General features: G+C 61.3%; 49 protein-coding genes, 1 other RNA gene and 1 pseudogene (2 of these 51 cut by a window edge). 24 read left to right on the top strand and 27 right to left on the bottom strand.

What is annotated here, in order from left to right; genetic code table 11:
* The 4 genes from ligA to ffs all read left to right on the top strand — a co-directional run.
* Positions 1-1,882, top strand: partial view of an NAD-dependent DNA ligase LigA gene (gene ligA / locus HU749_RS10310; RefSeq protein WP_186650292.1) — the 3' portion only. The gene continues 476 nt to the left of window position 1, outside the view; 1,882 of the gene's 2,358 nt are visible here — the last part of the coding sequence; its start codon lies beyond the left edge, outside the window; its stop codon occupies positions 1,880-1,882.
* Between the two features lie 233 nt (positions 1,883-2,115).
* Positions 2,116-3,276: a zinc-binding metallopeptidase family protein gene (locus HU749_RS10315; RefSeq protein ID WP_095961976.1), complete on the top strand. Its 1,161-nt coding sequence runs from the start codon at positions 2,116-2,118 to the stop codon at positions 3,274-3,276.
* Positions 3,277-3,917: 641 nt separating this feature from the next.
* Entirely contained in the window at positions 3,918-4,301 is a 384-nt protein-coding gene (locus tag HU749_RS10320; RefSeq protein ID WP_186650294.1) for an SRPBCC family protein, read from the top strand.
* 418 nt (positions 4,302-4,719) lie between these two features.
* Positions 4,720-4,816, top strand: an RNA gene (gene ffs, locus HU749_RS10325) — signal recognition particle sRNA small type.
* Between the two features lie 181 nt (positions 4,817-4,997).
* Here the strand turns inward: ffs and HU749_RS10330 are convergent.
* Complete coding sequence (locus HU749_RS10330) at positions 4,998-5,312, bottom strand: helix-turn-helix domain-containing protein (RefSeq protein WP_014339392.1); 315 nt, start codon at positions 5,310-5,312, stop codon at positions 4,998-5,000.
* Positions 5,313-5,650: 338 nt separating this feature from the next.
* On the opposite strand from HU749_RS10330, the gene HU749_RS10335 reads away from it, so the two are divergent.
* Positions 5,651-7,399, top strand: a complete 1,749-nt coding sequence (locus HU749_RS10335; RefSeq protein ID WP_079302143.1) for a putative bifunctional diguanylate cyclase/phosphodiesterase — start codon at positions 5,651-5,653, stop codon at positions 7,397-7,399.
* On the opposite strand, the pseudogene HU749_RS10340 reads toward HU749_RS10335, so the two are convergent.
* Positions 7,345-8,114, bottom strand: a pseudogene (locus tag HU749_RS10340) (substrate-binding periplasmic protein). The gene HU749_RS10335 and the pseudogene HU749_RS10340 sit on opposite strands and share 55 nt — an antisense overlap.
* Positions 8,115-8,257: 143 nt before the next feature.
* Here HU749_RS10340 and dnaX point away from each other — a divergent pair.
* The 4 genes from dnaX (at position 8,258) to recR (ending at position 12,611) form a co-directional block, all read left to right on the top strand.
* Entirely contained in the window at positions 8,258-10,333 is a 2,076-nt protein-coding gene (dnaX, locus tag HU749_RS10345; protein WP_014339390.1) for a DNA polymerase III subunit gamma/tau, read from the top strand.
* A 64-nt stretch (positions 10,334-10,397) separates the two neighbouring features.
* Positions 10,398-10,736 (top strand): YbaB/EbfC family nucleoid-associated protein, encoded by a 339-nt coding sequence (locus HU749_RS10350; RefSeq protein WP_003183512.1) that lies wholly within the window; start codon positions 10,398-10,400, stop codon positions 10,734-10,736.
* Positions 10,737-10,907: 171 nt separating this feature from the next.
* Positions 10,908-11,942: an NADPH-dependent curcumin/dihydrocurcumin reductase gene (curA, locus tag HU749_RS10355; protein ID WP_079302140.1), complete on the top strand. Its 1,035-nt coding sequence runs from the start codon at positions 10,908-10,910 to the stop codon at positions 11,940-11,942.
* 66 nt (positions 11,943-12,008) lie between these two features.
* Positions 12,009-12,611 (top strand): recombination mediator RecR, encoded by a 603-nt coding sequence (gene recR, locus HU749_RS10360; protein WP_003199585.1) that lies wholly within the window; start codon positions 12,009-12,011, stop codon positions 12,609-12,611.
* 127 nt (positions 12,612-12,738) lie between these two features.
* Here recR and HU749_RS10365 read toward each other — a convergent pair whose 3' ends face one another.
* The 16 genes from HU749_RS10365 to ccoN (HU749_RS10440) all read right to left on the bottom strand — a co-directional run bounded on the left by HU749_RS10365 (position 12,739) and on the right by ccoN (HU749_RS10440) (position 28,578).
* Positions 12,739-13,287, bottom strand: a complete 549-nt coding sequence (locus tag HU749_RS10365) for an adenine phosphoribosyltransferase (protein ID WP_046065271.1) — start codon at positions 13,285-13,287, stop codon at positions 12,739-12,741.
* Positions 13,288-13,363: 76 nt separating this feature from the next.
* Complete coding sequence (gene fnr, locus HU749_RS10370) at positions 13,364-14,098, bottom strand: fumarate/nitrate reduction transcriptional regulator Fnr (RefSeq protein WP_079302138.1); 735 nt, start codon at positions 14,096-14,098, stop codon at positions 13,364-13,366.
* 94 nt (positions 14,099-14,192) lie between these two features.
* Complete coding sequence (hemN, locus tag HU749_RS10375; RefSeq protein ID WP_095961973.1) at positions 14,193-15,575, bottom strand: oxygen-independent coproporphyrinogen III oxidase; 1,383 nt, start codon at positions 15,573-15,575, stop codon at positions 14,193-14,195.
* A 194-nt stretch (positions 15,576-15,769) separates the two neighbouring features.
* On the bottom strand, positions 15,770-16,453 hold the full coding sequence (locus tag HU749_RS10380) for a sulfite exporter TauE/SafE family protein (protein ID WP_079302136.1): 684 nt from the start codon (positions 16,451-16,453) through the stop codon (positions 15,770-15,772).
* Complete coding sequence (ccoS, locus tag HU749_RS10385; RefSeq protein WP_003183505.1) at positions 16,446-16,664, bottom strand: cbb3-type cytochrome oxidase assembly protein CcoS; 219 nt, start codon at positions 16,662-16,664, stop codon at positions 16,446-16,448. The genes HU749_RS10380 and ccoS overlap by 8 nt, the downstream gene beginning before the upstream one ends.
* A gap of 24 nt (positions 16,665-16,688) precedes the next feature.
* Positions 16,689-19,139 (bottom strand): heavy metal translocating P-type ATPase, encoded by a 2,451-nt coding sequence (locus tag HU749_RS10390; RefSeq protein WP_186650296.1) that lies wholly within the window; start codon positions 19,137-19,139, stop codon positions 16,689-16,691.
* Positions 19,140-19,298: 159 nt separating this feature from the next.
* Entirely contained in the window at positions 19,299-19,838 is a 540-nt protein-coding gene (locus HU749_RS10395) for a FixH family protein (protein ID WP_186650298.1), read from the bottom strand.
* Positions 19,839-19,849: 11 nt separating this feature from the next.
* On the bottom strand, positions 19,850-21,265 hold the full coding sequence (gene ccoG, locus HU749_RS10400) for a cytochrome c oxidase accessory protein CcoG (protein ID WP_046065276.1): 1,416 nt from the start codon (positions 21,263-21,265) through the stop codon (positions 19,850-19,852).
* A 408-nt stretch (positions 21,266-21,673) separates the two neighbouring features.
* Positions 21,674-22,657, bottom strand: coding sequence for a cytochrome-c oxidase, cbb3-type subunit III (gene ccoP, locus HU749_RS10405; RefSeq protein WP_014339381.1), 984 nt, complete (start codon positions 22,655-22,657; stop codon positions 21,674-21,676).
* The gene (locus HU749_RS10410) at positions 22,654-22,839 is read right to left on the bottom strand and encodes a CcoQ/FixQ family Cbb3-type cytochrome c oxidase assembly chaperone (protein ID WP_003175465.1); all 186 of its coding nucleotides are present in this window, start codon (positions 22,837-22,839) and stop codon (positions 22,654-22,656) included. The genes ccoP (HU749_RS10405) and HU749_RS10410 overlap by 4 nt, the downstream gene beginning before the upstream one ends.
* A 6-nt stretch (positions 22,840-22,845) precedes the next feature.
* Positions 22,846-23,454 carry a cytochrome-c oxidase, cbb3-type subunit II gene (gene ccoO, locus HU749_RS10415; RefSeq protein WP_014339380.1) on the bottom strand — a complete coding sequence of 203 codons (609 nt, stop codon included), beginning with the start codon at positions 23,452-23,454 and terminating at the stop codon, positions 22,846-22,848.
* Positions 23,454-24,896 carry a cytochrome-c oxidase, cbb3-type subunit I gene (ccoN, locus tag HU749_RS10420; RefSeq protein ID WP_014339379.1) on the bottom strand — a complete coding sequence of 481 codons (1,443 nt, stop codon included), beginning with the start codon at positions 24,894-24,896 and terminating at the stop codon, positions 23,454-23,456. Before ccoN (HU749_RS10420) ends, ccoO (HU749_RS10415) begins: the two co-directional genes overlap by 1 nt.
* 481 nt (positions 24,897-25,377) lie before the next feature.
* On the bottom strand, positions 25,378-26,331 hold the full coding sequence (ccoP, locus tag HU749_RS10425) for a cytochrome-c oxidase, cbb3-type subunit III (protein WP_079302133.1): 954 nt from the start codon (positions 26,329-26,331) through the stop codon (positions 25,378-25,380).
* Positions 26,328-26,531: a cbb3-type cytochrome oxidase subunit 3 gene (locus HU749_RS10430; protein WP_003199610.1), complete on the bottom strand. Its 204-nt coding sequence runs from the start codon at positions 26,529-26,531 to the stop codon at positions 26,328-26,330. Before HU749_RS10430 ends, ccoP (HU749_RS10425) begins: the two co-directional genes overlap by 4 nt.
* A 3-nt stretch (positions 26,532-26,534) precedes the next feature.
* The gene (gene ccoO, locus HU749_RS10435; protein ID WP_014339376.1) at positions 26,535-27,143 is read right to left on the bottom strand and encodes a cytochrome-c oxidase, cbb3-type subunit II; all 609 of its coding nucleotides are present in this window, start codon (positions 27,141-27,143) and stop codon (positions 26,535-26,537) included.
* Positions 27,144-27,153: 10 nt separating this feature from the next.
* Positions 27,154-28,578, bottom strand: coding sequence for a cytochrome-c oxidase, cbb3-type subunit I (gene ccoN, locus HU749_RS10440; RefSeq protein ID WP_014339375.1), 1,425 nt, complete (start codon positions 28,576-28,578; stop codon positions 27,154-27,156).
* A gap of 95 nt (positions 28,579-28,673) precedes the next feature.
* Here ccoN (HU749_RS10440) and HU749_RS10445 point away from each other — a divergent pair, with 95 nt between their 5' ends.
* Complete coding sequence (locus HU749_RS10445) at positions 28,674-29,363, top strand: alpha/beta family hydrolase (RefSeq protein WP_095961971.1); 690 nt, start codon at positions 28,674-28,676, stop codon at positions 29,361-29,363.
* Positions 29,364-29,532: 169 nt separating this feature from the next.
* Here the strand turns inward: HU749_RS10445 and HU749_RS10450 are convergent, their stop codons facing one another.
* The 3 genes from HU749_RS10450 to acnA all read right to left on the bottom strand — a co-directional run bounded on the left by HU749_RS10450 (position 29,533) and on the right by acnA (position 35,041).
* Entirely contained in the window at positions 29,533-31,098 is a 1,566-nt protein-coding gene (locus HU749_RS10450; RefSeq protein ID WP_079302131.1) for a methyl-accepting chemotaxis protein, read from the bottom strand.
* A gap of 87 nt (positions 31,099-31,185) precedes the next feature.
* A complete protein-coding gene (locus HU749_RS10455; protein ID WP_186650301.1) occupies positions 31,186-31,974 on the bottom strand; it encodes a CPBP family intramembrane glutamic endopeptidase in 789 nt (262 codons plus the stop codon).
* 325 nt (positions 31,975-32,299) lie between these two features.
* Positions 32,300-35,041, bottom strand: coding sequence for an aconitate hydratase AcnA (gene acnA / locus HU749_RS10460; protein ID WP_186650304.1), 2,742 nt, complete (start codon positions 35,039-35,041; stop codon positions 32,300-32,302).
* 172 nt (positions 35,042-35,213) lie between these two features.
* Here acnA and rlmM point away from each other — a divergent pair, with 172 nt between their 5' ends.
* The gene (gene rlmM / locus HU749_RS10465; protein WP_186650306.1) at positions 35,214-36,302 is read left to right on the top strand and encodes a 23S rRNA (cytidine(2498)-2'-O)-methyltransferase RlmM; all 1,089 of its coding nucleotides are present in this window, start codon (positions 35,214-35,216) and stop codon (positions 36,300-36,302) included.
* Between the two features lie 144 nt (positions 36,303-36,446).
* A complete protein-coding gene (tusA, locus tag HU749_RS10470; RefSeq protein ID WP_014339369.1) occupies positions 36,447-36,698 on the top strand; it encodes a sulfurtransferase TusA in 252 nt (83 codons plus the stop codon).
* Here the strand turns inward: tusA and HU749_RS10475 are convergent.
* A complete protein-coding gene (locus HU749_RS10475; RefSeq protein ID WP_275959739.1) occupies positions 36,695-38,098 on the bottom strand; it encodes an MATE family efflux transporter in 1,404 nt (467 codons plus the stop codon). The two genes, tusA and HU749_RS10475, sit on opposite strands and share 4 nt — an antisense overlap.
* Before the next feature lie 292 nt (positions 38,099-38,390).
* On the opposite strand from HU749_RS10475, the gene pdxB reads away from it, so the two are divergent.
* On the top strand, positions 38,391-39,533 hold the full coding sequence (gene pdxB, locus HU749_RS10480; protein ID WP_079304334.1) for a 4-phosphoerythronate dehydrogenase PdxB: 1,143 nt from the start codon (positions 38,391-38,393) through the stop codon (positions 39,531-39,533).
* Between the two features lie 127 nt (positions 39,534-39,660).
* Here pdxB and HU749_RS10485 read toward each other — a convergent pair whose 3' ends face one another.
* A complete protein-coding gene (locus HU749_RS10485) occupies positions 39,661-39,840 on the bottom strand; it encodes a PA1571 family protein (RefSeq protein WP_003199629.1) in 180 nt (59 codons plus the stop codon).
* Positions 39,841-40,098: 258 nt separating this feature from the next.
* Here HU749_RS10485 and HU749_RS10490 point away from each other — a divergent pair, with 258 nt between their 5' ends.
* Positions 40,099-41,868 carry an ABC transporter transmembrane domain-containing protein gene (locus tag HU749_RS10490; RefSeq protein WP_079304336.1) on the top strand — a complete coding sequence of 590 codons (1,770 nt, stop codon included), beginning with the start codon at positions 40,099-40,101 and terminating at the stop codon, positions 41,866-41,868.
* A gap of 213 nt (positions 41,869-42,081) precedes the next feature.
* Here HU749_RS10490 and HU749_RS10495 read toward each other — a convergent pair whose 3' ends face one another.
* On the bottom strand, positions 42,082-44,010 hold the full coding sequence (locus HU749_RS10495) for a transglycosylase SLT domain-containing protein (RefSeq protein ID WP_079304338.1): 1,929 nt from the start codon (positions 44,008-44,010) through the stop codon (positions 42,082-42,084).
* 213 nt (positions 44,011-44,223) lie between these two features.
* Between HU749_RS10495 and HU749_RS10500 the strand changes: the two genes are divergently transcribed.
* A complete protein-coding gene (locus tag HU749_RS10500; protein WP_186650309.1) occupies positions 44,224-46,137 on the top strand; it encodes an ATP-binding cassette domain-containing protein in 1,914 nt (637 codons plus the stop codon).
* A 182-nt stretch (positions 46,138-46,319) separates the two neighbouring features.
* Here the strand turns inward: HU749_RS10500 and HU749_RS10505 are convergent, their stop codons facing one another.
* The gene (locus tag HU749_RS10505) at positions 46,320-46,760 is read right to left on the bottom strand and encodes a universal stress protein (RefSeq protein ID WP_003199636.1); all 441 of its coding nucleotides are present in this window, start codon (positions 46,758-46,760) and stop codon (positions 46,320-46,322) included.
* A gap of 102 nt (positions 46,761-46,862) precedes the next feature.
* On the opposite strand from HU749_RS10505, the gene HU749_RS10510 reads away from it, so the two are divergent.
* The 7 genes from HU749_RS10510 (at position 46,863) to HU749_RS10540 (ending at position 55,294) form a co-directional block, all read left to right on the top strand.
* Complete coding sequence (locus tag HU749_RS10510; RefSeq protein WP_046065289.1) at positions 46,863-47,300, top strand: hypothetical protein; 438 nt, start codon at positions 46,863-46,865, stop codon at positions 47,298-47,300.
* A 486-nt stretch (positions 47,301-47,786) separates the two neighbouring features.
* Positions 47,787-49,934, top strand: a complete 2,148-nt coding sequence (fadB, locus tag HU749_RS10515) for a fatty acid oxidation complex subunit alpha FadB (protein WP_186650312.1) — start codon at positions 47,787-47,789, stop codon at positions 49,932-49,934.
* A 30-nt stretch (positions 49,935-49,964) separates the two neighbouring features.
* Positions 49,965-51,140, top strand: a complete 1,176-nt coding sequence (gene fadA / locus HU749_RS10520) for an acetyl-CoA C-acyltransferase FadA (protein WP_024618393.1) — start codon at positions 49,965-49,967, stop codon at positions 51,138-51,140.
* Positions 51,141-51,248: 108 nt separating this feature from the next.
* A complete protein-coding gene (locus HU749_RS10525; protein WP_003199644.1) occupies positions 51,249-51,485 on the top strand; it encodes a DUF1653 domain-containing protein in 237 nt (78 codons plus the stop codon).
* Between the two features lie 115 nt (positions 51,486-51,600).
* Entirely contained in the window at positions 51,601-54,213 is a 2,613-nt protein-coding gene (gene topA, locus HU749_RS10530) for a type I DNA topoisomerase (RefSeq protein WP_046065291.1), read from the top strand.
* A 216-nt stretch (positions 54,214-54,429) separates the two neighbouring features.
* The gene (locus tag HU749_RS10535; protein ID WP_186650315.1) at positions 54,430-54,954 is read left to right on the top strand and encodes a DUF6586 family protein; all 525 of its coding nucleotides are present in this window, start codon (positions 54,430-54,432) and stop codon (positions 54,952-54,954) included.
* Positions 54,955-55,060: 106 nt separating this feature from the next.
* Positions 55,061-55,294: a hypothetical protein gene (locus HU749_RS10540; protein WP_003183419.1), complete on the top strand. Its 234-nt coding sequence runs from the start codon at positions 55,061-55,063 to the stop codon at positions 55,292-55,294.
* 71 nt (positions 55,295-55,365) lie between these two features.
* On the opposite strand, the gene sulA is transcribed toward HU749_RS10540, so the two are convergent.
* Both sulA and lexA read right to left on the bottom strand, forming a co-directional pair.
* Complete coding sequence (gene sulA / locus HU749_RS10545) at positions 55,366-55,839, bottom strand: SOS-induced cell division inhibitor SulA (RefSeq protein WP_014339358.1); 474 nt, start codon at positions 55,837-55,839, stop codon at positions 55,366-55,368.
* A gap of 10 nt (positions 55,840-55,849) precedes the next feature.
* On the bottom strand, positions 55,850-56,458 hold the full coding sequence (gene lexA, locus HU749_RS10550; RefSeq protein WP_003199651.1) for a transcriptional repressor LexA: 609 nt from the start codon (positions 56,456-56,458) through the stop codon (positions 55,850-55,852).
* A gap of 241 nt (positions 56,459-56,699) precedes the next feature.
* On the opposite strand from lexA, the gene HU749_RS10555 reads away from it, so the two are divergent.
* Together HU749_RS10555 and nagZ are read left to right on the top strand one after the other, a co-directional pair.
* Positions 56,700-57,407, top strand: coding sequence for a TetR/AcrR family transcriptional regulator (locus HU749_RS10555; RefSeq protein ID WP_013692622.1), 708 nt, complete (start codon positions 56,700-56,702; stop codon positions 57,405-57,407).
* 183 nt (positions 57,408-57,590) lie between these two features.
* Positions 57,591-57,671, top strand: the 5' end (the start) of a protein-coding gene (gene nagZ, locus HU749_RS10560; protein WP_172436025.1) for a beta-N-acetylhexosaminidase. The gene runs 918 nt beyond the window's last position; 81 of the gene's 999 nt are visible here — the first part of the coding sequence; it begins with the start codon at positions 57,591-57,593; its stop codon lies beyond the right edge, outside the window.

Raw genomic sequence — 57,671 nt, forward strand, 5'->3', positions numbered from 1 at the left:
CGTGCGCAACATCCCCCTCAAATTGCAGGGCAGTGGCTGGCCGCCAGTGTTGGAAGTGCGCGGCGAGGTGTACATGTCCAAGGCCGGCTTCGAGCGCCTCAACGCTACGCAACTGGAAGCGGGTGGCAAGACCTTCGCCAACCCGCGCAACGCCGCGGCGGGGAGCCTGCGCCAGCTGGATTCCAAGATCACCGCCAACCGCCCGCTGGAATTCTGCTGCTACGGTATCGGTCAGGTGACCGCGGACATTGCCGATACCCACATCGGCAACCTCAAGCAGCTCAAGGCCTGGGGCCTGCCCATCAGCCGTGAATTGAAGCTGGCCCACGGTATTGACGAATGCCTGGATTACTACCGCGACATCGGCGAGCGGCGCAATGCGTTGCCTTATGAAATCGACGGGGTGGTGTTCAAGGTCAACAGCATCGCCTCTCAGCGCGAACTGGGTTTCCGCGCCCGGGAACCGCGCTGGGCCATTGCCCATAAGTTTCCCGCCTCTGAAGAACTCACCGAGTTGCTGGACGTCGAGTTCCAGGTCGGCCGCACCGGCGCTGTCACGCCCGTGGCACGCCTCAAGCCGGTCAAGGTCGCTGGCGTGACCGTGGCCAACGCCACCTTGCACAACATGGACGAAGTGGCGCGCCTGGGCCTGATGATCGGCGACACCGTGATCATCCGCCGTGCCGGCGACGTGATCCCGCAAGTGGTGCAAGTGATCACCGAGCGCCGCCCGGACGATGCCCGCCCCGTGGAGATCCCCCAGCAATGCCCGGTGTGTGGTTCCCATGTCGAGCGCACGCAACTGATCAAGCGCAGCAAGGGCCGTGAAACCATCAGCGAAGGCGCGGTGTATCGCTGTGTCGGTCGCCTGGCCTGTGGTGCGCAGCTCAAGCAGGCGATCATTCATTTTGTGTCGCGCCGGGCCATGGACATCGAGGGGCTGGGGGAGAAGAGCGTCGAGCAGCTGGTGGACGAGGGCCTGGTGGGGTCGCCCGCCGATCTGTATGCCCTGACCTTCGAGCAGGTGGTCGACCTGGAAGGCTTCGCCGAACTGTCGAGCAGGAACTTGCTGGCAGCTATCGTCGACAGCAAAAAACCGAGCCTGGCGCGTTTCATCTACGCCCTCGGTATCCCGGATGTGGGTGAGGAAACCGCCAAGGTCCTGGCTCGCTCTCTTGGTTCGCTGGAGCGTGTACAGGCGGCCTTGCCCCAGGTGCTCACCTACTTGCCCGACGTCGGCCTGGAAGTCGCCCACGAGATCCACAGCTTCTTCGAAGACCCACACAACCGCCAGGTGATCAAGCACCTGCTGCGCCACGGCCTGGAGATCCAGGACCAAGGCGAGTTGGGCGCCGAGTTCTCCGCCAGCACCACCCTGGGTGGCTTTCTCGACAAGCTGAACATCCCTTCGGTCGGCCCTGGCGGGGCGCAGAAACTGGCGGACAAGTTCGGCTCACTCGAGGCGGTGATGAGCGCCGACTGGCTGGACATGCGCCAGGCGTTGCCGGAAAAACAGGCCAACGCTGTGCGCGAGTTCTTCGCCATTGCCGCCAACCGTCAGCAGGGCCAAGCAGCGGAGCAACAGCTGCGCGACTTTGGCATGCATTGGCAGAGCGAGAAAAAGGTCGTCGAAGGCTTGCCCGAGGCGGGTCACACCTGGGTGCTGACCGGTTCGCTGGAGTTGATGAGCCGCGACGTCGCCAAGGACAAGCTGGAGAGCCTGGGGGCCAAGGTCGCCGGTTCCGTGTCGGCGAAAACCCACTGCGTGGTGGCGGGGCCGGGCGCCGGTTCGAAACTGACCAAGGCCAATGAGCTGGGGCTCAAGGTGCTGGATGAACAAGCCTTTGTCGATTTCTTGACAGGGCATGGCATCACGCTCTGAGCATGGGCTCCCGGCTCTCGTGGCGAGGGAGCTTGCTCCCGCTCGGCGGCGCAGCCGTCGTAAAACCGGATAACGCGTCCGTCTGAAGGCGTGCGTCGTCCCGATTGGGATGGCGCACGCCACCCAGCGGGAGCAAGCTCCCTCGCCACGGTCTATGGCGCTATGACGCAACGCGTTGGAACGATCATGAACGTAAGGTGATCTAGTCTTGCAGGCTCCAGGGAGAGATCGCCATGTACCGCTTCTTCGAACAACTGAGCTCACGCATCGCCGCGCCATTCATGGGCGACCGTTCACGCAACAGCAAGGTCTGGCCGTGCCGCTGTGGCCAGTCGTTGTTTTTTCGCAATAGCCAGTGCCTGGCCTGCCTGGCGGCGCTGGGTTATCAACCTGAGCAGAGTCGCCTGACGTCCTTGCAACCTGGCGAGCAAGCCGGGACCTGGACGCTGGACGCCGATCCCCAGGCCGGGCTGTTCCGCCGTTGCGCCAACCTGGACACCGCGGCGGCCTGCAATTGGCTGCTGCCGGACAATGGGCGCGATACCCTGTGCGTCGCCTGTAGTCTGAACCGCACCATTCCCGACCTGTCGATCCCGGAGAACCCTGAACGCTGGCGCAAGGTCGAGACCGCCAAGCGCCGACTGGTCGCGCAGTTGATTACTTTCGGCTTGCCGGTCATTCCGAAAACCGTCGACGAAAATACCGGCTTGGCGTTTGATTTCATCGGTGTCGATCCCGATGGCAAATCGCCGATGACCGGCCATGCCAGCGGGCTGATCACCCTCGATATCAAGGAAGCTGACGATGCCCATCGTGAATCCGTGCGCCAGCAGATGCGCGAGCCGTATCGCACCTTGCTCGGGCATTTTCGTCATGAGGTGGGGCACTATTACTGGGACCGGCTGATCGCCAACAGCCAGTGGCTCGAAGCCTTTCGCGAGCTGTTCGGTGATGAGCGCGCCAGCTACACCGAAGCCCTGGAGCGGCACTACCAGCAAGGCGCGCCGCAGGACTGGCAAACCCGCTACGTCAGCGCCTATGCCACCATGCACCCGTGGGAAGACTGGGCGGAAACCTGGGCCCATTACCTGCACATGATGGATGCGGTCGACACCGCCCTGGGCTTCGGTATGAGCGCTCGGGAAATGGATTTCGACTACCAGCCGTTTCCGCCCGAAACCCTATACGATTCCGAGCACGCTGGCGGTGCGGCCTTCCTCTCGTTCGTCAACGCCTGGATCGAACTGGCCGGCATGCTCAACGAACTGTCCCGCAGCATGGGCCAGCCGGATTTCTACCCGTTCGTCGTACCGGCTGCCGTTATTACCAAGCTGCATTTCATCCATCTGGTGATTCAGGAAGAGGGCGGTCGGGCGGATGAGGTACTGTTGTAGCATTTTGATAAAACGTCGGGTGATGCTGAATTAATACTATCTGTTCTGATAGTTCCATTCACTCAAATTTCTTCCTACTCTAAAACAGCCATGAATGAACGCTCTATTTTGTAGGGGGAAATACTGTGAAGACCGATAATGCGGATAAGTCGGTGGTCATTCCCAATGAGCCTCGAAACCTTTCTCAGGTTGGACAGACCAAATACTCGATTATATTATTTTGGCAAATCTCGGATAATGTCGAGCCCCATCAGGTCGCCGGGCATACGTTCAGGGTGACTAAGGTGGAGGGTGGACAGTCGCTACCTGTTCCTGGAACCCAAGTGCAGCCTGACGAGCGCGGCTGGTACCGGCATGAAATAGGCGTCGATGGGAGCACACAACCGGTTCTTTACAATGTTCAAGTTCGGGCTATGGCCCTCAATGCCGAACATGGGCCATTCTGTCCGGTGTTGATCTGTAGCACCTCGGCATCATGAGTGTTAACAGATTGTAAAGACTACATTAAGTTTTTTGGTCTGGTCGTATTGTTCAATACAGTGTTGGCGACATGACTGTATTGGGGGGGGCTCAAGGTTAAGTGATACCATTTGTTTTGATTGTGCCTGTCATTCATATTTTCCTTTAGCATGAAAACCGCCATGGATGATGGCGTTTTTGTTATGGACGATACGATGAAAAATCATGAGATGGATATAACAGCGATAGTGCCTAATGCGCCACGGAGGCTTTCCCAGGCCGGGCAAAGCCGATACACGGTCATATTGGCCTGGCAGATCCCGGATAATATCCGCCCCGACCAGATTGCCGCGCACACCTTCAGGGTGACGGCCGTGGCAGGTGGGCAGGGGCAGTTTGTCCCTGCAACCAGGGTGCAGCCGGATCACCGTGGCTGGTATCGACATGAGATCGGTGTCAGTGGGGCAACCCAGCCGGTTTATTTCAATGTTCAAGTTCGGGCTCAAGCCGTAAATGGCCAATATGGACCGTTCTGTCCGGTGGTGGTTTGTAATACTTCGTCGTGATTGGAGGGTGGGCAAGCAATAATCTAGGCAAAACTAAAAGTGTGTAATCAGTTATGAGTGCTTAGTGCAAGCCTTCAATCTATTAGAAGTTCACTCCATGCAGGCAAGCACATTCCCACACGGGTTCTCGGATGTTCACGGATCCAGCCTCCACCCCGATCCCCTGTGGGAGCGAGCTTGCTCGCGATAGCGGCAGGCCAGCTTGCATCAATGTTGAATGTACCGACGCCTTCGCGAGCAACTCGCTCCCACCCAGGCATTCGGATGTCCGCAGAATTGACGCCCACCCCCGATCCCCCTGTGGGAGCAAGTGCTTGAACACCTTCATTTTTTTAATCCGGCACGAACGGTTGTAACTTCTTGCCAGATAGGTACAATGGCGCGGCTCGCCGTCAGGCGGGCATCGTTATGGTGACCCCATCGGTCCCCCCGCAACGATTACCCGTGAACCTGGTCAGATCCGGAAGGAAGCAGCCACAGCGGGAACATTGTGTGCCGGGGTGTGGCTGGTGGGGTTGCCTCCATAACGCCCAAGCCTTCGTTCGCAAGGTTTGCCAAATCCATAATTTTTTTGTTCTGTTGATCGATATCGATCGGTGCTTTCTGCTGTTCAGGCTTTAGCCGGATAGGGCAGGCGAATGCCAAAGAGAATCCCAGTCGTCTCGCATCGACAGACCAGGTTTCTCTTTTACTGCATCAAGGCTTGGACAAGGCCTGGTCGACCGCTGCGATCAGCTTTCCCAGGTCCTTGGAGGGGGCTTTGTGTATGACACCGAACAGATACGCCCGCTGTTCGTCCTCATCGCCCATGTCGGCAAAAAAGGCTTTGAGTTGTACATCCAGCACATTGGCAAGCAGGAACAAGGCTTCGACGCTGGGGGTGTAGGTGCCGGTTTCGAAGCGGCTGATGGTTTTGGGGTCAAAACCGGTTTTTTCGCCAAGTTCAGCCTGAGTAAGCCCCGCTACTTTGCGGTAGCGTCTGATGGCTGGACCCAAACTTGAAATTTGCATCGCTTAATTCCCATTTAGAATCAAGAACTTAACGATAGATTTTCGCATTAGGCAACCGCGTGATCCATCACCTTGCTTTGCAAAATGTGATGTCTTTCGTAGAATCGGCCTTTGGCACGGGTATTTGGTGACCTGCTTCAGAAACCGGGGTGTGTGCAGAGACCGGGCCTTGCGTTTCTTGCCGCGATACAAGGCAAGGGTTGAAGCCCTCCCTTGGCACCACCAGGGCCCGCGCTCCAGCTGTTCTCAAAGTGTTTGAGCCTAGTTGATTTTCGCCTGTATTGGAGGCGGTGCAACCGCGCGCGACAAATGAGCCTGACTCATGGATGACTGCTTCGATGGATAAGAAGTACCGCAGAGCCGTTGACGCCGCCGCGATTTTTTCCGAAACCGATCTGAGCGGGCGCATCACCTACGTCAACGATCAATTTTGCAGCCTTTTTGGTTACCGGCGCGATGAGTTGCTGGGCGTGAACCATCGCCTGCTCAATTCTGGCGAGCACCCTGAAGAGTTCTTCAGCGCCATGTGGCGCACCATTGCCGTGGGCCAGGTCTGGAAAGGGGAAATCTGCAACCGGGCCAAGGACGGTACGTTGCACTGGGTCGACACCACCCTGGTGCCGGTGATCGATGACGAGACAGGGCACATCGAACGCTACCTGGCGATTCGCTTCGACGTCAGCGAAAAGCGTCGCCTGCTGCATTCGCTGCAATGGCGGGTCGGTCACGATGTGCTGACCGGACTGCCCAACCGCACTTATCTGTCCGATCTGCTGGACCAGGCCCTGGCGTTTTCCCGTGCGGAAAACTTGCCCCTGGCAGTGTGCATGCTCGACCTCGATGGCTTCAAGGCCGTCAACGACGGTTATGGCCATGCCAGCGGTGATCGGCTGTTGGTGGAGGTCGCCAGGCGCCTGCGCAGCATTGTGCGTGGCGAGGACGTGGTGGCGCGGCTGGGTGGGGACGAGTTCGTGCTGGTGCTGCGCCATGTGCGTGGGATGGATGAGTTGCATGCCGCGTTGAACCGGGTGTTGATCGCCGTTTCCATGCCGTATGGTATTGATGGCAAGGACATCAAGGTCTTCGCCAGCATTGGCGTCACGCTGTTTCCGTGGGACAACGAAGACGCCGAGACCTTGTTGCGCCACGCCGACCAGGCGATGTACGTGGCCAAGCAGAGCGGGCGCAACCGTTTCCACTTGTTCGATGTGTCCCGGGACAAGGAAGTGCGAGCCACTTACCAGACCGTCGAGCGGGTCCGCCAGGCTCTGGCCGGTAACGAGTTGCGGCTGCATTTCCAGCCCAAGGTCAATATGCGTCATGGCACCGTGGTCGGCCTGGAGGCGCTGCTGCGCTGGAAACATCCGCAACGTGGCCTGGTGCCGCCGAGGGAGTTCCTGCCGTTGGTGGAAGAGACCGACCTGATCGTCGAGATCGGCGAGTGGGTCATGGAACAGGTATTGACCCAGTTGCAGCAATGGCAGCAAACGGGGCAGGGCTGGCCGGTGAGTATCAATATCTCGGCGCGGCATTTTCAGCGGGCGGACTTTGTCGAGCGGCTGAGACAGGTGTTGGAAAGGCATCCGGCGGTACCGCCACGCCTGTTGGATCTGCAGATTGTCGAATCCGTCGCGGTGGAAAACCTTGCTCACGTCAGCGCCTGCCTCCAGGCCTGCCAGGCCTTGGGCGTGGGGTTTTCGCTGGGTGGTTTCGGCACTGGCTACTGCTCACTCAACGACCTCAAGCACCTGCGCACGCAAACCATCAAGATCGACAAGACCTTTGTCCGCGACATTCTCCATGATCGCGACGACCTGGCACTGACCGAAGCGGTGATCGGCCTGGCCCGGGCGTTTGGCCGCGAGGTGGTCGCCGAAGGGTTGGACAGCCTTGAGCACGGCCAACTGCTGCTGCGCCTGGGCTGCGAGGTGGCACAGGGTTATTTCATCGCCCGACCCATGCCGCCCGAACAGATACCTGGCTGGGTGCAGGGGTTCATCCCGCCGTCGCAATGGCAGCAGCGGCCAGGCGATCAGGGGGAGAGTGCCTCGCTCCTGGCCCGCGATGCTTCGCTGCGGCCAGTGTAGAGCTGGATGATCGCGTCGATCTCCCCTGACGTTTTCATGTTCAGCAAGGTCCTCAGGATGCGTTGTGCTGGAATGTTCGGATCGTTGCGCACATAACAGCTCAACTGCTGTTCCTGAAGCACTGCCACTTCATGAAGTTGTCGATCAGCGGTATGGCGTTGATTGAACCAGTCCAGCGCCCACTGGTTACTGATCCCGTAGCGATATCGCCCGGCCAGCAGTTTCGCCAGCACTTGTTCCTGGCTGCGGGCATCGTCGCGGTGCAGTTGTCCGCGGTTGAACAAGGGCTGCAAGGTCGGGTAGCTATAGCCGAGTACCGTGCCGATGGGCTGTTCCGGCAACGTGGCGAGAGTGACCGTCGCAGGGGCGCTTGCCGTGGCGACGATCAGGTCGCGTTGGAAAAACAACGGGATGCTCCACAGATAATCGCCACTGTCCTTTACCCAGTCGGGGCTGACATAACAACGCATGTCGATCTCGCCGTGCTTCATGGCACCGTCGAGCCGGGCGCGGGACAGGACGTGGAATTGCGCCGGCAGTCCCACCTGGGTCGCCAGGCTGGTCATGATATCGGGAAGGATGCCCTGGGTCGGGCGACCTCGTTCGATCTGCACCATGGGCATCGCCCAGCCGTCGGTAACGGCAAAACGCAAAGGTACTTCATCAGCAAACAACTTGTACCCAACAACAGCAAAGCCCCCATGGCTGAGCGCATAAACTCTCCTGACTGTGCAAAACCGCGTCGACAACCGAGTCCCTGATCCAATCTTAGTCAGATTAGACGAGCACACCGGATGCAATTTCGCCCCTGCTCCGCTAGCATTAGCCGCTTATGTTCCTTCGATGCGACGGTTTTCGATGAGTTATCAGGTTCTTGCACGTAAATGGCGTCCGCGCTCGTTCCGCGAAATGGTCGGCCAGACCCATGTGCTCAAGGCCCTGATCAATGCCTTGGACAGCCAGCGGCTGCACCATGCTTACCTGTTCACCGGCACCCGCGGCGTGGGCAAGACCACCATCGCGCGAATCATTGCCAAGTGCCTGAACTGTGAAACCGGCATCACCTCCACGCCTTGCGGCGAGTGCTCGGTCTGCCGGGAAATCGACGAGGGCCGTTTCGTCGACCTGATCGAGATCGACGCCGCCAGTCGCACAAAGGTCGAAGACACCCGCGAGCTGCTCGACAACGTGCAGTACGCGCCGAGCCGTGGGCGCTTCAAGGTCTACCTGATCGACGAAGTGCACATGCTCTCCAGCCATTCCTTCAATGCGCTGCTCAAGACCCTTGAGGAGCCGCCGCCCTACGTCAAGTTCATCCTGGCGACCACCGACCCGCAGAAACTTCCCGCAACGATTTTGTCGCGGTGCCTGCAGTTCTCCCTCAAGAACATGACGCCGGAACGGGTCGTCGAGCACCTGACGCATGTACTGGGCGTCGAGAACGTGCCCTTCGAGGACGATGCGCTGTGGCTGTTGGGCCGCGCCGCCGATGGTTCGATGCGCGACGCCATGAGCCTGACCGACCAGGCCATCGCGTTCGGTGAAGGCAAGGTCATGGCTGCCGACGTCCGGGCCATGCTTGGCACCCTCGATCATGGCCAGGTCTATGACGTCTTGCATGCGCTGATCGAAGGCGATGCGAAGGCGCTGCTCGAAGCGGTGCGTCACCTGGCCGAGCAGGGCCCGGACTGGAATGGCGTGCTCTCGGAAATCCTTAACGTGCTGCACCGGGTCGCCATCGCCCAGGCCTTGCCTGATGGCGTCGACAACGGTCATGGCGACCGTGATCGCGTATTGGCCCTGGCCCAGGCGCTGCCGGCCGAAGACGTGCAGTTTTATTATCAGATGGGCCTGATCGGCCGTCGCGACCTGCCCCTGGCACCGGATCCGCGCGGCGGCTTCGAAATGGTCCTGCTGCGAATGCTGGCGTTCCGGCCAGCCGATACGACGGACGTCCCGAGGCAAGCGCTAAAGCCAGTGGGGATCAGCCAGGCCACAGCTGATTCCGCCAAGCCAGTGGCTGCCGCGCCCGTCGTTGCGCCGGCAGTGGCTTCGGCTCCGGTAGCGCCGGCACCTGTGGCAGCACCGGCCCCGACACCTGTTGTCGCGGCCCCTGAGCCAGAACCTGAACCTGTCGTCGAGGCGCTGCCCGAACCGGTCGTCGAAGCCGTTGTCGACCTGCCCTGGAACGATCCGATCGAGCCCGAGGTTGTCCAGCAACCTGCCGTGGAGCCGGTCCTGGAGACCATCGCCGAGCAGCCTGAGTTGCCGCCGATGCCTTTGCCGACGCCTGACAGCGTGGTACTCGATGCACCGGAGTGGGTCGCCGCGCCGGTGCCTGAGCCGACGGTGGCCGACGTCGACGTCGCCACGCCGGGTATCGACCAGGACGACGAGCCACCGCTGGACGAGGATTACATCGAGCCGGACATGGATTCGGCCTACAGCTACCTGGACGACCTGGCCAGCGAGCACGCCGCTGAGCCGGCCCCGGAGCCCGAGCCGGAACCGGCGGCGATGCCAGCCACCGGGCTGGCCCTGCAATGGCTGGAACTGTTTCCTAAACTGCCGATCAGCGGCATGACCGGCAGCATCGCCGCCAACTGCACGTTGATGGCCGTGGAAGGTGACCATTGGCTGCTGCACCTGGACCCGGCCCACAGCGCACTGTTCAACGCGACCCAGCAACGTCGCCTCAACGATGCGCTGAACCAGTATCACCAGCGCACCCTGACGCTGACCATCGAGCTGATCAAGCCCGAGCAGGAGACCCCGGCCCAGGCCGCGTCCCGACGCCGTGCAGACCGTCAGCGCGAAGCCGAGGAGTCGATCCACGGTGATCCATTCATCCAGCAGATGATGCAACAGTTCGGCGCCGTGGTCCGTCACGATACTATCGAACCTGTCGAGGCCCCGGTCACCCAGGGCTCATAACTGAAGGCGCCGGGCCGAACGGGCCGGGCGCGTTGTTTATCCAAGTACTTTCGAGGTGATTCCCATGATGAAAGGTGGCATGGCCGGCCTGATGAAGCAGGCGCAGCAGATGCAGGAAAAAATGGCCAAGATGCAGGAAGAACTGGCCAACGCCGAAGTCACCGGCAAGTCCGGCGGCGACATGGTGACCGTGGTCATGACCGGTCGCCACGACATCAAGCGCGTCAGCATCGACCCAAGCGTGGTCGAAGGCCTGAGCGAAGACGACAAGGAAATGCTCGAAGCCCTGTTCGCCGCCGCCGTCAATGACGCGGTGCGCAAGATCGAAGCCAACAGCCAGGACAAGATGTCCGGCATGACGGCCGGCATGCAACTGCCACCGGGCATGAAACTGCCGTTCTGATTCGCCATCCCGGTCGGGATGGGCTACACACAATGCCAGGCATCGCGCCTGGCATTTTTGTTTCTGGTCCAGATACTTCGGTGGATGTCAGGCCGCTATCGTCGGAACGCCGCCCCCTCGGCAATGGTCTGCTCCCTATACGTGCCACTCAACGATCAAGGAGACGCTTCCATGTCACAAGCATCGACCTCCAACCAGCGCATCGTCCTTGCCTCCCGACCCCACGGCGCCCCGACCCCGGAGAATTTCCGCCTGGAGCACGTGACACTGCCGGATCTGGCGGAGGGACAAATTCTGCTCAAGACACTGTTCCTGTCCCTGGACCCCTACATGCGCGGGCGAATGAGTGACGCGCCTTCCTACGCTGCTCCGGTAAAACTCGACGAGGTGATGACTGGCGGCGCCGTCAGCCGCGTGGAACGCTCGATGCACCCGAAATTCCAGGAGGGTGATCTGGTGGTGGGGGCCACCGGTTGGCAGAGCCACAGCATCAGCGACGGGCGCAACGTGATGCCCATCCCCTCGGGGCTGCCCAGCCCGTCGATGGCCTTGGGTGTGCTGGGCATGCCAGGTATGACCGCTTACATGGGGCTGATGGACATTGGCCAGCCCAAGGCCGGGGAAACCCTGGTGGTCGCGGCCGCTTCGGGTGCGGTGGGCTCGGTGGTCGGCCAGGTGGCGAAGATCAAGGGCCTGCGTGTCGTCGGCGTCGCGGGTGGCAGCGAGAAATGCAAGTACGTGGTCGACGAGCTGGGGTTTGACGTCTGTGTCGATCACAAGAGCGCGCGTTTTGCCGAGGAACTGGCGCGGGCCTGCGACAAGGGCATCGACATCTATTACGAAAACGTCGGTGGCAAGGTTTTCGATGCCGTCGTGCCGCTGCTCAACGCCAAGGCGCGGATCCCGCTCTGTGGCCTGATCGCTTCCTACAACGATCATCAAGCGCCGAGCGGCCCGGATCGCTTGCCGCAGTTGCAGCGCACTTTGCTCAACAAGCGTGTGCGGATCCAGGGGTTTATTGTGTTTGATGACTACGGTGACCGTCAGCCGGAGTTCATCAGCGCCATGGCCCCTTGGGTGCGCGATGGCAAGGTCAAGTTCCGTGAAGACGTGATCAATGGCCTTGAGAATGCGCCACAGGCGTTTATCGGCCTGTTGGAAGGGCGCAACTTCGGCAAGTTGGTGGTGCGGGTCGCGCAGGATTGAGTATTTGACGCTAATCGGAGGCGCGGGTATAAACCGCGTCTCGTTGTTATGTCGGACATTTCCTCCATGAGCTTCAGCCCTTTGATTCGCCAACTGATCGATGCCCTGCGAACGTTGCCGGGTGTAGGTCAGAAAACTGCCCAGCGCATGGCGTTGCAATTGCTCGAGCGTGATCGCAGCGGCGGTTCGCGCCTGGCCCAGGCCTTGAGCCAGGCCATGGAAGGCGTAGGGCATTGCCGTTTATGTCGCACTCTCACCGAAGACGACCTCTGCCCGCAATGCGCCGACCCGCGTCGAGACGACAGCCTGCTCTGCGTGGTGGAAGGGCCGATGGATGTGTATGCGGTGGAGCAGACCGGCTTTCGTGGCCGTTATTTCGTGCTCAAGGGCCACTTGTCACCGCTCGACGGCTTGGGGCCTGAAGCCATCGGCATTCCACAGTTGATCGCGCGGATCGAAGAAGCGGGTACCTTCACGGAAGTCATCCTTGCTACGAACCCGACGGTCGAAGGCGAAGCCACCGCCCATTACATTGCTCAATTGCTCAACAACAAAGGCCTGATCGCCTCGCGCATCGCCCACGGCGTGCCGCTGGGTGGGGAGCTTGAGTTGGTGGATGGCGGGACGCTGGCGCATTCGTTTGCGGGGCGCAAGCCGATCGCCTTATAACAGCAGCAAAAATCCCTGTGGGAGCGAGCTTGCTCGCGATGGAGGTAGATCAGCCGATATCTATTCTGGCTGACACACCGCTATCGCGAGCAAGCTCGCTCCCACAGGGGTATTCACGGCTTGATGACTATTTTTCGCTGAGCGAGAACTGCGTCAGGCAGAACGTCGGTATTCCCATGTCTTCCAGGCGCTGGGAGCCGAGCAGCTCCGGCAGGTCAATGATCGCCGCGGCTTCATGGACCTTGGCGCCCATGCGGCGGATCAGGTTGGCAGCGGCGATCAGCGTGCCGCCAGTGGCGATCAGGTCATCGAACATCACCACCGAATCACCCTCGCACAAGCTATCGGCGTGCACTTCAAGGAAGGCTTCGCCGTATTCGGTCTGGTAACCCTCGGCCAGCACATCGGCCGGCAGCTTGCCTTGTTTGCGGAACAAGATCAGCGGCTTGTTCAACTGATAGGCCAGGATCGAGCCGATCAGGAAACCCCGCGCATCCATCGCGCCGATGTGAGTGAAGTCGGCCTCGACATAGCGGTGGGCGAAACTGTCCATGACCAGTCGCAGGGCAGTTGGGGATTGGAAGAGCGGGGTAATGTCGCGAAAGATCACGCCGGGCTTGGGGAAGTCGATCACGGGGCGGATCAGGGATTTGATGTCGAAGGAGTCAAAGACCATCGTGGAAGTGTCCTGGCAGGGCTGCAAACGCGGCAGTATAGCGCGGCTGGGAACGTCCCTCAGCCGCGCTGGCTCATCAGCCGTCGATCGAGCCGCCGGCCAGGGCGCAGAGCTGGATCGGGTCGAGAATGTGAATTTCCTTGCCTTCGGCGGCAATCAACTCGTTCTGCTGGAAGCGGGTGAAGACCCTGGACACGGTTTCCACCGCCAGGCCCAGGTAATTGCCGATTTCGTTGCGCGACATGCTCAGGCGGAACTGGTTGGCCGAGAACCCGCGGGCGCGGAAGCGTGCCGAGAGGTTGACCAGGAACGTGGCGATACGCTCGTCGGCGGTTTTTTTCGAAAGCAGCAGCATCATTTGCTGATCGTCACGAATTTCCCGGCTCATGACCCGCATCAACTGGCGGCGCAGTTGCGGCAGCTGTATGGACAACTCGTCCAGGCGATCGAAGGGAATTTCGCACACCGAGGTGGTTTCCAGCGCCTGGGCCGAGACCGGGTGGGACTCGGTGTCCATGCCGGACAGGCCCACCAGTTCGCTGGGCAGGTGGAAGCCGGTGAGCTGTTCTTCGCCGCCGTCGCTCAGGTTGAAGGTCTTCAAGGCACCCGAGCGCACCGCATAGACCGAATCGAAGGTATCGCCCTGGCGAAACAGGAATTCACCTTTTTTCAACGGGCGGCCCCGTTTAACGATGTCGTCCAGCGCGTCCATGTCCTCCAGGTTCAGCGAAAGTGGCAGGCAGAGGGGGGCCAGGCTGCAATCCTTGCAATGGGCCTGGTTGTGGGCGCGCAGTTTGACTGGCTCGGACATTTCTTAAATCCTTGTGGGAAATCACGCATAAGGCGTAAGGGTACCCCAGAGCAGACAGTCCGGCCAGCGTGGTTTCGTCGTCAAATTGTCGCGCTCAGATGACTCGGGAGAAGCGTTGGCGATTGTGCTGGTCCAGATAGGCATCGAACACCATGCACACCGATCGCACCAGCAGGCGCCCGGCGGGCAATACCCGGATGTGGGTGTTATCCAGCTCGATCAGCCCATCCGCGGCCATGGCCTGCAATTGCGGCCACTGCGGCGCGAAGTAACCGCGAAAATCGATGTTGAAGGTTTGCTCGATCTCGGCGAAAGGCAGGTGGAAATGACAGATCAACTGCTGGATCACCGCGCGCCGAAGCCGGTCGTCAGCGTTGCAGATCAGCCCGCGACTGGTCGCCAGTTGCCCGTCGGCGAGGGTGTTCTGGTAATGGTTCAGGTCACTGCTGTTCTGGCAGTACAAATCGCCGATCTGGCTGATGGCTGACACGCCAAGGCCGATCAGGTCGCAATGGCCATGGGTGGTGTAGCCCTGGAAATTGCGCTGCAATGTGGCCTCTTCCTGGGCAATTGCCAGTTCGTCGTCGGGCAGGGCGAAGTGGTCCATGCCGACATAGCGGTAACCGGCGGCGGTCAGTTGTTCGATGGTGCCTTGCAGCATCGCCAGTTTCTGCTCCGGGTTCGGCAAGTCCTGGCTGTTGATGCGCCGCTGGGGCATGAAGCGTTCCGGCAGGTGGGCGTAGTTGAACACCGAGAGCCGGTCCGGTTGCAGGTGGATGACTTCCTGGACGGTGCGGGCGAAGTTTTCCGGGGTCTGCTTAGGCAGCCCGTAGATCAGGTCGATGTTGATCGAACGGAATTGCAAGGTCCGGGCGGCTTCGACCACGGCACGGGTTTCTTCCAGGCTTTGCAGGCGATTGACGGCTCGCTGCACCGCCGGGTCAAGGTCTTGCAGGCCGATACTGACCCGGTTGAAACCCAGTTCGCGCAACAGGCCCATGGTCGACCAGTCGGCTTCCCTGGGGTCGATTTCGATGCCGTAGTCGCCGGAATCGTCGTCCAGCAGGTTCAAGTGCTGGCGCAGCTTGGCCATCAGTTGGCGCAGTTCGTCGTGGCTGAGGAACGTCGGGGTGCCGCCGCCAAAGTGCAACTGTTCTACGCGCTGGGCGGGGTCCAGGTGGCAGCCGATCAACTGGATTTCCTGCTCCAGGCGTTGCAGGTAGGCGTGGGCGCGGCCGCGGTCCTTGGTGATGACCTTGTTGCAGGCGCAGTAGTAGCAAATGTTCGCGCAGAACGGTATGTGCACGTACAGCGACAGCGGCCGCAGGGCCTTGCGGCTGTCGCGCAGGGCGTGGAGCAGGTCGAAGGTGCCCACCTGGCTGGCGAACTGCGCCGCAGTGGGGTACGAGGTGTAGCGTGGTCCCGCCAGGTCGTAACGGCGGATGAGATCTGAGTCCCAACAAATGGTGTCGAGCATGCGGGCATTCCCCGGATAGACTGGCATGGGGCGAGTCTAAGGGCGCGTGGGCGTGGCCGTTTTGATTTGCGTCAACGGGACATCGGTGTTGTCGATGCAGGCCTCATCGCGAGCAGGCTCGCTCCCACATGGAAGGTGTCCTGCAGCAAGTCTCCTGTGGGAGCGAGCTTGCTCGCGATTGGGGGGCAACTCGGTCAATGCCCCATGAGCCAATGTTGATGCGGCCCCGGCAGTGTCCATACGCCGAAAATAATCACCAGCAACCCACCGGCCACGCGCACGCTGCGTTTGCGCAGCAGGGCGGTGACGCGCTCGGCTGCCAGGCCGGTGGCGAGCAGCACCGGCCAGGTGCCCAGGCCGAAGGCGAGCATCAGCAGCGCGCTGTCCAGTGCATTGCCCTGACTGGCGGACCAGAGCAGGGTGCTGTAGACCAGGCCGCACGGCAGCCAGCCCCACAGCGCGCCGAGCAGCAAGGCCCGGGGCATGCTCGACACCGGCAGCAACCGGTTGGCGACGGGCTGGATGTGCCGCCACAAACCACGCCCCACGCTTTCGATGCGCGTCAGGCCGCTCCACCAGCCCGCCAGGTACAGGCCCATGGCAATCAACAGCAAGCCGGCCAGCACCCGCATGATCATCGCTGCCGGACTGTTGGACACGGCCCAGCCGGCCAGGCCGATCAGCAACCCGGCGGTGGCGTAGCTCAGGATCCGTCCCAGGTTGTACGCCAGCAGCAACCGAAAGCGGCGGCTGCGTTGTTCCTTGGGGATCGCCAGGGTCAGGGCGCCCATCAGGCCGCCGCACATGCCCAGGCAGTGGCCGCCGCCGAGCAGGCCAAGGATAACCGCCGAAACCAGCAGTGGCGCCAGATCAAGCATGGGGCGGAGCCTTATCGTCCGGCTTGCGGGCCTCGCCACTGGCTTCGTCCACCGCCGCCTTGTGGTTCGGGTCCTGGTCGTCGAACAGAATGCTGTGGGCCGGACCGTCGAGGTCGTCGTACTGGCCGCTGTCCACGGCCCAGAAGAAAATGTACACGGCGATGGCCACGATCAGCAGCGCGGCCGGGATCATCACGTAGAGAGCTGGCATGTCGGAACTCCATGCCCGCGCGGCTCAGGCCGGCAGCGGGCGGGTATCGGGCGTGGCGTCGAAAACCTGCGCCTTGGGCTGACGCGTCAGCCTCAGCGCATTCAACACCACGGTCAACGAACTGATGGACATGCCGACCGCCGCCCACACCGGCGTAATCCAGCCGAGGGCGGCGAACGGCAACATGAGGCCATTGTACAACCCTGCCCACACCAGGTTCTCAATGATCACCCGGCGGGTGCGTCGGGCCAGGCTGAAGGCGTGGATCAGGGCGTCGAGGCGGTTGGACAGCAGCACGGCGTCGGCGCTGGTCTTGGCCAGGTCGGTGGCCGAGCCCATGGCGACACTGATGTCCGCCGCCGCCAGCACGGGCACGTCGTTCACTCCGTCGCCGAGCATCAGCACCTTGCGGCCCTGTTGATGCAACTGTTGCAACACGGCCAGTTTGTCGTCCGGGCGCAGGCCGCCGCGGGCTTCATCGATGCCCAGCTCGGCGGCGACGCTGGCAACCATGGGTGAACTGTCACCCGACAACAGCAGCGTCCGCCAGCCCCGTGCCTTGCAGGCCGCCAGCAGTGCTGGGGCATCGACGCGCAAGCGGTCATCGAGGACGAACCAGGCCAGCGGCCCGATCTCATCGCCCAGCAACAGCCATTGCCCAGGCTGATCCGGCATCACCGGCACCGTCGCGCCACTGAGTTCGCAGACAAAACCGGGTTGGCCGATGCGCAGGCGCTGTTCCGCCACGAGGCCTTCCAGCCCCAGCCCCGGGGTGCTTTGTACCTGCTCGGCGGCCAGTGGTGCGCGGCCGAAGGCGCGGGCGATGGGGTGTTCGGAACGGTTTTCCAGGGCGGCGGCCAAGCCCAGGCATTGATCGCCGTCGAGGGCCGCCAATGGCCGAATGGCGCGCAACGCCAGGCGACCTTCGGTGAGGGTGCCGGTTTTGTCGAAAATCACCGTGTCGATCTGGTTCAGGCCTTCCAGCACATGGCCGCGCGTCAGCAGCAGGCCGAGCTTGTGCAAGGTGCCGGTGGCAGCGGTGAGGGCAGTTGGCGTGGCGAGGGACAACGCGCAAGGGCAGGTGGCGACCAACATCGCCAGGACAATCCAGAAGGCCCGCGAGGCCTCCAGTTGCCACCACAACAGGCCGATGGCCGCAGCCGCGACCAGGGAGAACAACAGGAACCATTGGGCAGCGCGATCGGCGATTTCCGCCAGTCGCGGCTTCTCGGCCTGGGCCCGTTCCAGCAGCCGCACAATGGCCGACAGCCGGGTGTCTTGCCCGAGCGCCAGCACCTCGACCGTCAAGGCCCCTTCGACGTTCAGCGTGCCGGCGGTGACCGCATCGCCCACTTGCCGAGGTTGGGGCAGGTATTCGCCGGTCAGCAGCGATTCGTCGATGCTGGACTGGCCATCGAGAATTTTGCCATCAGCCGGCAGGACCGCCCCGGGATGCACCAGCACCCGGTCACCGGTGCGCAATTCGCTGAGCAGGATGCGTTCACTCTGGCCGTTCTCCTCCAGGCGCAGGCACGAGGCCGGCAACAGATTGACCAGTTGGGCGGTGGCAGCAGCCGTGCGCTCCCGAGCCCGGCGTTCCAGGTAACGGCCGGCCAGCAGGAACAGGGCGAACATGCCCACGGCATCGAAATACAACTCGCCAACGCCGGTAATCGACGTCCAGATCCCGGCGACGTAAGCGCCGCCGATGGCCAGGGAGACTGAAACGTCCATGGTCAGGTGACGGGTGCGCAGGTCGCGCATAGCGCCTTTGAAGAACGGCGCGCAGCTATAGAACACGATGGGCGTGGTGAGAAACAGGGCAACCCAGCGCAGGATGGTGTGCATCTCCGGGCTCAGGTCGATGTTGAATTCCGGCCAGGTGGCCATGGTCGCCATCATCGCCTGGAACCACAACAGACCGGCCACACCCAATTGGCGCAGGGCCAGGCGGTTTTGTGCGGCGAGTTGTTCACAGGCCTGATCGGCCTGGTACGGGTGGGCGACGTAGCCGATCTGGCGCAATTCGGCGAGCAGCGCGCTCAGCGGCAGTTGGGCGTCGGCCCAGCGCACATGCAGGCGATGATTGGACAGGTTCAATCGCGCTTCGGCCACGGCGGGCAGGCTGCGTAATTGTTTTTCGATCAACCAGCCGCAGGCGGCGCAACTGATGCCTTCCATCAACAGTGTGGTTTCGGCCAGTTCGCCTTCATGGCGGACGAATGATTGCTGCACGTCAGGGCGATCGTACAGCGCCAGTTCATCGGTTAACTGGACGGGCAGGGATTCGGGGTTGGCCGACGCTTCGCTGCGATGCTGGTAATAACTTTCCAGGCCGCCGGCGACAATGGCCTCGGCCACCGCCTGGCAGCCCGGGCAGCACAACTCGCGGGTTTCACCGAGGACAACGGCGGTGAAGCGACTGCCAGGGGGGACGGGCAGGGCGCAGTGGTAGCAGGGCTGTGGAGTGGTCATGGGTATCGCATGAAGCCTTTTGTGGCGAGGGAGCTTGCTCCCGCTCGGCTGCGAAGCAGTCGTAATCTAAGAGCGCAATATGCCTGAAGGATCGCTGGATCAAAAAACAGGGCCGCTTCGCGACCCAGCGGGAGCAAGCTCCCTCGCCACTAAAGCGGCTTATTTTTTCAGGTCTTCAGCGCCTTGCAGCGGCTCATCGCCGAGCAGGATGTCCTGGTCGTGGTCGATCTGTTCTTCTTCGAACAGGCGCCAGGTCTTGTCGTTCTCCACCCCCAGCAATTCGACAAAGCGCCGGCCTTCGATCTTGTCCGTCAGCTGACCGACGTAGCGCCCCGGTTCGCTGTCGTTGCGGGTCAGGACGATCTTGCGGTCCTTCTCCGGCTGGGTCGGCGAGATCAGGCTCAGTTCCAGGGTCTGGGGCCGGCTGTTGCCGTTCAGGCGCAGGTTCACTTCGCCGGTAACGTCATCCAGTTGCACGTTGGCACGCAGTTGCAGGGTCTGGGCGAGCAATTCGCGCTCCAGCGAGCGGTTGATGCCCTTGCCGGCTTCGTAATAGTTGTCGTTGACCAGGTTATCCGGGTTCTTCACCGCAATGGTCACCATCGTCAGGCTCAGTGTCACCGAGCAGGTCAGGATCGCGATGATGATCCAGGGCCAGAGGTGCTTGTACCAAGGGCTGGTGGCGGTTGCTGCAGGCATGTTCAGTTCTCTCAACGAGTTTGTGGGCCGATGAACCGGCTCTTGGCTTCGACATGTACGCTTTCGTCATCGGCGTCCTTGAGGATGAAGGTCACCTCGTTGGTGCTCGATGGCAGTTGCTCCGGTGCGCTGGACAGTTCAACCGGCTGGCTGTAGATCTCGCCGGCCGCGACCTTGATTTCCCGCCGGCCTTGCAGCTTGAGGTCGGGCAGGCCGGCGGCTTCCAGGACGTACGTATGGTCGCGCTGGTCTTTGTTCATGATCTTCAGGCTGTAGACGTTCTCGATCCGGCCTTCGGCGTTTTCGCGGTAGAGCACGCGGTCCTTGCTGACGTCGAAACCCACCAGCGAGCGCATGAAGAACGCCGTCGCCAACAGGCTCATCATGGTCAGCAGCACCAAGGCATAACCGATCAGGCGCGGGCGCAGTTTATGGGTTTTCTGCCCCGAAAGGTTGTGTTCGGTGGTGTAGCTGATCAGGCCGCGTGGATAATCCATCTTGTCCATGATGTTGTCGCAGGCATCGATGCATGCCGCGCAGCCGATGCACTCGATCTGCAGGCCGTCACGGATATCGATACCGGTAGGGCAGACCTGGACGCACATGGTGCAGTCGATGCAATCCCCGAGGCCCAGGGCTTTGTAATCAACGCCCTTCTTGCGCGGGCCACGGCTTTCGCCACGACGCGGGTCGTAGGAAACGATCAGGGTGTCCTTGTCGAACATCACGCTCTGGAAGCGCGCGTAAGGGCACATATAGATGCACACCTGTTCACGCAGCCAGCCGGCATTGCCGTAGGTGGCGAGGGTGAAGAAGCCGATCCAGAAATACGACCAGCCATCGGCCTGGCCGGTAAAGAACTCGAACACCAGTTCGCGGATTGGCGTGAAGTAACCGACAAAGGTCACGCCGGTGACGAAGCCGATCAGCAGCCACAGGCTGTGCTTGGCGAACTTGCGCAGGAATTTGTTGGCGCCCATGGGGGCCTTGTCGAGCTTGATACGCTGGTTGCGGTCGCCTTCGGTGACTTTTTCGCACCACATGAAGATCCACGTCCACACGCTCTGGGGGCAGGTGTAGCCACACCACACTCGTCCGGCATAGACCGTGATGAAAAACAGGCCAAAGGCGGCAATGATCAACATCCCGGACAGCAGGATGAAATCCTGGGGCCAGAAGGTCGCGCCGAAAATGAAGAACTTGCGTTCCGGCAGGTTCCACCAGACGGCCTGATGGCCGCCCCAGTTCAGCCAGACCGTACCGAAATACAGCAGGAACAATAGCGCGCCGCCGACCATTCGCAGGTTGCGGAACAGGCCAGTGAAGGCGCGCGTGTAGATTTTTTCCCGAGAGGCATACAGGTCGACGCTTTTGTTCGCGTCCTTGGCAGGCGGAGTGACGTCATGTACCGGAATCTGGTTACTCATCAAATGCATCCCACGGCAGTGGAAAAGTGCCGGGGCCAGTACGTGCCGACCACGGTCAGAAAGGGTGTTGCGGTGGCGCAATGATACGCCTGTCGCTCTAGCCCAGGGGTGCGACCTTTGGTCGCGTTGGGGGTCTGCATAGAATGGTGTAGCGGATGTAACAAGTCATGACTCAGATCAATTGACTATAGACATTCTGTGGCGTTGGCGAGCTGAAGGGCACCTTGTGATGACTGCCGAATATGCATCAGCCAATCCACGGGTTGAGCACCGCCACGCCGATGTAGGCATGTTGCTACCGGGGTGGGTGGCCGGCAAGCGAAACAGATTTACCCAGGTTTTTCGGTCGGTAACAAAAAGGCCCCGCCAATCAGATTGGAGGGGCCTTTGGTGTATCAGCTACTGGTCTTACTGGGCGTCAGCGGCCGGAGCCTTTTCGCCGTGAGACAGGCTGTAGACATAGGCCGCCAGCAGGTGGACCTTGTCGTTGCCTTGCAAGTCGGCCTGGGCCGGCATTTGGCCCTGGCGCCCGTAGCGGATGGTCTGCTGCAGTTGAGCGAAGCTCGAACCGTAGATGAAACCGGCTGGATGCGTCAGGTCAGGTGCGCCCATGGCAGGCGTGCCCTTGCCAGCTGGACCGTGGCAGGCCACGCAGTTGGCGGCGAACAGTTTCTGGCCGTTGGCCGGATCGGCCTTGGCGCCTTCCGGCAGCTTGCGACCGTGCAGGCTGGTCACCACGTAGGCGGAGACGTCGGCGACACCTTGCTCGCCAACCACGGCAGCCCAGCCCGGCATCACGGCGTGACGACCGCCCATGATGGTGGTCTTGATGGTTTCCGGCTCACCGCCCCAGCGCCAATCGGCGTCGGTCAGGTTAGGGAAGCCATAGGCACCCTTGGCGTCGGAACCGTGGCAGACCGAGCAGTTGGAGGCGAACAGGCGGCCACCCATCTTCAAGGCTTGCGGGTCCTTGGCGACTTCTTCAATTGGCATCGACGCGAACTTGGCGAAGATCGGACCAAACTTGGCGTCCGAACGAGCCATTTCCTTTTCCCACTCGTGAACGCCGGTCCAGCCGGTCTGGCCATTGGCGAAAGGGGTCTGCTTTTCGGTGTCCAGGTAGTTATACCCTGGCAGCAGGCCTTTCCAGTTGCCCAGGCCCGGGTAGAGCACCAGGTAACCCAGGGCGAAGACAATGGTGCCCACGAACAACATGAACCACCATTTCGGCAGTGGGTTGTCGTACTCTTCGATGCCATCGAACGAGTGACCAACAGTCTCGTCCGTTTGTTCGGCGCGCTGGCCCTTACGGGTCGACAGCAGCAGCCAGGTCAGGGCGAAGATCGTACCCAGGCTGAGGACTGTGACGTACAGACTCCAGAACGTAGTCATTCTTTGTTACTCCTAGAAGCTTGCTCGACGTGCTTGATGGCTTCGGGATCATCCGCGAACGGCAGCAAGGTCGCGTCTTCAAACTCCGACTTGCGCTTGGGGCTGAACACCCACAGGGCCAGACCGATAAAGGCCACCATCACGACGACAGTGCCCAGGCCGCGAATCATCCCGATATCCATAAAGAATCACCGTTTGCTTTTGATGATGGTGCCCAGGCCTTGCAGATAGGCCACCAGCGCGTCCATTTCAGTCTTGCCCTTGACGGCATCCTTGGCACCGGCGATGTCTTCGTCGGTGTAAGGCACGCCCAGGGTGCGCAGGACTTCCATTTTCTTGGCGGTGTCTTTGCCGTCGAGCTTGTTTTCTACGAGGAACGGGTAAGCCGGCATTTTCGACTCAGGCACTACGTTGCGCGGGTTGTACAGGTGCGCACGCTGCCAGTCGTCGGAGTAGCGGCCGCCAACGCGGGCCAGGTCCGGACCGGTACGCTTGGAACCCCACAGGAACGGGTGGTCCCAGACGCTTTCACCGGCGACCGAGTAGTGGCCGTAGCGTTCGGTTTCTGCGCGAAACGGACGGATCATCTGCGAGTGGCAGCCGACACAGCCGTTGGCGATGTAGACGTCGCGGCCTTCCAGCTCAAGGGCGGTGCGCGGCTTCATGCCTTCGACCGGCTTGTTGGTCACGTCCTGGAAAAACAGCGGAACGATCTGGGTCAGGCCGCCGATACTCACGGCGATGACCATGAAGAAGGCCAGCAGGCCGATATTCTTCTCTACTGTTTCGTGCTTCATCAGTGAGCTCCAACTACGGCGATCTTGGCGGCGGCTTCAGCTTCAGCCGGGTCAGAGGCACGAACGGTGCGGTACACGTTGTAGGCCATGAACAGCATGCCGCTGGCGAAGAACGCGCCGCCCAGGGCACGAACGATGAAACCAGGATGGCTGGCTTGCAGCGCTTCGACGAACGAGTAGGTCAGGGTGCCGTCGTCGTTGATTGCACGCCACATCAGGCCCTGGGTGATGCCGTTGACCCACATCGAGGCGATGTAGAGCACAGTGCCGATGGTCGCGAGCCAGAAGTGCGCGTTGATCAGGCCGGTGCTGTGCATCTGCGCACGACCGAACAGTTTCGGGATCATGTGGTAGATGGCGCCGATGGAAATCATCGCTACCCAGCCGAGCGCACCGGCATGCACGTGGCCGATGGTCCAGTCGGTGTAGTGGCTCAGGGAGTTGACGGTCTTGATGGCCATCATCGGGCCTTCGAAGGTCGACATGCCGTAGAACGCCAGCGATACCACCAAAAAGCGCAGGATCGGGTCGGTGCGCAGCTTATGCCAGGCCCCCGACAGGGTCATCATGCCGTTGATCATGCCGCCCCAGCTTGGCGCCAGCAGGATGATCGACATCGCCATGCCCAGGGACTGCGCCCAATCCGGCAGTGCGGTGTAGTGCAGGTGGTGCGGACCGGCCCAGATGTACAGGGTGATCAGCGCCCAGAAGTGGACGATGGACAGGCGATAGGAATAGATCGGACGCTCGGCCTGTTTCGGCACGAAGTAGTACATCATCCCCAGGAAGCCCGTGGTCAGGAAGAAGCCCACGGCGTTGTGGCCGTACCACCACTGGATCATCGCATCGGTCGCGCCCGAGTAGGCCGAGTACGACTTGAAGAAGCTGACCGGCAGGGAGGCGTGGTTGACGATGTGCAGCATGGCGGTCACGACGATGAACGCACCGTAGAACCAGTTACCGACGTAGATGTGCTTGGTCTTGCGCTTGACGATGGTGCCGAAGAACACCAGGCCGTAGGTCACCCAGACGATGGCCAGCAGGATAGCCAGGGGCCATTCCAGTTCCGCGTATTCCTTGGTGGTGGTGAAACCCATTGGCAAGGTCACGATCGCACCCACGATGACCGCTTGCCAGCCCCAGAAGGTAAAGGCGGCGAGGCCGTCGGAGATCAGTCGCGTTTGGCAGGTTCGCTGCACGACGTAGTAAGAAGTGGCAAACAATGCACAACCACCGAAGGCGAAGATCACCAGGTTGGTGTGCAGCGGGCGCAGGCGTCCAAATGTCGTCCATGGCAGATCGAAGTTCAACTCCGGCCAGACCAGTTGCGAGGCGATGAAGACACCGAGCCCCATGCCAAGGATCCCCCAGACCACCGTCATGATGGCGAACTGGCGGACTACCTTATAGTTATAAGCAGTCGGACTGATTGCTGTGCTCATTCTAAGGTTCCACGGTTTGGGTGTTTTATTAGGATAAAAATCGGTCGCAAGTATGGAGAAAGCGGGGGGTCATTGCAACGCGCCATGACCTGGGTCAATGCTTTCCAAAGCTGATTCTGCGGCCTTTCCATGTTCCGTGTAGGGACAAAAATGGCCCACGGCAAAATGTCGCAACGAAGGAACGAGGCGAGGGGGTCAGGTCGGTTGTAACGGGGTGTGTTCAAACACAGCGTTCGGGTGATGCCAGGCAACTGTCGCAACAGCCGGTATTCACCAGCCTTTGCGGCCTTTTTGACGAACGATTGTCGAACGCATCGGGTCGGGTCGACCTGAAACCGGCAGTCGCCAGTGCACGCAAAGGCAAGCTTAGACCCGATTCAGGGGAACCGAAAGAAAGACTATGGGAGGGTGCGACAATGCGTCGCGCAGGGACACGGAGCAGCCGCATCCAGACGGATGCGGCTGTTCACGCGGTCAAGATTTATTCGCTTTTGTGTTCGGCTTGCAGGCGCTCGGCACCGGCTGTGTGGGACAGGCTGTAGACGTAGGCGGCAAGCAGTTGCACCTTGTCGTTGCCCAGCAACTCATTCTGCGCCGGCATGTGGCCCTGGCGACCATGGCGAATGGTCTGCTGCAACTGTGCCAGGCTGGTGCCGTAGATGAAGCCGGCCGGTTGCGTCAGGTTCGGCGCGCCCATGGCTTCGGTCCCCTGGCCGGTGGCACCGTGGCAGGCAACGCAGGTGGTGTTGTAGGCCTGCTGGCCGGCTTGCAGGTCGGCACCGCTGTCTGCCGGCAGAGGCAGGCCGGCCAAGTCGTGGCGTACATACGCGGCCACGTTCTTGACCCCGGCCTCGCCCAGCACTTCGCCCCAGGCCGGCATCGCCGCCATGCGGCCACCCATGATGGTGGCCTTGATGGTGTCGGCAGCGCCGCCCCAGCGCCAGTTGCTGTCGGCCAGGTTCGGGAAGCCGAAGGCACCCTTGGCATCCGAGCCGTGGCAGACCGAGCAGTTGGAGGCGAACAGGCGGCCACCCATCTTCAAGGCTTGTGGGTCCTTGGCCACTTCCTCCACGGGCATGGCGGCGAATTTGGCGAAGATCGGCCCGAACTTGGCGTCGGCCTTGGCCATTTCCTTTTCCCACTCATGGGCGCCGGTCCAGCCGTTGTCGTAACCTGGCAGGATGCCTTTCCAGTTGCCCAGGCCCGGATAGAGGACCAGGTAGCCGACGGAAAACACCAGGGTGCCGGCGAACAACAGGAACCACCACTGCGGCAGCGGGTTGTCGTACTCCTCGATGCCGTCGAAGCTGTGGCCCATGGTCTGGTCGACGCTGCCCTTGGTCTCGCCCTTGCGGGTGCCGATCAGCAGCCAGGTCAGACCGATGAGGCTGCCGATGGTCAGTACGCAGATCCACGTACTCCAGAAGGTGGTCATGGCCGGGTACTCCTTGTTGCAGGGTCTTGGGGGGTGGCGATGTCGGCGGGCGGCTCGTCGGCGAACGGCAGCAGGCGCGCTTCGGCGAACTCTGGACGACGTTTGCTGCTGAATACCCACAGGGTCAGGCCGATGAAGGCGATGAACACCACGACCGTGCCCAGGCCGCGGATCATTCCAGTACTCATTTCAAGAACCATGGCTCACCTCTTGCTCTTGATGGCAGTGCCGAGCACTTGCAGGTAGGCCACCAGCGCGTCCATTTCGGTCTTGCCCTTGAGCGAGGCCACGCTACCGGTGATGTCGTCGTCGGTGTACGGCACGCCCAGGGTGCGCATGGCGCGCAGCTTGCCTTCGGTATGGCTGCTGTCCACCGCTTGGGTCACCAGCCACGGGTAGGCGGGCATTTTCGACTCGGGCACGACGTTGCGCGGGTTGTACAAGTGGGCGCGGTGCCAGTCATCGGAGTAGCGCGCGCCGACCCGTGCCAGGTCCGGCCCGGTACGCTTGGAGCCCCAAAGGAATGGGTGGTCCCAGACGCTTTCGCCGGCGACGGAGTAGTGGCCGTAGCGCTCGGTCTCGGCGCGGAACGGACGAATCATCTGCGAGTGGCAGCCGACGCAGCCTTCACGGATGTAGATGTCGCGGCCTTCCAGTTGCAGCGCGGTGTAGGGCTTCATGCCGTCCACCGGTTTATTGGTCACGTCCTGGAAGAACAGCGGCACGATCTGGGTCAGGCCGCCAATGCTCACGGCAAGGACCATCAGCAGCATCAGCAGGCCGACGTTTTTTTCGATTGTTTCGTGTTTCATGGTGGACTCCTCAGGCCATCTGCGCGGCAGCGGCGGCTTCGGCAGGCTGGTAGGCCCGCACGGTGCGCCAGGTGTTGTAGGCCATCAGCAGCATGCCGAGGAGGAAGATCGCCCCGCCTGCCAGCCGCACGACGAAGCCTGGGTGGCTGGCCACCAGGGTTTCGACGAAGGAGTAGGTGAGCGTGCCGTCCTCGTTCACCGCACGCCACATCAGGCCCTGGGCGATGCCGTTGACCCACATCGAGGCGATGTACAGCACGGTGCCGATGGTCGCGAGCCAGAAGTGCGCGTTGATCAGGCCGATGCTGTGCATCTGTGGCCGGCCGAAGACTTTCGGGATCATGTGGTACAGCGCACCGATGGAAATCATCGCCACCCAGCCGAGCGCGCCGGCATGCACGTGGCCGATGGTCCAGTCGGTGTAGTGGGAGAGGGCGTTGACGGTCTTGATCGCCATCATCGGACCTTCGAAGGTCGACATGCCGTAGAACGCCAGGGACACCACCAGGAACCGCAGGATCGGGTCGCTGCGCAACTTATGCCAGGCACCCGACAGGGTCATCATGCCGTTGATCATGCCGCCCCAGCTTGGCGCCAGCAGGATCAGCGACATCACCATGCCCAGGGACTGTGCCCAGTCCGGCAGCGCGGTGTAGTGCAAGTGGTGAGGGCCGGCCCAGATGTACAGGGTGATCAGCGCCCAGAAGTGCACGATGGACAAGCGATAGGAATACACCGGGCGCTCGGCCTGCTTCGGCACGAAGTAGTACATCATCCCCAGGAAGCCTGCGGTGAGGAAGAAGCCCACGGCGTTGTGGCCGTACCACCATTGCACCATCGCATCCGTGGCCCCGGCGTACACCGAGTAGGATTTGGTGAAGCTCACCGGCAGTTCCAGGTTGTTGACGATGTGCAGGATCGCCACGGTCAGGATGAACCCGCCGAAGAACCAGTTACCGACGTAGATGTGCTTGGTGTTGCGCTTGGCCACGGTGCCGAAGAACACGATGGCGTAGGCAACCCAGACGATGGTGATCAGAATATCGATCGGCCATTCCAGCTCGGCGTATTCCTTGGAACTGGTGTAGCCCAGTGGCAGGCTGATTGCCGCCAGCAGGATCACCAGTTGCCAGCCCCAGAAGCAGAACGCGGCGATTTTCGGCGCGAACAGCTGTGTCTGGCAGGTGCGTTGCACCGAATAAAACGAACTCGCAAACAACGCGCACCCGCCGAAGGCAAAGATCACTGCGTTGGTGTGCAGTGGGCGCAGGCGGCCGAAGCTGGTCCATGGCAAATCGAAGTTGAGTTGTGGCCAGACCAATTGGGCGGCGAGAAAAACCCCGAGCCCCATGCCGACGATGCCCCACACCACCGTCATAATGGCGAATTGGCGGACCACCTTGTAGTTGTAGGCGGTACTGATAGAAGTGTTCATGGTTCCCCATCCACGGTTCAGCCGAAGTAGCGCCTGCGCAAGGCAGTGCGGCGTTCTTCGCCTGGAGTTATAGGCAGACTAAAAGCGAGGTCAGCATGGACAAACAGCACAAGGCCAGTATTGACGGGGATCAATGGGCGCGATGTGTAGCCGAACACGGCTGGTTATGGACAGCCGGGCAATCGGTCGCCAGCGCCAAGGCGCCAACCCTGATCCTGGCTCATGGTGCCGGTGCGCCAATGGACAGTGGCTTTATGGAGGAAATGACCGCGCGCCTTGCCGCGCATGGTGTCAACGTGTTGCGTTTCGAGTTTCCCTACATGGCCCAGCGGCGCCTGGATGGGGGCAAGCGTCCACCCAACCCGGCCCCTAAGTTGCTGGAATGCTGGCGTGAGGTGTACGCCACGGTGCGGCCTTATGTCGCTGGGCGGCTGGCCTTGGGGGGCAAATCCATGGGCGGACGGATGGCGAGCCTGCTGGCCGATGAGCTGGGCGCCGATGCGCTGGTATGCCTGGGCTATCCCTTCTACGCGGTGGGCAAGCCGGAGAAACCGCGGGTCGAGCATCTGGCGGCGTTGAAAGCCCGGACCTTGATCGTTCAGGGCGAGCGCGATGCGTTGGGCAATCGTGAAGCGGTGCAGGGGTATGCCTTGTCACCGAGCATCGAGGTGATGTGGCTGGCGGCGGGGGATCATGATTTGAAGCCGTTGAAGGCTTCGGGATTTAGTCATGAGCAGCATCTGGAGGCTGCTGCGGGAAAGGTGGCGGCGTTTCTTCAGGATTGATAGCGTCTGTCCTGGCCTCTTCGCGAGCAAGCTCGCTCCCACAATTGGAGCGCATTTGGATGAGCGACCGAGTTCCCCTGTGGGAGCGAGCCTGCTCGCGATGGCGGCCTGCCAGGCAATAAAAAACCCGGAAGCTTTCGCTATCCGGGTTTTCTGTATCAAGCAACGTTCAGCGGTTAAACCGCTCCACCAACGAGTACTGCGTGTTGGCCGTACGGGTCAGCTCTTCGCTCAGCAGTGCCGAGCTGTGAGCCTGGCCAGAGGTCTGGTCGGCCAGCTCGGAGATATTGCTGATGTTGCGGCTGATCTCCTCGGCCACTGAGCTTTGTTCCTCGGTGGCGGCGGCGATCTGGGTGGTCATGTCGGTAATGTGCGCCACCGCTTCACTGATCCCCACCAGCGCCTCGTCTGCTTCCATGACCCGGGCCACGCCTTCTTCGGCCTGGCGATGGCCGGCGTCCATGGTCTGCACGGCGTTGGTGGCGGTCTGCTGGAGCTTGGCGATCAGGGCGTGGATCTGCCCGGTGGATTCGCTGGTGCGTTGTGCCAGTTGCCGCACTTCGTCAGCCACCACGGCAAAGCCGCGGCCCATCTCCCCGGCGCGGGCCGCTTCGATGGCGGCGTTGAGGGCCAGCAGGTTGGTCTGGTCGGCGATGCCTTTGATCACGTCTACCACGCCACCGATCTCGTCGCTGTCCTTGGCCAGCTGGGTCACGGTCTGCCCGGTCTCGCCGACCACCACCGACAGGCGCTCGATGGCTTCGCGGGTTTCCCCGGCGATGTCGCGCCCGCGGCTGGTCAGGCGATTGGCTTCCTGGGTAGCGTCGGCGGTGCGCTGCACGTGGCTGGCGACTTCCTGGGTCGTTGCCGCCATCTGGTTGACGGCCGTGGCGACCTGTTCGGTTTCCACCCGCTGGCGCTCCAGGCCGCTGGAGCTGTCATGGGCCAGGGTGTTGGACTGGCGAGCCTGATCGTTAAGGTGCTCGGCGGTGTCCTGCAGGCGGGTCAGGCAGGTCTTCAGGCGCGCTTCCTGACTGAGGATCGACATCTCCAGGCGTGCCTGGACGCCGCGGCTGTCGGTATACATTCGGGCGATCAGCGGGTCGGACGTGGTTTGCTCGGCCAGGCGCAGCAGGCGCTTGATTCCGCGTTGCTGCCATTGCAGGCCTAATAGCCCCAGCGGCACCGACAGCAGGGCGGCCAGAGCAAAGCCCCAGGAGGAATCCAGGAAAGCGCCGACGATGAAACTCAACTGGCTGACCAGGATAAACGGTAGCCAGTCCTGCAGTATGGGCACCCATTTGTCGCTACCCGGAACTGCGGACTTGCCTTGGTTGATGCGTTGATAAAGCGCCTCGGCGCGGGCGATCTGTTCGGCGGAGGGCTTGACCCGCACCGACTCGTAGCCGATCACCTGGTTGCCCTCGAACACGGGCGTGACATAGGCGTTGACCCAGTAATGGTCGCCGTTCTTGCTGCGATTCTTGACGATGCCCATCCATGGCAAGCCTTGTTTCAGCGTACCCCACATGTGCGCGAACACAGCGGATGGGACGTCGGGATGGCGCACGAGGTTGTGCGGCGAACGAATCAGTTCTTCCTTCGAATACCCGCTGATGTCAACGAACGCGTCGTTGCAGTAGGTGATCACGCCCTTGGCGTCGGTGGTCGAAATCAATCGTTGCTGGGCCGGGAAGGTCCTTTCGCGTTGTGTGACGGGCTGGTTGTTACGCATGGTGTGTAGATCCGCAAGGCTTTGAAAGGCTATGAAAGGTTGTCGGCGGTGTCAGGTTTTAATTGAAGTTATTTTTGCCTGTCGCTATCACGCCAGCATCGGGTAGGTAAATAGGGCGAAATGAAGCAGATTGAGGAGGAAATGCGTGGCAATCGCCGCGCCCAGGCCGCCAAAACGATACGCCAGGCCGTAACCGACCCCCGCCAGGCCCGACAGCAGCACCCATTGCCAACCTGCGCCAGCATGTACCAGGCCGAACAGTAGCGAAGACAGGAGCAGCGCCAGGTTGTCGCCGTAACTCAGGTGTTTGAAGCGCCGGCTCAAGCCCCCCTGAATGTAGCCACGAAACAGCGCTTCCTCCACCAGCGTCACCAATAAAAGATTGTTGAACACCCACAACCAGGCTTGATCCGGCCATTTCGGCGCCCAGTGGATCATGCCCAGCAGCATGGCTCCGCCGAGGGCCAGCACCGCGCTCAACGCCAGGCCCAGTGCCGTGGCCCCTGCCGCCAGGCGCAATGGGCGTCGGCCGACGATCCAGGGGCAGGCCAGCAACAGCCAGAAGCCGATCAGCGGCTTGTCCTGGTTCAGGTACATGGCAAACGGCGCGGCGTCGTCGGTCAAGCGTTGCGCCGGGATCACCCGCCCGTTGAAGAAGCCGGGCATCCAGTGCAGGGCCAATGCCAGGGCCATGATCAGGAACAGGGCGTGCCCGAGAAACTGGCCTACCGGCGTTTGCTGTTGGCGAACCGCATACCCGGCAAACAGCAATAGCGCGACCGAGATGACAGCCGTCCAGGTCAAATGGCCGTAGACCAGCGCCAGACCGTAGCCTGTGGAGAGGAGGGCCAGGTGAAGCCAGGGTAAAGCGGGCATACAACATCCTTTTAGCGGAAGAGCTCGGGGCGAGAGCGGCCGTTGGGGCTTCGACGCCACCGTGTCGCGCAAAGGGCACATTTGTGTCCATGCAGGTTCATGCGCAGGAGGGGCAAGCCGTTGGCGGACTCTGTTCCGTGAGTGCCGACGGGATTATAGGCGGGCCGATACAAAAACATCGCCTGTTAAGAGGTGAATAACGGTCAGTAAGCCGCAGAACCTGTGGGAGCGAGCTTGCTCGCGATAGGGGCTTGTCAGTCAACATCGATGTTGACTGTTCTACCGCTATCGCGAGCAAGCTCGCTCCCACAGGGGGGGCTGATCTTTAGCCGGCAATCAATTGCCGCAGTACATAGTGAAGGATCCCGCCGGCCTTGAAATACTCCACTTCATTCAAGGTATCGATCCGGCACAACACTTCGATTCGCTCCTGGCTGCCGTCCTCTCGGGTGATGACCAGGGGCAGGTTCATGCGCGGCGTCAGTTCGACGTCATTGAGGCCCAGGATGTCCAGGGTTTCCTTGCCCGTAAGGTTCAGGCGCTTGCGGTTCTGGTCGAGCTTGAACTGCAATGGCAGCACGCCCATGCCCACCAGGTTGGAGCGGTGGATGCGCTCGAAGCTTTCGGCGATCACCGCCTTGACCCCCAGCAGGTTCGTGCCCTTGGCGGCCCAGTCCCGGCTCGACCCGGTGCCATATTCCTGCCCGGCAATCACCACCAGGGGCGTGCCGGCGGCCTGGTACCGCATGGCGGCGTCGTAGATCGGCATTCGTTCGCCACTGGGGATGTAGATCGTGTTGCCGCCTTCTTCGCCGTCGAGCATTTCGTTGCGAATGCGGATATTGGCGAAGGTGCCGCGCATCATCACCTGGTGGTTGCCGCGCCTGGAGCCATAGGAGTTGAAGTCTCGCGGCTCCACGCCTTGTTCGCGCAGGTAGCGACCGGCCGGGCTGTCGGCCTTGATATTGCCGGCCGGGGAGATGTGGTCAGTGGTCACCGAGTCTCCCAACAGGGCCAGGACCCGGGCACCCTCGACGTTCCTGACGGCCGGTGGCGGCCCGCCGATGTCGTCGAAGAACGGCGGGTGCTGGATGTAGGTCGAGTCGTCCTGCCAGACGTAAGTCGCCGCTTGCGGCACTTCGATGGCCTGCCATTGTTCGTCACCGGCAAACACGGCAGCGTATTCCTTGTGGAACATGCTGGTGTTGACCTGGGCCACGGCGGCGGCCACTTCCTGGCTGCTGGGCCAGATATCCCGCAGGTACACCGGCTTGCCGTCCCGATCGTTGCCCAGCGGCTCGCTGCTGATGTCGATGCGCACGGTGCCGGCCAGGGCATAGGCGACCACCAGCGGTGGCGAGGCCAGCCAGTTGGTCTTCACCAGTGGGTGCACCCGGCCTTCGAAGTTGCGGTTGCCTGACAATACCGAGGCCACCGTCAGGTCGGCTTTCTGGATGGCTTTTTCGATCGGCTCCGGCAATGGTCCGGAGTTGCCGATGCAGGTGGTGCAACCATAGCCCACCAAGTCGAAACCAAGTTTATCCAGGTACTCGGTCAGGCCGGCCGCCTTGTAGTAGTCGGTGACCACCTTGGAGCCCGGGGCCAGGGAACTCTTGACCCAAGGCTTGCGGGTCAGGCCTTTCTCCACGGCTTTTTTCGCCAGCAGCCCGGCGGCCATCATCACGCTGGGGTTGGAGGTGTTGGTGCACGAGGTGATCGCTGCAATCACCACCGCGCCGTTTTTCAGGCGATGGGTGTGGCCTTCGAATTCGTATTCGGCTTCGCCCACCTGATCGGCATTGCCCACCGCGACGCCACCGCCACCTTCACTTTCCAGGCGACCTTCTTCTTTGCTGGTGGGCTTGACCTGCAACCCCAGGAAGTCGCTGAAAGCCTGGCCGACATTCGGCAGCGAGACCCGGTCCTGCGGGCGTTTGGGCCCGGCGAGGCTGGCCTCGACGCTGCCCATGTCCAGCTCCAGGGTGTCGGTGAACACCGGCTCCTGGCCGGGCAAGCGCCACAGGCCTTGGGCCTTGCAATAGGCCTCCACCAATTTCACCGTTTCCGCTGGGCGTCCCGACAGGCGCAAGTAGTCCAGGGTCACATCGTCCACCGGGAAGAAGCCGCAGGTGGCGCCGTATTCCGGCGCCATGTTGGCGATGGTGGCGCGGTCGGCCAAGGGCAGATCGGCAAGACCGTCGCCATAGAACTCGACGAACTTGCCCACCACGCCTTTCTTGCGCAGCATCTGCGTGACGGTCAGCACCAGGTCGGTGGCGGTGATGCCTTCGCGCAGTTTGCCGACGAGTTTGAAGCCGATGACCTCGGGAATCAGCATCGACACCGGCTGGCCGAGCATGGCCGCTTCCGCCTCGATCCCGCCGACGCCCCAGCCCAGCACGCCGAGGCCGTTGATCATGGTGGTGTGGGAGTCGGTGCCCACCAGGGTGTCCGGGAACGCGTAGGTGCGGCCGTCTTCTTCTTTAGTCCACACGGTGCGGCCCAGGTATTCGAGGTTCACCTGATGGCAGATGCCGGTGCCCGGCGGCACCACGCTGAAGTTGTCGAAAGCGCTCTGGCCCCAGCGCAGGAAGGCGTAGCGTTCGCCGTTGCGTTGCATTTCGATGTCGACGTTCTGCTCGAACGCCTGGCTGCTGGCGAATTTGTCCACCATCACCGAGTGGTCGATCACCAGGTCCACCGGCGACAGCGGGTTGATGCGCTGGGGATCGCCGCCGGCCTTTTCCATGGCGGCGCGCATGGCGGCCAGGTCGACCACGGCGGGGACGCCAGTGAAGTCTTGCATCAACACCCGTGCCGGGCGGTATTGAATCTCGCGGTCGGAACGGCGCTCCTTGAGCCAACCGGCCAGGGCCTTGAGGTCGGTGCCGGTGACGGTTTTTTCATCTTCCCAGCGCAGCAGGTTTTCCAGCAGCACCTTCAACGACATGGGCAGTTTGTCCAGGTCACCCAGGCTTCGGGCGGCATCCGGCAGGCTGAAGTAGTGGTAGGTCCTGGCGTCGACTTGCAGTGTTTTAAGGGTTTTCAGGCTATCGAGGGACGGCATTGAAATCACTCCTTTGAGTCCGCACGGCTACGGACTGACGGAACGGACAGAGCCTTTAACCTAGCCCTGTTTTGAGCGTATGACTAATCACTGGACTCTATGGACAGGTTCGCGGTTCCGAACTCCGCTATCATGCGGCGGTTTTCGTGACAGGCTTTGCTACGGAGTTTCAATGAACACGCTTTTCATGCACTGCCGGCCGGGCTTCGAAGGCGAGGTCTGTTCCGAGATCGCCGAACACGCGGCCCGGCTCAACGTAGCCGGCTACGCCAAGGCCAAACCAGCCAGTGCCTGCGCTGAATTTGTCTGCACCGAAGACGACGGCGCCGAGCGGCTGATGGGCGGCCAGCGTTTCGCCGAATTGATTTTCCCGCGCCAGTGGGCGCGCGGTACCTTCATCGATTTGCCGGAAACCGATCGCATCAGCGTCATCCTGGCCCACATGGCCGCTTTCCCGACCTGTGGCAGCCTGTGGCTGGAAGTGGTGGATACCAACGACGGCAAGGAACTGTCGAACTTCTGCAAAAAGTTCGAAGGCCCGTTGCGCAAGGCGCTGATTGGCGCCGGCAAGCTGGTGGACGACCCGCGCAAGCCGCGCCTGCTGCTGACCTTCAAGAGTGGCCGCGAAGTGTTCCTGGGCCTGGCCGAATCCGATAACTCGGCGATGTGGCCCATGGGCTTTCCCCGCCTGAAGTTTCCCCGGGAAGCGCCGAGCCGTTCCACCCTCAAGCTTGAAGAGGCCTGGCACCATTTCATTCCCCGGGACCAGTGGGACGAGCGGCTGCACAGCGACATGACCGGCGTGGACCTCGGCGCCGCGCCAGGCGGCTGGACCTGGCAGTTGGTCAACCGGGGCATGCTGGTGACCGCCATCGACAATGGCCCGATGGCCGAAAGCCTGATGGACACCGGACTGGTGCAGCATCTGATGGCAGACGGCTTCACGTTCAAGCCCAAGCAGCCGGTGGACTGGATGGTCTGCGATATCGTCGAGAAACCGGCACGCAACGCGGCGATGCTGGAAGAGTGGATTGGCGAAGGGCATTGCCGCGAGGCCGTGGTCAACCTCAAGCTGCCGATGAAACAGCGCTATGCCGAGGTCAAGCGCCTGCTCGAGCGCATCGCCGAGGGTTTCAAGGCTCGGGGGATCAAGGTCGAGATCGGTTGCAAGCAGCTGTACCACGATCGCGAGGAAGTGACGTGCCATCTGCGGCGGTTGGACACCAAAAAGCCCCGTGGGAGCAAAGCTTGCTCGCGATGAACGATGACGCGGTCCGGAGATCGAGGTGCCTGCATCGCGGGCAAGCCTTGCTCCCACAGTCCTGCTCCCACCTGTTTGCGATTCCACAGGCTTTGCTCAGGACCGACATTGCGCGACAATGCCGGCCAGCTTCAGGAGTAGAACATGAGTGAAATGAACGATACGCCGGTGGACGGCACGCTGGATGCCACGGGCCTCAATTGCCCGGAACCGGTGATGATGCTGCACCAGCACATTCGCGACCTGGTCCCCGGCGGGCTGCTGAAAGTGATCGCCACCGACCCCTCGACTCGCCGCGACATCCCCAAGTTTTGCGTGTTCCTGGACCACGAACTGGTGGCGCAGCAGGAGGAAGCGGGCACGTACCTCTACTGGATCCGCAAGAAACTCGCTTAATCCGTTGAGCGACTGAGGCGGATCTGCTTGCGCGCGCTGCGTGCCAGGCGGATCGACAGCATCAGCGCCGCGCAGCTCAAGCCCACGATCAGGCCTTGCCACAACCCGCTCGGGCCGCTGGCCGCGCCGAGCCAGTCGGTCAGACCCAGGGCGTAACCCACTGGCAGTCCGATGCCCCAATAGGCGAACAGGGTCAGGATCATCGTCACCCGGGTGTCCTGGAAGCCGCGCAATGCGCCCGCCGCCGTGACCTGGATCGCATCGGAAAACTGGAACAGCGCCGCGTAGACGATCAGCATCGAGGCCACGTCGATCACCACTGGATCGGCGGTATAGATCGCCGCGATGGGCCCGCGCAGTGCGAACATCAGGCTTGCCGACAGGCAGGCATACGCCAAGGCCGTGCCCATACCCACCCCGGCGGCGAAGCGTGCTTCGCGCGGCTGACGACGGCCCAGGGCCTGGCCGACCCGCACCGTGACGGCCATGCCCAGGGAGTAGGGGATCATGAACACCAGGGAGCTGAAGTTCAGTGCGATCTGGTGCCCGGCCACCACGGTGGCGCCGAGGCTGCCGATCAGCAGGGCGATCACTGCAAAAATACTCGACTCGGCGAACACCGCGATGCCAATCGGCAGGCCGATGCCCAGCAGGCGCTTGATGACGGCCCATTGCGGCCAGTCGAAACGGCTGAACAACCGGCTCGACTGATAGGCCGGCGCCCACCGGGCCCAACCGGCCATGCCCAGGGCCATGACCCACATCACGATGGCCGTGGCCCAGCCACAACCGACGCCGCCCATGGCGGGCACACCCAGGTGCCCGTAGATGAAGATGTAATTGAGCGGAATGTTCAGCGCCAGCCCACACAGCCCCAACACCATCGCCGGCCGCGTGCGACCCAGGCCATCGCTGAAGCAGCGCAGTACGTGATACAGCGCCACCGCCGGCAAGCCTGTGCCGATGCCCCGCAGGTATTCCATGCACGGACCGATCAGTTCAGGATCGACGTTCATGATGTGCAGGATCGGTTCGGCGCTGAACAGCGCCAGCGTCGCGATCAACCCCACCACCAATGCCAACCACAGCGCCTGGCGCACCAGCGGCCCGATCTCGTCGAACGTACCGGCACCGAAGCGCTGGGCAACTTTCGGCGTGGTCGCCAGCAATGTGCCGGTCATCAGCAGGAACACCGGCACCCAGATCGAGTTGCCCAGGGCCACGGCCGCGAGGTCCCGTGGGCCGACCCGACCAGCCATCACCGCATCGACAAACCCCATGGCGGTGGTTGCCAGTTGCGCCACCATGATCGGCAGGGCCAGGGCCAGCAAGGTCCTGAGTTCGAGGCGAACGCGGGCCGGGCGGGAGAGGGTGATGGGGGTATCGATGACAGGGTTCACAGGGAAAGCGTCCGAAAAGGTTAAGCGCAAGGCGGCGAATTCTACGCCTTGACACAGTGGTCAGGAAAAAACCTGTGTTGTGGATTTGTAATCGTCAACGTCTGCCCGGGTAGTTTCTGTGGCGAGGGAGCTTGCTCCCGCTGGACTGCGAAGCAGGCCCCAAAAGCTGGCGGCTGCTTCGCACCCGAGCGGGAGCAAGCTCCCTCGCCACAAACGCGCTCACTGAAGCAATGGGCTGGCCCATCGAGGCGAGGAACGCCTACACTGCCCCTCCCGCCAAAGGAGCTCTGCCATGCTGATCGTCGCCGACGAAAACATCCCCCTGCTCGATGCGTTTTTCCAAGGGTTCGGCGAAATCCGCCGGGTACCGGGGCGGGGGATCGACCGGACGATGGTCGAGCACGCCGATGTGTTGCTGGTGCGTTCGGTCAGCCAGGTCAATCGGGCCCTGCTGGAAGGCAGCAAGGTGCGCTTTGTCGGCACCTGCACCATCGGCACCGATCACCTGGACCTGGATTATCTCGCCGAGGCCGGTATCCGCTGGGCCAGCGCGCCGGGCTGCAATGCCCGTGGTGTGGTGGACTATGTGCTGGGCAGCCTGATGACCCTGGCAGAAATCGAAGGCGCACAACTCGAGCAACGAACCTTCGGCGTGGTCGGCGCAGGCCAGGTGGGCGGGCGGTTGATCGAGGTGCTCAAGGGGCTGGGCTGGACCGTAAAGGTCTGCGATCCGCCGCGTCAGGCCGCCGAGGGGGGCGACTATGTGAGCCTGGAGCAGATCATCGAGCAGTGCGATGTGATCAGCCTGCACACACCGTTGACCCGCGACGGTGAGCAACCGACCTGGCACCTGTTCGACGAGGCGCGCCTGAACCAGCTCAAGCCCGGGACCTGGCTGATCAACGCGGCCCGCGGCCCGGTGATCGACAACGCCGCGCTACGCGAAGTGTTGCTGGAACGCGAAGACCTGCAAGCGGTGCTGGATGTCTGGGAGCAGGAACCCACCGTGGATGTGGACCTGGCCGATTTGTGCGTGATCGCCACCCCGCACATTGCCGGTTACAGCCTCGATGGCCGTCAGCGCGGCACCGCCCAGATCTACCAGGCCTTGTGCGCTTTCCTGGAACAGCCGGTTGAAGTCAGCCTCAGCGACCTGTTGCCTCGGCCTTGGCTCGGTGGCATCACCCTGGATGCCGCAACCGACCCGGCCTGGGCCTTGGCGGCGTTGTGCCGGAGCGTGTACGACCCCCGTGGCGACGACGCGAACTTTCGCCGCAGTCTGGTGGGCACGGTCAGCGAGCAACGCAGCGCGTTCGACGCCTTGCGCAAGCATTATCCGCCACGGCGGGAAATCGACAGCTTGAAGGTTCGTATAGAAGGGCAGTCGGTGGCCTTGCAACAGATCGTGACAGCGCTGGGTGCCACCACCCTTTAAGGGCGGTGCGCTCTTGTGGCGAGGGAGCAAGCTCCCTCGCCACAAGAGCCTGGCCACAGGCGTCTGCAAAATCAGCAAGCATAAAAAACCCGACATCAAGGTCGGGTCCAATTGAAGACGGGCTGTATCACTTTTGTTCGGCAGGCTTGACCAGGCGTTTTTCCAGCTCGCTGCAGGCTTTCTGGATCATGTCTTCGGTGATCGGTACTTCGCGCCCTTGGGCATCGATGAACGAGCAGCCCAGAGACTGGTCCGGTTGCGTGCGGATTACTTGAATCTTGTCGTCGCTGCTGTGTTGCAAGGACATGGCCTGTCTCCTCATCAGGTTGTGTGCTTACTTTAATGTCGCCAGGTGACCGAGCCATGACACTCCTTGTAGGTTCATGGCGACACCTCCACTCAATCAGAAACACAGTTGCGTTTCCAGCCAGACTTTAGACCGATAACATCTAGCTGCTAGTCGTAGTGGTCATATTTAACCTGACTCATTCTGATTCAACTTGGTTCCGCTGCGTTTCGACGGCGCGGGCCGACCTTTTTCCTGCTGCATTATCGGACGCCTTTGATGCTTTCTTCCCGACATCGCCGTGCCATACGCCTGGCCAGCGGCTTCATCGCCCCTTACCGCAAACAGGTCGCCGGCGCCTTGCTGGCCCTGATTGTCACCGCCGGTATTACCTTGTCCATGGGCCAAGGCATCCGGTTGCTGGTGGACCAGGGCTTCATGACCCGCTCACCGCACCTGCTCAATCAATCCATCGGCCTGTTCATGGTGCTGGTGGTGGGGCTGGCGATCGGTACGTTTGCACGTTTTTACCTGGTGTCCTGGATCGGCGAGCGGGTGGTGGCCGATATCCGGCGGCAGGTCTTCAACCATCTGGTGTACTTGCACCCGGGCTTCTACGAAAACAACCGCAGTTCGGAAATCCAGTCACGGCTGACCACTGATACGACTTTGCTGCAATCGGTGATCGGTTCGTCGCTGTCGTTGTTTTTGCGCAACGCCTTGATGGTGGTGGGCGGCATCGTGCTGCTGTTCATCACCAATCCCAAGCTGACCAGTATCGTGGTGATTGCCTTGCCGCTGGTATTGGCGCCGATCCTGATCTTTGGTCGTCGAGTGCGCAGCTTGTCGCGTGAGAGCCAGGACCGGGTTGCCGACGTTGGCAGCTACGTCTCCGAAACCCTCGGCCAGATCAAGACCGTGCAGGCCTACAATCATCAGGTCCAGGACGAACAACGTTTCTCCCTGACGGTGGAGCAGGCCTTCGACACCGCCCGCAAGCGCATCGCCCAGCGGGCCTGGCTGATCACCCTGGTGATCGTACTGGTGCTGGGCGCGGTGGGGGTGATGCTCTGGGTCGGCGGCATGGATGTGATCGCCGGGCGGATTTCCGGTGGTGAGCTGGCGGCATTCGTGTTCTACAGCCTGATCGTTGGCAGCGCCTTCGGTACCCTGAGCGAAGTGATCGGCGAGCTGCAACGGGCCGCAGGCGCGGCAGAGCGCATTGCCGAGTTGCTGCGTTCGGAAAACATCATCCAGCCGCCCGCTTCAGGCGTTGTCACCTTGCCGGAGCGGGTCCGGGGCGATTTGCGCCTCGAGGGCGTGCGTTTTTCCTATCCGTCTCGACCGGACAGTTACGCGGTCGACGGCCTCGACCTGAGCATCAAGGCCGGCGAGACCCTGGCCCTGGTCGGGCCTTCCGGTGCGGGCAAGTCAACGGTGTATGACCTGCTGCTGCGTTTCTACGATCCGGTGCAAGGGCAGATCCTGATCGACGACGTGCCGTTGACTCAACTCGATCCGCTGGACCTGCGCCGCCACTTCGCCCTGGTTTCACAAAACCCGGCGCTGTTTTTCGGCACGGTCGAAGAGAACATCCGCTACGGCAACCCTGGCGCAACGTCCGAGCAGGTGCGTGAGGCTGCGCAGATTGCCCACGCCCACGACTTCATCGAAAAAATGCCCGACGGCTACCAGACCCACCTGGGCGACGGTGGCCTGGGCCTGTCCGGCGGCCAGCGCCAACGCCTGGCCATCGCCCGGGCGTTGCTGGTGGACGCGCCGATCCTGCTGCTGGACGAAGCCACCAGCGCCCTCGATGCGCAAAGCGAACACCTGATCCAGCAAGCCCTGCCCAACCTGATGAAAAACCGCACGACCCTGGTCATCGCCCACCGCCTGGCCACGGTGAAAAACGCTGATCGGATCGCGGTGATGGACCAGGGCAAGGTGGTTGCGGTGGGCACTCACCAGGAGCTGGTTGCCAGCAATGCGTTGTACGCGCGGCTGGCGGCGTTGCAGTTCAATCAGCAGGGTGAGGACGTTCAGTGAATCTGATGTGTTGAGACCAATGTGGGAGCGAGCCTGCTCGCGATAGCGGCTGATCAGCAACAATGATGCCGACTGTCACACCGCTATCGCGAGCAGGCTCGCTCCCACAGGGCCCAACAACCGACCAAGTAACCGACCAAGTAACCGACCAAAAAATGCCCGCATCTTTCGATGCGGGCATTTTTTCTTCTCAGGAACAGCTTCCGCTAATAATCACTGATCATCGAAATAGCGCTCATGCCAATCCACCAGCGGTTGCGGCGAGTTGAGTTTCTGGCCGTAGATCACCGAGTACGACAACACGTTCTGCACATATTGGCGGGTTTCGTCGAAAGGAATACTTTCGACCCAGACGTCGAAGCTCAAGTGGTCGGCGCCGCGCAGCCACTGGCGCACGCGACCGGGGCCGGCGTTGTAGGCCGCCGAAGCCAGGACGCGGTTGCCGTTGAACTGGCTGTGAACCTGGCTCAGGTAGGCTGCGCCCAACTGGATGTTCTTGTCCGGGTTCAGCACTTGCTGAGGTGAAGCCAGGGGAATGCTGAACTTGCGCGCGGTTTCCTTGGCGGTGCCAGGCATCAGTTGCATCAGGCCGGCGGCACCGACGCCGGAGCGGGCGTCGTCCATGAAGGCGCTTTCCTGGCGAGTGATCGCGAACACCCAGCTCGAGTGCAGGCCACGGACTTTGGCTTCGCGCACCAGGGTGTCGCGGTGGGCCATGGGGAAGCGGATGTCCAGGTCGTCCCAGTACTTGGCCTGGCTGATGGTGCGAATGGCGGGGAAGTACCACTTCAGGTCGTAGGCCAGTTTGGCCTGGGCAACCATTTCGTCCCGGTTGAAATGACGGCTCACGTGATACCACTCGCGGCGTCCGTCAACAATGTCTCCGCGGGCATGGAATTCCAGCGCCCGACGCACGCCGGGTGTGTTGCGCACCTTGCTGATCAGTGCCTGGCTCATCACCAGCGGCTTGTTGATGAGCGAGTACGGCGACTGGGAGCGGTCGGCGGCCAGGAAGCCATAGAAGTCCCGTTCACGGGCCAGGTGCTTGTAGAGCGCCGCTGCCTCGGGATTCTGTGGCTGCGCCAGCTCCAGCGTGCGGGCTTGCCAGTACCGCCAGCGGTTGGTGCTGGCCAGCGACTCGGGCAGGCGGCGGGTCAGTTGGTAGGCGTCGTCCCAGCGGGCCAGGCGTAGCAGCAGGCGCAAGCGCCACTCCGAAACGGTGTCATCGCGCAGTTCCGGGTCGTATTTCGTCATCACGTCCAAGGCCCGGCTGTCAAAGCGCTTGGCCAGGGTCAGGCCGATTTCCCGGGCAATCGCGACTTTTTCATCTCGGGAAAAGTGCATGGTGCTGGCGTAGCCATCCAGCAGTGCCATGGCCTTTTCCGGATCCTGGCGGGCCAGGCGACGCAGGCCAAGGCTGACGATATCGGACATCGGTTCATCGGCCGGACTGAAGCGCGACGGCTGGTTGAGCAACTCGGGCTTCTGCGCCACGTCCACCAGCAACTTGCCACGGGGGGCAAGGGTGGTCAGGCCGCTGACCAGGCTGTTGGCCAGCGGGTAGTTGCGGGCCTGGGCCGCCAATTTGGTGCGCTCCCAGCGTTTCTGTTCGGTCAACTGGCCCTGGGAGGCCCATAGGCCGAACAGTGCATCGCAGGCCTGGGGTTGGGACTTACCGGAGAGCCAGAGCTTTTCGGTATTGGCATAGCCTTCGGCCTTCAAGCCGTGGCTGAGCTGGTACTGGGCGTTAAGGCAGTCCAGTTCGGTGAAATTGAGCTTGGGGTCGTAATACTTGACGAACGTTTTCCAGTCGCCGCGCTCGCTCAGCCAACGCAGCCAGCGCAACTTCATCCAGTTGGCCTGGGGCAGGTCCCCATGCTCGGCGAGGAATTTCTCGATTTCGGCGTTGCTGGCGCTCTTGAGGCGGGCGGTCAACTCGTCATAGGCCAGGTAAGGCTCCAGCGGATAATCGCGCAGGGCCTGGCTATAGCGGAAGTAGGGGCCGGAATCACCCTTGGCCAAGGCACGCTTGGCCTCGTTGTAATATTGGCGTTGAGTGGAGATATCCACCGCCTGCGCGGATTGAACGGCAGTGGCACATACAAAAAGACACGATACAACACTGAAAAGGCGACTGCGCATGAGACGTCCGGGCATAAAAAACATGACAAGCCCAAGGGAAAACCCAGGGTAACTGTCTGTAGCTTAGCCTTTTGCCAGCAGCCGGCGAAAGCTTTGCGGAGTCGTCGGTGCAAGTTCGCAGCATTTGTTATGCAGAGTGCTTCGGTGGCGAAATTGGCGGACCCCTGGGGCCTCATCTCAGGTAGAATGCGCGCCCGGTTTTTGGAGAAGCTCATGACCCTGCTCAAATTCAGCGATGTGTCCCTTGCTTTCGGCGCTATGCCGTTGTTGGACAAGGTGTCCTGGCAGATCGCCCGTGGTGAGCGGGTGTGCATCATCGGCCGCAACGGCACTGGCAAATCCAGCATGATGAAGCTGGTCAAGGGCGATCAAAAGCCCGATGACGGCTCGGTCTGGCGCGCGCCAGGCCTTAAAATCGGCGAATTGCCCCAGGAACTGCCGGTGGCCGACGAGCGGACCGTGTTCGACGTGGTTGCCGAAGGCCTGGACGGTGTCGGCGCGCTGTTGGCCGAGTATCACCACCTGAGCCAGAACATCGTCACCGATGCTGACCTGAACAAGTTGATGCACGTGCAGCACGACCTTGAAGCCCGTGACGGCTGGCGTCTGCAGCAACTGGTCGACAGCACCCTGAGCCGCTTGCAATTGCCGGCCGACAAGACCCTCGCCGAGTTGTCCGGTGGTTGGCGTCGCCGCGTCCTGCTGGCCCAGGCCCTGGTCTCCGAGCCGGATCTGCTGCTGCTCGACGAACCGACCAACCACCTGGACATCGGCGCCATCGCCTGGCTTGAAGAAGCCCTGAAAGACTTCCAGGGGGCGGTGTTGTTCATCACCCACGACCGTTCCTTCCTGCAAAACCTGGCGACGCGCATCCTCGAGCTGGACCGTGGCGGCCTGATCGACTGGAACGGCGACTACGCCAGTTTCCTGGTGCACAAGGAAGCGGCGCTGGCGGCGGAAGAAACCGCTAACGCGCTATTCGATAAAAAACTGGCCCAGGAAGAAGTCTGGATTCGCCAGGGCATCAAGGCTCGTCGCACCCGCAACGAAGGCCGTGTGCGGGCGCTCAAAGCCTTGCGCATGGAACGCAGTGAACGTCGCGAGCGCACCGGCAAGGCCAACATTCAGTTGGATACCGCTGACAAGTCCGGCAAGCAGGTGATGGTCCTTGAGAACGTAAGTTTCGCGCACCCGGGCGGCCCGTTCCTGATCAAGGACTTCTCCATGGTGCTGCAGCGTGGTGATCGCATCGGCCTGCTGGGCGCCAACGGCACCGGCAAGACGACCTTGCTCAAGCTGATGCTTGGTGGTCTGGTGCCGACCAATGGCAAGGTGGAGGAGGGCACGAAGATCGACGTTGCCTACTTTGACCAGTTGCGTCATCAGCTGGACCTGGAAAAAACCGTGATCGACAACGTGGCCGAAGGTCGCGATTTCATCGACATCGATGGTCAGAGCCGCCATGTGTTGAGCTACCTCGGCGATTTCCTGTTCAGCCCCCAGCGTGCCCGCACGCCGGTCAAGGCGCTGTCGGGTGGCGAGCGTGCCCGTCTGTTGCTGGCCAAGTTGTTTAGCAAGCCGGCGAACCTGCTGGTGCTTGACGAACCGACCAACGACCTGGACGTGGAAACCCTGGAGTTGCTGGAAGAGGTGTTGCTGACCTTCAACGGCACCGTGCTGATGGTCAGTCACGACCGGGCATTCCTCGACAACGTGGTCACCAGCACCCTGGTGTTCGAGGGCGAAGGCCTGGTGCGTGAATACGTCGGTGGTTATCAGGACTGGCTGCGCCAGGGCGGCTCGCCGCGTCTGCTGGGAGTAACCGAGAGCAAGTCCGGCAAGGCCGACCTGAATTCGGCGGTGGTCAAGGCCGAGCCAGCCCCGGTAGCCGCGGCAGCGGCACCGGCCAAGAAAAAACTCAGCTACAAGCTGCAGCGCGAGCTGGAGGCGTTGCCGGGTGATATCGACGCGAAGGAACAGCAGATCGCCGCCGTGGAGGCCGAGATGGCTGACGCCGGCTTCTACCAGCGGCCAGCGGCCGAAACCGCCAAGGTGATCGCGCACCTGGAGCAGTTGCAGGCCGAGCTGGACGCACTGGTCGAGCGTTGGGCTGAACTGGACGCTTGATCCGCTGTTGAAAAAAATCCCGGAATTCAGCAATGAACGCCGGGATTTCTATTTGAAACGCTATTCCCCTGTAGGGGGCTGCCTGTGGGAGCAAAGCTTGCTCGCGATGAACGATAACGCGGTCATTCGACAGACCGGGATGCCTTTATCGCGAGCAAGCTTTGCTCCCACAGGTTTAGGGTTTATGTGCGCTTGACCAGATGTACCGCCAGCACATCGCAAGGCGCGCCATGCAGCACGTCGTTGGCGGTCGAGCCCAGCAACAGCGCCAGGCCGTGGCGACCATGGCTGCCGACCACAATCAGGTCGCAACCCTGTTCCTTGGCCAGGTGATGGATCTCCTGGCGCGGCTGGCCGTAGGTCAGGTGGCTGAATTCCTTCTTCAGGGCAGGGTATTTCACGATCAGTCGGTCAAGGCGCTCCTTGGCCTGGTCAAATTGTTGCTGCTGCAACTGGGAAAGGTCCATGGGCACGTCGCCGCCGAAGGCCATGGCCATCGGTTCGACGATATGCACCAGCGACAGCTTGGTGTCCCGGCTTTCGCAAAGGGCGAGGGCGCGCTTGACGACCGGATCGCATTCTTCAGTGAGGTCGACGGCGACCAGAACGTGTTCGTAGTACATGGAAAGCACTCCAGAGAATTGCGATACGGTAAGTATGGCTGGTTTCAAGCGCATTGACGGCGACGTGGCTCAATGGGCTCATCAGAATTCGGGAGTACGAATATGACGGTCTGGATAGTGGTGTCAATCCTGTTGGTGGTGTTAAGTCCGCTGGCATGGTTGCGGCCGTCCCGTGTTCAGAGCGGTCGCATGGCCCTGCGCATGGAGGCGCGACGCCTGGGCCTGGCCATGCAGCTGGCGCCGCAGGAGTGGCCGCACTGGCTCGGCCAGCAGCCGCCAAACCCTTGCGCCCAGTACCACCGGCCCCGGCGTGGCAAGGAACCGGCGGTCTGGAGCTATTGGCAGACGGCGCCAGGCGTCTGGGTCAACCAATGGCGGGAAGTCTGCCAGGATGAGGTGTTGCTCAATCATTTCGAAAAATTGCCGGCCAATGTCTACAAAGTCGAAGCCGACCGGCAAATGATTGCCTTGTACTGGGGCGAGAAGGGCGAAGCGACTGTTTTGCAAGATATTTGCACGGTGCTCAAGGCGCTGGCCTGAGGCATAAAAAAGCCCGACAGTCTCATCGGGCGGGTTGGCCAGGCAGGCCGGTAAACAATCTCATGCCAGGGCGTGCGTTCGTAACGTCCTTTGTTCCCAATCTTCAATCGCGTCCTGACAGCGTAGACCGCTGGTTCCGGTCTGTCTGGAATTAGGGCGATTTTTCTAATTATTGATCCTATGAATAGCTGCTCATGCGGTGCCGTGTTGCGGATCCGTACGGTACGGAAATGACCGTGAAGTCGCGTTCACGCCTGTGTTTAGGGCGATTGACAATTGTCGGAAATTCCGTGAAGGTGACGTACCCAAATCAAACGGGCGTATGAATTGAGCGTTTGTATTTTCAGAATGCTCCTACAGACCCCGACTATCGCGTTGACGGGTGTGCCTGGCGGATTGGCGTAGCATCGACGGTAACGTCTATGCCGAACCAGTGGTCAGCGTTCAACGTGTACTGTTCAGCTTCCATATCGTGGAGATCAGTTGATGATTTACGAAGGTAAAGCCATCACGGTTAAGGCTCTTGAAAGTGGCATCGTCGAATTGAAATTCGACCTCAAGGGTGAGTCCGTCAACAAGTTCAACCGTCTAACCCTGAATGAATTGCGTCAGGCTGTAGACACTATCAAGGCAGATGCTTCGATCAAGGGTGTGATCGTCAGCAGCGGCAAGGACGTGTTCATCGTCGGCGCCGACATCACCGAATTCGTCGACAACTTCAAGCTGCCCGATGCCGAACTGATCGCTGGCAACCTCGAAGCCAACCGTATTTTCAGCGACTTCGAAGACCTCAACGTACCGACCGTCGCGGCCATCAACGGCATCGCCCTGGGTGGCGGCCTGGAAATGTGCCTGGCGGCGGATTACCGCGTCATGACCACCACGGCCAAGATCGGCCTGCCGGAAGTCAAGCTGGGCATCTACCCAGGCTTCGGCGGCACCGTGCGCCTGCCGCGCCTGATCGGTGCCGACAATGCCATCGAGTGGATTGCCGCCGGCAAGGAAAACCGTGCTGAAGACGCGCTGAAGGTCGGTGCCGTGGACGCCGTGGTCGAACCTGGCAAGCTCAAGGAAGCGGCCCTTGAAACCCTCAAGCGCGCCATCAGCGGCGAGTTCGACTACAAGGCCAAGCGTCAGCCGAAGCTCGAAAAGCTCAAGCTCAACGCCATCGAACAAATGATGGCCTTCGAAACCGCCAAGGGTTTCGTGGCCGGTCAGGCAGGCCCGAACTACCCGGCGCCGGTCGAAGCGATCAAGACCATCCAGAAAGCCGCGAACTTCGGTCGCGACAAGGCTCTGGAAGTCGAGGCCGCCGGCTTCGTCAAGCTGGCCAAGACCTCGGCTGCGCAAAGCCTGATCGGTCTGTTCCTCAATGACCAGGAACTGAAGAAAAAGGCCAAGGCTTACGACGAAATTGCCAGTGACGTGAAGCAGGCCGCCGTGCTCGGCGCCGGCATCATGGGTGGCGGTATCGCCTACCAGTCGGCGTCCAAAGGCACGCCGATCCTGATGAAGGACATCAACGAACACGGGATCGAGCAGGGCCTGGCCGAAGCCGCCAAGCTGCTGGTCGGCCGTGTCGACAAAGGTCGCATGACCGCTGCGAAGATGGCCGAAGTGCTCAACGGCATTCGTCCGACCCTGTCCTACGGCGATTTCGGCCATGTCGACCTGGTGGTCGAAGCCGTTGTCGAGAACCCGAAGGTCAAGCAGGCGGTATTGGCTGAAGTCGAAGACAAGGTCAAAGAGGACACCATCCTGGCCTCGAACACCTCGACCATCTCCATTTCGCTGCTGGCCAAGGCCCTCAAGCGTCCGGAGAACTTCGTCGGCATGCACTTCTTCAACCCGGTGCACATGATGCCGCTGGTGGAAGTGATCCGTGGCGAGAAGTCCAGCGAACATGCCGTTGCCACCACCGTGGCCTACGCCAAGAAAATGGGCAAGAACCCGATCGTCGTCAACGACTGCCCGGGCTTTTTGGTCAACCGCGTGCTGTTCCCGTACTTCGGCGGTTTCGCCAAGCTGGTCAGCGCCGGTGTGGATTTCGTGCGCATCGACAAGATCATGGAAAAATTCGGCTGGCCGATGGGCCCGGCGTACCTGATGGACGTGGTCGGCATCGACACCGGCCACCACGGTCGCGACGTCATGGCCGAAGGCTTCCCGGACCGCATGAAGGACGACCGTCGTTCGGCTGTCGATGTGCTCTACGAAGCCAAGCGCCTGGGCCAGAAGAACGGCAAGGGCTTCTACGCCTATGAGACCGACAAGCGCGGCAAGCAGAAGAAAGTCGCCGACTCGTCGGTGCTGGAAGTGCTCAAGCCGATTGTCTACGAGCAGCGCGAAGTCACCGACGAGGACATCATCAACTGGATGATGATCCCGCTGTGCCTCGAAACCGTGCGTTGCCTGGAAGACGGCATTGTCGAAACCGCCGCCGAAGCCGACATGGGTCTGGTCTACGGTATCGGTTTCCCTCCATTCCGTGGTGGTGCGCTGCGCTACATCGATTCGATCGGTGTCGCCGAGTTCGTTGCCCTGGCTGACCAGTACGCTGATTTGGGCGCGCTGTACCACCCGACCGCGAAGCTGCGTGAAATGGCCAAGAACGGCCAGCGCTTCTTCGGTTAAGCGCCCAACGACTAGAGCGAGAGAACATTTATGAGCTTGAATCCTAGAGACGTCGTGATTGTCGACTTCGGTCGTACGCCGATGGGCCGCTCCAAGGGCGGCATGCACCGCAACACCCGCGCCGAAGACATGTCGGCGCACCTGATCAGCAAGCTGCTGGAGCGCAACGTCAAGGTCGACCCCAACGAAGTCGAAGACGTGATCTGGGGCTGTGTGAACCAGACCCTGGAGCAGGGCTGGAACATCGCCCGCATGGCCTCGCTGATGACCCAGATCCCTCACACGGCGGCGGGCCAGACCGTCAGCCGCCTGTGCGGTTCGTCCATGAGCGCGCTGCACACCGCCGCCCAGGCGATCATGACCGGCAACGGTGACGTGTTCGTCGTCGGTGGTGTCGAGCACATGGGCCACGTGAGCATGATGCACGGCGTCGATCCGAACCCGCACATGTCGCTGTACGCGGCGAAAGCCTCGGGCATGATGGGCCTGACTGCGGAAATGCTTGGCAAAATGCACGGCATCACCCGCGAACAGCAGGACGCCTTTGGCGTGCGCTCCCACCAGCTCGCCCACAAGGCGACCGTGGAAGGCAAGTTCAAGGATGAGATCATCCCGATGCAGGGCTACGACGAGAACGGCTTCCTGAAGCTGTTCGACTACGACGAAACCATTCGTCCGGAAACCACCCTGGAAAGCCTGGCGGCCCTCAAGCCGGCCTTCAATCCGAAGGGCGGCACCGTGACAGCCGGTACCTCGTCGCAGATCACCGACGGTGCCTCGTGCATGATCGTGATGTCGGCCCAGCGTGCCCAGGACCTGGGTATCCAGCCGATGGCGGTGATTCGTTCGATGGCCGTGGCGGGTGTGGATCCGGCGATCATGGGCTATGGTCCAGTACCGGCCACGCAGAAAGCCTTGAAGCGTGCAGGCCTGGGTATTGCCGATATCGACTTCTTCGAGCTCAACGAAGCTTTCGCCGCACAGGCCCTGCCAGTGCTGAAAGATTTGAAAGTGCTCGACAAGATGAACGAGAAGGTTAACCTGCACGGCGGCGCGATCGCCCTGGGTCACCCGTTCGGTTGCTCCGGTGCGCGTATCTCCGGCACGCTGCTCAACGTCATGAAGCAGAATGGCGGCACCTTTGGTGTGTCCACCATGTGCATTGGCCTCGGCCAGGGCATCGCCACTGTCTTCGAACGCGTCTAAGCGTTGCGTTGATGGAAGCCGGGGCCAAGTGCCCCGGTTTTTGTTTTTTCGGGTTTAGTAAAAAAGATTTTGTTTTTATTTTGAAAAAATTTGAGTGAGGGCCAAAGCATGCCGATACAACCTGGGCTCTACCAGCATTACAAAGGTCCGCAGTACCGCGTATTCAGCATCGCGCGGCATTCCGAGACCGAGGAAGAAGTGGTCTTCTATCAAGCCCTGTATGGCGATTACGGCTTTTGGGTGCGTCCCTTGAGCATGTTCGAGGAGTCCGTCGAGGTTGACGGCGAACAGGTGCCACGCTTTGCTTTGGTGCAGGCCGAGGAGAGCATTTTTTCCAAGCCTTGAGGCCGGTATGCAGGCAACCCTGCGCTTGACCTCACCTTGCAGCCACTATATATAGCGGTGCCGCGTCAGGCGCCAACCGCCTTTCACTTTTTAGAATTCAGGAATTTTCTGATCCATGGGCAAATCGCTGGTCATTGTGGAATCCCCGGCTAAGGCCAAGACCATCAACAAGTATCTGGGCGACCAATACGTGGTGAAGTCGAGTATCGGCCATATCCGAGACCTGCCCACCAGCGGTTCGGCTAGCGCCAGCAAGGAGCCAGCCGCCAAGCGCGGCAAGGCAGCTGCTGGTGAAGCGCCGGCGCTGTCGCCGAAAGACAAGGCGCGCAAGCAGCTGGTCTCACGCATGGGGGTCGATCCGGAACACGGCTGGAAAGCCAAGTACGAGATCCTCCCGGGCAAGGAAAAGGTCATCGAAGAGCTGCGCCGGCTCGCCAAGGATGCCGACACCATCTATCTCGCGACGGACTTGGACCGCGAAGGGGAAGCCATTGCCTGGCACCTGCGCGAAGCCATTGGTGGGGATGACAGCCGCTACAAGCGCGTGGTGTTCAACGAAATTACCAAGAAGGCCATCCAGGAAGCCTTCTCCCAGCCGGGCGAGCTGGACATCGATCGGGTCAACGCCCAGCAGGCGCGTCGCTTCCTCGACCGCGTGGTGGGCTACATGGTCTCGCCCCTGCTGTGGGCCAAGATCGCCCGCGGTCTGTCGGCCGGTCGTGTGCAGTCGGTCGCTGTGAAGCTGGTGGTGGAGCGCGAGCGGGAGATCCGTGCGTTCATTCCTGAAGAGTATTGGGAAGTCCACGCCGACCTCGGCACCGCCAAGGGCGCCACCGTGCGCTTTGACGTGGCCCGGGAGAAGGGTGAAGCCTTCAAGCCGCTCAACGAAGCCCAGGCCATGGCTGCGCTGGAGAAGCTCAAGGCTTCCAGCTACAGCATCGTCAAACGCGAAGACAAGCCGACCAGCAGCAAGCCGTCGGCGCCGTTCATCACCTCCACGTTGCAACAGGCCGCGAGCAATCGCCTGGGCTTTGGCGTGAAGAAAACCATGATGATGGCCCAGCGTCTGTACGAAGCCGGCTACATCACCTATATGCGTACCGACTCGACCAACCTTTCGGCCGATGCCGTGGCGATGGCGCGCACTTATATAGAAAGCGAGTTCGGCAAGAAGTACCTGCCGGACACGCCGAACGTCTACAGCAGCAAGGAAGGCGCGCAGGAGGCTCACGAAGCGATTCGTCCGTCCGATGCCAATACCGAGCCAAGCAAGCTGTCGGGCATGGAGCGCGATGCCGAACGTCTCTACGAGCTGATCTGGCGCCAGTTCCTGGCCTGCCAGATGCTGCCGGCGCAATACCTGTCGACCACGGTCAGCGTCGGTGCCGGCGACTTCGAGTTGCGCGCCAAGGGCCGCATCCTGAAGTTCGACGGCTACACCCGCGTCATGCCGCAGATCACCAAGCCCGGGGACGATGACGTCCTGCCAGACATGGCCCAGGGCGACGTGATGAAGCTGATCAAGCTTGATCCGACCCAGCACTTCACCAAGCCACCGGCCCGTTACTCCGAAGCCAGCCTGGTCAAAGAAATGGAAAAGCGCGGCATCGGTCGTCCTTCGACCTACGCAGCCATCATCTCCACCATCCAGGACCGCGGCTATGTGGCGCTGCACAACCGTCGTTTCTATTCGGAAAAGATGGGTGACATCGTTACCGAGCGTTTGTCCGAGAGCTTCTCGAACCTGATGGACTACGGCTTCACCGCCGGTATGGAAGAGAACCTCGACGATGTGGCCCAGGGCGAACGCGACTGGAAAAACGTCCTCGACGAGTTCTACGGCGACTTCAAGAAAAAGCTCGAAGTGGCCGAGAGCCCGGACAGCGGCATGCGCGCCAACCAGCCGGTCATGACCGACATCCCGTGCTTGACCTGCGGGCGTCCGATGCAAATCCGTACCGCCTCGACCGGCGTATTCCTGGGATGCTCGGGCTACAGCCTGCCACCCAAGGAGCGCTGCAAGGCCACGGTCAACCTGGTGCCGGGCGACGAAATCGCTGCGGACGACGAGGGTGAGTCGGAATCCCTGGTGCTGCGCGGCAAGCATCGCTGCCCGATCTGCAGCACGGCGATGGATGCCTACCTGCTGGATGAAAAGCGCAAGCTGCACATCTGCGGCAACAACCCGGACTGTGCCGGCTACGAGATCGAAGAGGGCACTTATCGCATCAAGGGCTACGAAGGCCCGAGCCTGGAATGCGACAAGTGTGGCAGTGAGATGCAGCTCAAGACCGGCCGTTTCGGCAAGTTCTTCGGCTGCACCAACCCGACCTGCAAGAACACCCGCAAACTGCTCAAGAGCGGTGACGCGGCGCCGCCGAAGATGGACCCGGTGAAGATGCCTGAGCTCAAGTGCGAGAAGGTCAACGACACCTACATCCTGCGCGACGGTGCCTCCGGCCTGTTCCTGGCGGCCAGCCAGTTCCCGAAAAACCGCGAGACCCGTGCACCGTTGGTGATGGAAATCGTGCCGCACAAGGACGAGATCGATCCGAAGTACCATTTCCTCTGTGCAGCGCCGCAGAAGGATCCGGAAGGGCGCCCGGCGGTCATTCGCTACAGCCGCAAGACCAAGGAGCAATACGTGCAGACCGAAGTCGACGGCAAGCCGACTGGCTGGAAAGCCTACTACGACGGCGGTAAGTGGACGGTGCAAGACAAGAGCTGATGGCAGCACTCACGTGTGGCGAGGGGGCTTGCTCCTGCTGGACCGGTCCGACGTTTCGGGCGTAGCCGTCCCAATAAGTCTCAAGTGAACAAAAGGCCGCATGACAACCCATAGGTTTTCATGTGGCCTTTTTGTTTTTGGCTTGCAGTGGCCTCGGTTGATCCATGACACTGTCGCACTTGCGTGAAGCTTTCATTTCGTTGGGGAGATGCCGTCATGGCCCACGAACTCTATACCCGCACCAATCAGAAGATCTATTTCGCCGGTCTGTCGCTCGAAGCGCTCACCAGGGCCGAGGATGGGCGTGCGATGAATTCCCCGGCGTTGCTCCAGGCAGGACGCGAATCCGCGTTGTTTCACCTGTACGGTGCGTTGCTGGGGTTGTGCCATGAAATCGCTGGTTTCTATCGCCTGCCACAAGCGAATGCGCCGCGGGCCGAGCTGTTGTTGACCCGCGAAGTGCTGGAAACCATCGCTATCCCGGAATTGGCCGAAATGGTCGAGTTGGCGCACAACCCGGAAACCTGGCTGGCGAAGCTATTGGCGGCCCATGCGGCGCTGTTCGAGCCGCCGCGGGCCCCGCGCAAGCCCAAGGGGGACGTGACCCAGCCGTTGATCGTGGCGGTCAATCTGGACGAACAAGAACCTGAGCAGGAGTTGAGCCGGGAGGCGCTGGAGAGCTGGCGTCAGAACCTCAAGAGCCTGGCGATACGCTTTCGTGAAGGGTTGAACGAGTGCTGAGTTCGCCCCCGGCCCGTTACGTTCGTTGATAACACTTGGTCAAGATCCCGAGCGGAGCCTGGCCGATGACTATATAATCCTCGCCTTTCGTGGAGAACAGACTTTTATGCCTACGTCCTTTCTAGAAATTGTCGAACTTCCTGATGGCCGCATCGAGCTGCGCAGGGCTGAGGACGAGGGTTCTCTGGTTACCCTGAACTTCTCCGAAGATGCCAAGGTATTCCTCCAGGGCCAACACGTCGAAGTCGCCAAGGCGATGCTGAGCGTGGGCGTCCAGATGGCAGGTCGCCTGGTTGAAGGCGAATTCAACAAGGAAGAGGGGCCGCGGGTTCTTCATTGATCCCGTCTGTCGGCTTTTTTGGATAGTGTGGCTGGTCGGCTTCTCTGCCTTGGAGAAGCCCCGCGTTTGTCTTAGCCCAATCGAATATTCAGACTTTGTGCGTCCCCGGTACGGGCGGCGCTGATCAACTGTTGCCGTGCGGTCGCGGTTAGCGGGTTGAGCCAGCTGACCACGGTGTGGCTGCGGCCCAGGCGCAAGGCTTCGCAGGTCAACTGTTGGGCGCTTTGGGTGCCTCGTGGTTGCAACAACAGGATGCGTTCGCGGTTCAGGCCGGCATCCCGGAGCCAGGCCTGGGTGACGCTGGCCGGTGGCGCGATCAGCGTCAGCCAGCGAGCATCCTGGTCCTGGCTGAGTTCTCGCAGAATCGGCGCCAGCAGGTTCAGGCAGTTTCCGGCTGCACCACGTAACGACAGTTCGCTGAAAGCCTCGGGCTCGACGCCCCAGGGCGACTCGATGACCTCTTTCAGGACTGGAGCCAGCGGTTGGGCCATGAATGCCTCGAACAGCGGAAGTTGTGTGTGTTGTGGTGTGTGAGGGAACTGCATAAAGCCTCCTTTAGCGGCGAATGACGCCGACACTCAAGCCTTCGATGACCAGGTCCTGATCTTTCAGGTTCACTTCGATGGGCGCGAACTCAGGGTTCTCGGCAATGAGCCAGACCTTGCTGCCGTCGCGCTTGAAGCGCTTGACGGTTACCTCGTCGCCGATTCGCGCCACCACGATCTGGCCATTGCGGGCTTCGCGGGTAGTGTGGACGGCCAGGAGATCACCGTCGAAGATGCCGATGTCCTTCATGCTCATGCCGTGTACACGAAGCAGGTAGTCGGCCCGAGGATGGAAGAACGAAGGATTGATGTTGCAGGACTCCTCGACATGCTGCTGGGCGAGGATCGGTGCGCCTGCCGCGACCCGGCCGATGATCGGCAGGGTGGTTTCGTCGGCCTTGGCTTCGAAGCCGGGGATGCGAATGCCACGGGAGGCGCCCGGGGTCATTTCGATCGCACCCTTGCGCGCCAGCGCCTTGAGGTGTTCTTCAGCCGCGTTGGGCGACTTGAAACCCAGTTCCTGGGCGATTTCCGCACGGGTTGGCGGGTAGCCGTTGTCTTCGAGGCAGCGTTTGATGAAGGCCAGAATCTCTGCTTGGCGTGGCGTCAGCTTTAGCATATTGATCGCTCTGTCTTTTTATACAGTGACTGGGATTATATACAGTGAACGCCGCTTGGCAATCCTCCTTTTTCCACAGGCCGCTGGACGGTCGGTCGGGTTGTTGGATGCGACATGGCTACCACCCGTGAAAAGGTGTGGTTAAATACGTGACCGGGCGTTCGCAAAACGCCCCGGCAGGCTTGACAACCCCTAGGCTGAAACGTATGTTTCAAACAAGTGTTTGTCAGGCGGAGTAACCATGGCCCAGTCGGAAACCGTTGAACGCATTCTCGATGCTGCCGAGCAGTTGTTCGCGGAAAAAGGTTTCGCTGAAACCTCGTTGCGTCTGATCACCAGCAAGGCCGGGGTGAACCTGGCGGCGGTGAACTATCATTTCGGCTCGAAAAAGGCCCTGATCCAGGCGGTATTCTCGCGGTTCCTCGGACCTTTCTGCCTCAGCCTCGATCGCGAGCTGGAGCGCCGGCAGGCCAAGCCTGACGTCAAGCCGACCCTGGAAGAACTCCTGGAAATTCTGGTCGAGCAAGCCCTTGTCGTGCAACCGCGCAGCGGCAACGACCTTTCCATTTTCATGCGCCTGCTGGGCCTTGCCTTCAGCCAGAGCCAGGGCCATCTGCGACGTTACCTGGAAGACATGTACGGCAAGGTATTCCGCCGCTACATGCTGCTGGTCAATGAGGCCGCACCGCGTATTCCGCCCATCGAGTTGTTCTGGCGGGTGCACTTCATGCTCGGTGCCGCGGCGTTCAGCATGTCCGGTATCAAGGCGTTGCGCGCCATTGCTGAAACCGATTTTGGCGTGAACACCTCGATCGAACAGGTGATGCGTCTGATGGTGCCGTTCCTGGCAGCCGGCATGCGTGCCGAAAGTGGCGTCACCGATGAAGCCATGGCTGCCGCGCAATTGCGTCCGCGCAGTAAATCGACGCCGGCGCTGGCCAAGGCGTGAGTGCACGGGTGGGCGCGGCTGCCGACATCCGCTAAGCTAGCCGCCCATGCCGACTCTCGTTTCGAACCCGTTCCATTTTTTGTTGCATGACCGCGACCTGCCGGGCCTTGGGCCCAGCGGTGTGGTTGTGCCTGTGTTGCCGCGCGGGTTCATCGTTATTAAGGAAATGCTATGACTGCTGGCCTGCAAGGCTCGTTGATGGTGGACGTCGCCGGTACCTGGCTGACGGCCGAAGATCGCCACCTGTTGCGCCAGCCCGAGGTA

This window comes from Pseudomonas ogarae, from assembly GCF_014268695.2.
GTDB classification, from domain to species: domain Bacteria; phylum Pseudomonadota; class Gammaproteobacteria; order Pseudomonadales; family Pseudomonadaceae; genus Aquipseudomonas; species Aquipseudomonas kilonensis.

Coding starts and splice junctions, on each gene's coding strand:
- HU749_RS10315 (WP_095961976.1), top strand. CDS start 2,116: ATGTACCGCTTCTTCGAACAACTGAGCTCACGCATCGCCGCGCCATTC.
- HU749_RS10320 (WP_186650294.1), top strand. CDS start 3,918: ATGGATGATGGCGTTTTTGTTATGGACGATACGATGAAAAATCATGAG.
- HU749_RS10330 (WP_014339392.1), bottom strand. CDS start 5,312: ATGCAAATTTCAAGTTTGGGTCCAGCCATCAGACGCTACCGCAAAGTA.
- HU749_RS10335 (WP_079302143.1), top strand. CDS start 5,651: ATGGATAAGAAGTACCGCAGAGCCGTTGACGCCGCCGCGATTTTTTCC.
- dnaX (WP_014339390.1), top strand. CDS start 8,258: ATGAGTTATCAGGTTCTTGCACGTAAATGGCGTCCGCGCTCGTTCCGC.
- HU749_RS10350 (WP_003183512.1), top strand. CDS start 10,398: ATGATGAAAGGTGGCATGGCCGGCCTGATGAAGCAGGCGCAGCAGATG.
- curA (WP_079302140.1), top strand. CDS start 10,908: ATGTCACAAGCATCGACCTCCAACCAGCGCATCGTCCTTGCCTCCCGA.
- recR (WP_003199585.1), top strand. CDS start 12,009: ATGAGCTTCAGCCCTTTGATTCGCCAACTGATCGATGCCCTGCGAACG.
- HU749_RS10365 (WP_046065271.1), bottom strand. CDS start 13,287: ATGGTCTTTGACTCCTTCGACATCAAATCCCTGATCCGCCCCGTGATC.
- fnr (WP_079302138.1), bottom strand. CDS start 14,098: ATGTCCGAGCCAGTCAAACTGCGCGCCCACAACCAGGCCCATTGCAAG.
- hemN (WP_095961973.1), bottom strand. CDS start 15,575: ATGCTCGACACCATTTGTTGGGACTCAGATCTCATCCGCCGTTACGAC.
- HU749_RS10380 (WP_079302136.1), bottom strand. CDS start 16,453: ATGCTTGATCTGGCGCCACTGCTGGTTTCGGCGGTTATCCTTGGCCTG.
- ccoS (WP_003183505.1), bottom strand. CDS start 16,664: ATGCCAGCTCTCTACGTGATGATCCCGGCCGCGCTGCTGATCGTGGCC.
- HU749_RS10390 (WP_186650296.1), bottom strand. CDS start 19,139: ATGACCACTCCACAGCCCTGCTACCACTGCGCCCTGCCCGTCCCCCCT.
- HU749_RS10395 (WP_186650298.1), bottom strand. CDS start 19,838: ATGCCTGCAGCAACCGCCACCAGCCCTTGGTACAAGCACCTCTGGCCC.
- ccoG (WP_046065276.1), bottom strand. CDS start 21,265: ATGAGTAACCAGATTCCGGTACATGACGTCACTCCGCCTGCCAAGGAC.
- ccoP (WP_014339381.1), bottom strand. CDS start 22,657: ATGACTACGTTCTGGAGTCTGTACGTCACAGTCCTCAGCCTGGGTACG.
- HU749_RS10410 (WP_003175465.1), bottom strand. CDS start 22,839: ATGGATATCGGGATGATTCGCGGCCTGGGCACTGTCGTCGTGATGGTG.
- ccoO (WP_014339380.1), bottom strand. CDS start 23,454: ATGAAGCACGAAACAGTAGAGAAGAATATCGGCCTGCTGGCCTTCTTC.
- ccoN (WP_014339379.1), bottom strand. CDS start 24,896: ATGAGCACAGCAATCAGTCCGACTGCTTATAACTATAAGGTAGTCCGC.
- ccoP (WP_079302133.1), bottom strand. CDS start 26,331: ATGACCACCTTCTGGAGTACGTGGATCTGCGTACTGACCATCGGCAGC.
- HU749_RS10430 (WP_003199610.1), bottom strand. CDS start 26,531: ATGGTTCTTGAAATGAGTACTGGAATGATCCGCGGCCTGGGCACGGTC.
- ccoO (WP_014339376.1), bottom strand. CDS start 27,143: ATGAAACACGAAACAATCGAAAAAAACGTCGGCCTGCTGATGCTGCTG.
- ccoN (WP_014339375.1), bottom strand. CDS start 28,578: ATGAACACTTCTATCAGTACCGCCTACAACTACAAGGTGGTCCGCCAA.
- HU749_RS10445 (WP_095961971.1), top strand. CDS start 28,674: ATGGACAAACAGCACAAGGCCAGTATTGACGGGGATCAATGGGCGCGA.
- HU749_RS10450 (WP_079302131.1), bottom strand. CDS start 31,098: ATGCGTAACAACCAGCCCGTCACACAACGCGAAAGGACCTTCCCGGCC.
- HU749_RS10455 (WP_186650301.1), bottom strand. CDS start 31,974: ATGCCCGCTTTACCCTGGCTTCACCTGGCCCTCCTCTCCACAGGCTAC.
- acnA (WP_186650304.1), bottom strand. CDS start 35,041: ATGCCGTCCCTCGATAGCCTGAAAACCCTTAAAACACTGCAAGTCGAC.
- rlmM (WP_186650306.1), top strand. CDS start 35,214: ATGAACACGCTTTTCATGCACTGCCGGCCGGGCTTCGAAGGCGAGGTC.
- tusA (WP_014339369.1), top strand. CDS start 36,447: ATGAGTGAAATGAACGATACGCCGGTGGACGGCACGCTGGATGCCACG.
- pdxB (WP_079304334.1), top strand. CDS start 38,391: ATGCTGATCGTCGCCGACGAAAACATCCCCCTGCTCGATGCGTTTTTC.
- HU749_RS10485 (WP_003199629.1), bottom strand. CDS start 39,840: ATGTCCTTGCAACACAGCAGCGACGACAAGATTCAAGTAATCCGCACG.
- HU749_RS10490 (WP_079304336.1), top strand. CDS start 40,099: ATGCTTTCTTCCCGACATCGCCGTGCCATACGCCTGGCCAGCGGCTTC.
- HU749_RS10495 (WP_079304338.1), bottom strand. CDS start 44,010: ATGCGCAGTCGCCTTTTCAGTGTTGTATCGTGTCTTTTTGTATGTGCC.
- HU749_RS10500 (WP_186650309.1), top strand. CDS start 44,224: ATGACCCTGCTCAAATTCAGCGATGTGTCCCTTGCTTTCGGCGCTATG.
- HU749_RS10505 (WP_003199636.1), bottom strand. CDS start 46,760: ATGTACTACGAACACGTTCTGGTCGCCGTCGACCTCACTGAAGAATGC.
- HU749_RS10510 (WP_046065289.1), top strand. CDS start 46,863: ATGACGGTCTGGATAGTGGTGTCAATCCTGTTGGTGGTGTTAAGTCCG.
- fadB (WP_186650312.1), top strand. CDS start 47,787: ATGATTTACGAAGGTAAAGCCATCACGGTTAAGGCTCTTGAAAGTGGC.
- fadA (WP_024618393.1), top strand. CDS start 49,965: ATGAGCTTGAATCCTAGAGACGTCGTGATTGTCGACTTCGGTCGTACG.
- HU749_RS10525 (WP_003199644.1), top strand. CDS start 51,249: ATGCCGATACAACCTGGGCTCTACCAGCATTACAAAGGTCCGCAGTAC.
- topA (WP_046065291.1), top strand. CDS start 51,601: ATGGGCAAATCGCTGGTCATTGTGGAATCCCCGGCTAAGGCCAAGACC.
- HU749_RS10535 (WP_186650315.1), top strand. CDS start 54,430: ATGGCCCACGAACTCTATACCCGCACCAATCAGAAGATCTATTTCGCC.
- HU749_RS10540 (WP_003183419.1), top strand. CDS start 55,061: ATGCCTACGTCCTTTCTAGAAATTGTCGAACTTCCTGATGGCCGCATC.
- sulA (WP_014339358.1), bottom strand. CDS start 55,839: ATGCAGTTCCCTCACACACCACAACACACACAACTTCCGCTGTTCGAG.
- lexA (WP_003199651.1), bottom strand. CDS start 56,458: ATGCTAAAGCTGACGCCACGCCAAGCAGAGATTCTGGCCTTCATCAAA.
- HU749_RS10555 (WP_013692622.1), top strand. CDS start 56,700: ATGGCCCAGTCGGAAACCGTTGAACGCATTCTCGATGCTGCCGAGCAG.